Here is a 43478-nt window from a genome sequence, read left to right as displayed (position 1 = left end):
CTCGACTGCGCTCGATATGACAGCAAGGATTATAAATGAAGAAATATTTTTAATAAGTTACTAGAAATAAATCACAAATGAACAAATTTACAATGAAGTTTAATAGTTTATAAGTTTAGGAGTTTATGTTTTGAAACAAACTGAGATTAACAAACAACCAACAACCAACAACCAACAACAAATAACAGGAGCAAAGCGACAATAACCCAAAACCCAAAAAACCCTCAAAAAAATGAAAATCCTTCAAGTCATAGATACTTTAGATACTGGCGGCGCAGAGAAACTCGCAGTTACCTATGCAAATGCGTTGGCAAGAGAAGCAGAAGCTTCGTTTTTGTGCACTACGCGTAAGGAAGGAATTTTAAAAAATCAAGTGGCAGATGAAGTTGGATATTTGTTTTTGGAACGAAAACGTAGATTTGATTTTGGAGCTGTTAAACGATTGAAAGCTTTTATCAAGGAAAACGAAATCACGATTGTACATGCACATGCGACTTCATTTTTTATTGTGTTTTTAACGAAATTGATCTACCCGAAATTTAAAATGGTTTGGCACGATCATTATGGAAACAGTGAGTTTTTAAAAGAACGAAAAGCATTTATGATAAAAATGGCTTCGTATTTTATGAATGGCGTGATTTCCGTAAATCAGCAATTAAAAAACTGGGCAGAGAATAATTTAGCAGTTTCCAAGGTTGCGTATTTGTCAAATTTCCCTGTAAAGAGTGAAACGGTTAAAGCAAGCACAAAATTGCATGGAGTTGATGGTGAACGAATTATCTGTTTGGCAAATTTGCGTCCGCAGAAAGATCATTTGTTATTGTTGAGTGCTTTTAAAATGATTAAAAAAAATCCTTGGACACTACATTTGGTGGGGAAAGATTTTGAAGACGATTATTCGCGACAAATCAAGTTGTATATTCACGATCATGGATTGAGCAAAAAAGTGTTTGTGTATGGAAGTAGGGAAGATGTTTCTCATATTTTAAATCAGTGTCATATTGGAGTGTTGTCTTCACAATCTGAAGGTTTGCCAATTGCACTTTTAGAATATGGATTGCATGAATTAGCCGTTCTAACAACCGATGTCGGCGAATGCAACCGAGTTGTTTCCGATGAAACGAAAGGTTATATCGTACCGCCAAATGATGCAGTACAGTTTGCTGAAAAGTTAGGATTGTTAATTGATAATCAATACGAACGCCTCGCGAAAGCGGAAAAATTACACGCACACATACAAGAAAATTTTGCACAAAAAGCAATCATACAGCAACTAATTAATTTTTACAACGAATTGTAAATGGCGACACGCGCAGAATATATGAATAAGCACATGAAAGAGCTTGGGAAATCGAGCTTTCTCAAGTATACGCTGTTCCTAATTCTGATTTCATACTTCTATAATTTAGCAGTTTTTAATTATAGTATTACAGGAAATAATGAACTGCGCTTGTACGACTTTGTGGGAATGCTGGTTTTGTATCAGTTTTACCAAAATCGTACTTTTTTGCTGATGTTTATCAATAACGAAAAGTATTTGTATTACTTATGGACATTCATCAAATGGAGTATGTTCATGATGATTTTTACTTTTTTCATAAGTTATTTAAATGGACGACTGACGTGGATTTTGAGAACCACACTGTTTATGTATCATTTCTTGATATTTTACTTTTCGTTTGTCTTCTTTTTAATTTTGATGCGACGCGGAAAAATCTTGAAACAATTTATATATCTGTACATTATAATGGTCATAATTGCCGCTTTAGTTGTGTTATTTCAGCATTTTGGCATTGTTCCGTATTTGTGGAGTGATTTAGACAGAAAAGCGTATGGAGGCTTTCTTTCGGGCATTTTAGGACCAAATAAGATTGTGCTAGGAATGGTGATGTACATTTCGTTAGTCACACTTATGGGCGTCTTTCTTCAAAAAGAACTGCGAGTTAGTAAAATTATGCTTTTAGCAGGAATTCTCTTTGCGATGATAGCTTTAGGATTGAGTGGTTCACGAACAAGTTATGTAGGTTTATTGGTCTTTTTAGTCTATTTCTTTTTCCGTTCAACGGGAAAATTTATATACATGTCGGTCATTTTAGGCGCTGGATTTTTGATAGTTTCTATGTACAATTCAGAAATCTTCACTATGATTGAAAATGTAATTAATGGTAGGGTTTTTAGTAAAATTTCCGATCCGTCATTAATTGCACAAGGAGATGTAGATCAATTGTATGAAGATTTAGGTTCTGGACGAAAAAATTTATCACTAAAATATGTTGATTATTTACTCACACATGTATATATAGTTCCGTTTGGATCTGGTTTTAATAACTTTATTTTGATCGGAAATTCGGCACACAATATGTATTTAACACTTATAAACGAAGTAGGTTTGGTAGGTTTGTTCTTTTATGTACGATGGTTAACGAGCTACTTTAGTTTAGAGTTTACACATTTCAAACAATTAGGAATCGTATTAAAAGGCCTAGTATTAGCAACAATGATTACATTATTATTTGGTGAACAATTATATGTTTACCGACCTGTTTTTGCTATATTGGGCATATTTTTATTTGCAACAGCAGTTTTATTAAGCCCTCGATATTACAAAAAAACATGACAAACTTTGCTGAACATACCATAGGAGTCGTCATTCCGTACTATAACGCCGCAAAACATATTGAAAATGTAGTGCGAAAGTTACCCGAATACATTGATAAAATTATCATTGTAGACGATTGTGGTAAAGAACCAATTCCCGATAGTTTGGTGGAACAATCAGAAACGAACGATCGTATTGTGATTGTACGCAACGAAAAGAATTCAGGTGTTGGTGGCGCTACAAAAAATGGCTTTTTAAAAGCTATTGAACTCGATTTAGAGTATGTCATCAAAGTAGATGCAGACGATCAAATGGACAGTAAGTTCATTCCAGATTTGCTACAGCCATTAATTGATGAGAAAGCAGAATATGCCAAAGGAAACCGTTTCAAAGATTTTAAAGCGCTAAAACAAATGCCGTTTGTACGCAAAGCGGGAAATTTAGGTTTATCGTTTATGATTAAAGCTGCGTCGGGATATTGGAATAATTTCGATCCGACGAATGGCTTTTTTGCTATCAAAGTTGATTTACTCAAAAAGTTAGATTTCAAAAACATTCACCGCGATTACTATTTTGAATCTTCGCTTATTGCAGAATTGTATTTTCAGGAAGCAAGAATAAAAGATGTACCAATGCCAGCGCATTACGGCGATGAAAAGTCAAGCATGAAAGTTTGGAAAATTCCATTCATTTTTATTCCAAAATTGACCAAAACCTTTTGGAAACGTATCTTCAAGAGCTATTTTATTTACGACTTTAATATTGCATCGATCTATTTATTATTCGGTTTGCCGATGTTTCTATTTGGTATGATTTTCGGAATTTACAATTGGATATACTACTATAATATTGGAGAATTTACACCAACAGGAACCATTATGTTGATTACCGTTTCGTTGATTCTCGGATTCCAATTGCTATTGCAAGCCATACAATTTGATATCTTAAAAGCTCCAAAATCTGTGTCATGAATCGCAAACACATCATCGTAATTATACTGAATGTTTGCATTGCTTTTGGGTATTATTTGGGGAATCTATCTGCAAATGAAACACATTTAAGCTCCGATTTGCACAACATCATACCGATTTGCCTGAAAATGGACGATCCTACGATGTTTCCACATGATACATTTGCAAATGATCTTGATAATGTAAAATATTATACACCTTTTTATATAGAAACGCTGCGTTTCGTTTCCAATTTTACAGATGGAAATTATGTGCAAGCCTTAAATATACTTACGTTTATATGTCACATTCTGTTTGGAATATTATGGTATTTTCTACTCTTTAGAATCACGAATAATTTTTGGATCGCCCTTTTTGTGTCCATTTTTATGCGCGGAATTATTTGGGTTCCAGGCTTTGAATATTGGGGAATTTCAGATATGTGGTCACTATTGCCACGTGTTGTGTATTACGCCATCATGCCATTGCCGTTTTTGCTCATTAGTTTTGTAAACAAGAAAAAGCTATATCTAGCAGCATTTCTAATTGGATTGTTCTTTAATTTTCATCCAATTACAGGATTAAGTGGTATTTTGATTTTTATCGGATACATCGCAACGCATTCGTATCTTGATAAGAAACAGTTGAAAGCGATTTTTAGCCTGCAAAACTTTATTCTCTTAGGAATTATTTTTGTGGGAATGCTTCCGTTTTTCATCAACTATATGACGAATATTTCGGTGAAAGCAGATTACGATTTAGCACTTTATAAAGATGCATTAGCATTAAAATACCCAAGTTTTATTACAGAACCAACTACGTTTTGGAAAGAATGGTTAACCTTAAAATACGTTTCCTATTTTTCAGTTGTTTTTGCATTTTTCATATTTGCGTATTTAAAAGGAACTGCGAAAGACAAGTTACGAGGCAAATACTTGCTTATTTTAAGTGCGTTATTATTTCTACTTCCAAACTTAGCAACTTACGTTGAATTGGCGGCAAACTCTATGTTTGATTTAAATATTAGAATGTCGTTTCAGTTAGTACGCATGCAAAAATTGCTTATTCTAGCATTTTATTTTGCCATTTTATTTGGGTTGGATATTTTATGCAGAGATCAAATCGTAAAAAAAGTATTTCCGTATGTTTTTGGATTTTACCTACTGATGTTGGTTTTTGCAAAACATCCAGAACTTGACAAGATTCCGTTTGTTTCAAATGATATGACACGACGTATATTACCGAATTCATTATCTGTCGGAAGTATTGTAAATGGTCAAGAAAGTGACGACTTAAATGAAGTCTTAACATACATTAGAAAAAACACGCCAAAAGACGCGATTTTGTTTGCACCAGACATTGGACGTTCAGGAGGACAACGTTCGGTAGTTTTAGACAGCAAAGGCGCGAATATGTTGATAGAAGGCAATCCGAAGCGTTATGTGCAATGGTATCAAGATTATCAAAATTACAATAAATTATCACGTATAGATTCCAATCAATTTTTACGCGATTATGGTGTGGAATATGTATTAATTTACATAGATTTACCGGAATTTGAATTGATCCATCAAAAAGGTAGATGGCGATTATATAAGATAGGTGATTAGGTGTTAGATTAGGTGTTGGAAATCACCTAAGACCAAATACCCAAAACCAAATACCCAAGGAAAAATTGAGAATAGTAAAAAAAATAGCAATCATAGTTTTTAGCATCGGATTTCTCTTTTCGAGTTATATCGGCTATTGCTATTTTATGAAAAAACCCGTGCCATTTTTTGGTAGAAAAATTACAGGTGCATATTATTCTATTGCAACAGGAACGACTGCAAATCCACTAGAGTGGAAGGTTTCCGAAGCAAAAGTATTCAATAGAGAAACAAACGATATTCCAGAGAAATTACTTATGGCAGATCCGTTTTTACATCAAAAAGATGGAAAATGGTATGCGTTTTTTGAAATAATGGGTGAGAAGCACGCTGATATTGGTGTAGCAGTCGAAGAAAATGGTGCATGGAAATATCTCGGAATAGCCTTAGATGAAACAGTTCATTTGTCATATCCGCTTGTTTTTGAGAAAAATGGAGTCACATATATGATTCCTGAAACCAAACGCCATAGTCAAGTACGATTGTATAAAACTACTAATTTTCCATTCGATTGGAAAGTTGATAAAGCACTTATCAAAGACAAACGTTTGGTAGATGCAACGTATTTTGAAAAAGACAAGGTTTCTTATATATTGGCTACCGAAGACAAAGATTTACGCTTGTATGTTGCTGATAGTTTGCATGGCGAATGGACAGAACATCCAAAATCACCTTTGTTAAGTGGAAACTATACACGTTCTGCAGGAAGAATTTTAAAACATAATGGACAATTGATTCGATTTGCACAAGATCATTTTGGCGGTTACGGCCGTGCAGTATATGGTTTTTCAATCGATTCAATATCAAAGACATATTACAAAGAAACACAAATAGAAAATAACCCAATTCTTAAAAATCAAGGAGAAACTTGGGCAAAAAACGGAATGCATCATATAGATATTCATAAATTGCCAGATGGAACTTTTAAAGCCATTTTTGATGGTTATGGATATGGAACTGAAAAAATTACGTTTAGCCTAACAAACAACTTTTAACCTAACAAGAAATGAAGGCAACAAAAAAGCTTTTTAAAACAGAAATCGTAAAACGACTCAAAGCACAAGGAACGGACGAAGTATTATCGGAAGCGGCTTTGCCAGCGTACGCACATAAAAACCCAGTGATTGATCATATTTTTTGGAAACGATTGAAAGTCGTAGCAAATTATGTGCACAAGAAAAATAAAAAGTCACTCAAAGTCATCGATTTTGGTTGCGGAACAGGCGTAATGTCCTATGAATTGGCAACGAATTCACATGAAGTAGTTGGTTTGGATTTGGATTTGCGACCTGTGAATTTATTGAAAGAAAACATCAACTATCCAGATTCAATTACGTTTATGGAAGGTGATTTGTTTGATAAAGATTTAGAAGAAAACACTTATGATGTTGTCATTGCCTTAGATGTGTTGGAACACATGAACGACGATCAGCTGCGAAAGTATATGGGGAAATTTAGAACTTTATTGAAAGATGGAGGAGAAGTGATTATTTCTGGACCGACTGAGAATTTCTTGTATAAATTAGGTAGAAAATTTGCAGGACAAGATTTTACTGGTGATTACCATGATTCTGAAATTCAGTCAATTCGTAAGATTGTAAGTGAAACGTATGAAGTAAAGAGTTTGGCTAAGATTTTACCTATTTTACCATTGTTTGACGTTTTTGTAGCGCATAAAAAAGCATGATTGTTTATGTTGGAAATATCATTTCCGGTCACGGAAAAACGGCTACAACCATTGAAACTTTGGGCAAATTGCTTCAAAAAGAAGGGTTTGAGTTACAGCTGACTTCCAACAAACAAAACAAAATTTTTAGATTATTTGATATGCTTTGGACGGTTTTTAAACACCGAAAAAAGATTGATTATGTGTTGATTGATACGTATAGTACAACAAACTTTCTGTATGCGTATTATATGAGTAAGTTGTGTATTTGGCTGAAATTGAAATATATACCGATTTTACATGGAGGAAACTTAGAAGAACGTTTGAAACACAGCAAAGCAAAAAGTGATGTGATTTTCAAGAATGCATACGCTAATGTGTCGCCATCACTATTTTTAAAAACGATTTTTGAGCGTTATGGTTATACGAATTTGAAGCATATACCCAATAATGTAGAGTTGAAAGAATATGCGTTTAAACAGCGTACAAGCGTGAAAGCGAAATTGTTATGGGTACGTTCGTTTGCCGAAATTTACAATCCGAAATTGGCAGTTGAAGTTTTGCACAGTTTGAAACAAAATGGAGTAGAAGCTTCATTGTGCATGGTTGGACCAAAGAAAGATGATTCATTCGAAAAAACACAACAACTCGCAAAAAAATTAGCGGTTGAAGTTACTTTTACAGGAAGGCTTTCCAAGCAAGACTGGATTTCACGATCAGCCGAATACGATATCTTTATAAACACCACAAATTTCGATAATACGCCTGTAAGCTTAATTGAAGCTATGGCGCTCGGAATGCCTATCGTTTCTACGAATGTAGGCGGGATTCCATATTTAATTAGTGACAAAGAAGATGGTTTGCTGGTAAAACCAAATTCCAAAGAAGATATGATTCAATCTATAGAAAACCTTGTCAATTCTCCAGAAATGGTTGAAAATTTATCAAAGAATGCACGCAAAAAAGCAACAACTTTTGATTGGGAGGTCGTTCGAAATCAATGGAAAAGTTTGTTAGTTTAGTTGCTGGTTGCTATATCTTAGAAAATTATTTTGAAGCTTCCTTAACTACAGTCCATGTATCAAAGATTTGTTTCAAACTTGATTTAAATACTATTGAATCTTCCGTTTTTTCTATCATAGCAAAAATCTCATGCAGTTCTCCACGAAGTGTTGGATGTTTGTCAGATACTTTTCTAAAATTAAGCCAGGCATCAACATGTTTCTTAAAAGCAGTTTCAAATCCTTCAGGACAGTTAGAAAAATCTAAGGTTTTTGCATTTTTAACGTAGTTGTTAATTGCTTCTGTTACTGATGCTTTCTCAGAATCGTAATTTCTAATATGCCCAAAAACACTGTCTTTTTCAAAGATTTGCTTTATACAATCTTTAGGGTTTACCGTTGCAATAGAAGTATTTTCTTTTTTAGGAGTTCCGTTGCATCCTAAAAGTATAAGCGATATAAAAAGAAACCCTAGTTTTTTCATGATCTTAATGATTGATTTAGACTGTAAATTACAAAGTATTTTTTAAAGTAACAGGTCATTTTAATTGAATTCAATAGTAGAAAGTGTTATTTTAGTTCTAGCTATAGCTGGATTTTTGGAAAAACAAGTATCATTAGAAATAAGATAACTTCTTGTGATTCGCACATAAAAAATATATACGATGAGACACTATTTGGTAATTTTAGTACTGCTTACATTCTGTAGTTGTGCCGAAAAAATTGGAATAAAAGAAACAATAACTACTGAAAACGCGCATTTGGTTACTGATTTTGATGAAAATGATATAGAATCTGCGGTTACTTATTATTTTGCTTCTAGAATTCGTAAAGATGACAAATGGAAGTTAGCAATTCCCAGTTCATCAGAATGGTCTTCACGGATGAAATATTCTATTGATAAACATAACAAATGGAACTTTGTTGAGTTTAAAAATTTGGGCCTTTATGAAGGCGAATATGGTACGTATGTAAAGGTTTTTATTATGATTGAAATGGATGGAAGAAGAGATGGTGGAGAAGATGATGTAGAATTAAAAAAGAAAAATGGCAAATGGGTAATTTCAAAAGTTCCCATATAAATCATTTATAAAATAAGTTCTTGACAAATTGATGTTACTCATATGTATAATAGTACTCAGCGATGAGTCTGTTTTTTCTTCGATATCTTTTTTTGCGTATTAATCTTCCGTTTTCATTGTATGTAAATAGCGTATATTCTTCAACGATATCTTTTTTCTTACGAACTTTTTCTTCTCTATTTAACCCAAATTCATTGTATGCATAACGATAAAAATAATAGTCATTATTATCTTTTTTGATGATGCGTCCTTTTTTGTCGTACGCATAGGTGTATTTTTTTCGGTATTTTTTTCTCGTTGGATACGTTTCGCTAATCAAACGATTTTTTCGATATTCACTTATTTTGTAAAGAACACTATCTTGAAAATACTCTATACGTTTTAACCTTCCGAAAATATTATATTTATAATAATTGATGCCATCTTCATCGGCAAGAAATTCTAATTTGCCTTTTCTCTTGTATTTTTTCGCAAATGGAATAACGATTTTTTTGTATTTAGGATTATAAAGTATAGCAACTAAGCTATCACGATTTCCATATGTGTCAAAATGGTATGTTAACAATGCATTTCCAAAAGAATGAACATGTATGCGCTTTGGTTTTATGCTGGTATTATCTTCTTTAGATTCATAGATAAGGAAGTTTCCATACTTGTCTGTAGAATCAATTAAATGTTTAAACTCTTCAAAATAAAATCCGCTTTTGTATTTGGTTAGTTTAGAAGTGAATGTAGTGTCTTTTGTTTGTGGAGCAATACGCCATTCATAACGTTTGTATTCGACTTGTGTGGTGTCGATTTTCATTTGAGAAAAACTAGTTGCAGAAACAAAAGCAAAAATGATATATAAAAGGTTCTTCATAATTAAACGCAATACAAATTTCACAGGAGTTTTGTTCGTTTCCCGTATAATAAGCCTTAAAACTACAAAGTATTTTTTTATAAAAAGAGTTAAAACTTATAATTAATGGCTTATTTCCATTGCTTATTTTTCATATTAGTTTTCTTAAGAGAATGAGATTCATTTATAAATAATCTCTTGTTTTTTAAGATCATCACTTCATCGGTCAAATAAGTTGGAACTGCACTTGAGTCCAAATCTTTGATTGTAATTTCTATTTCATTAAAGTTAGGATTGTCAATTGCGATTGTTTCGCTTTTATGTAAAAAATGATACGTAATTGTATGAATTTTTTGTGCTTCAAACTCAACAACTCCATCAGTATTCGCAACTTTCCCTTCACCTTGATTATTGTTAATCACAACTGTGGCAGCTGCAAGAGGAAATCCAGCTTCTTTGATCGTTATTTTTATGTTTTCTGTTGTCTCAGAGTTTATTTTTCCTGTATACGTTGTGATTGGATGTTTTGGTTGCTTAAAAGTATTTAGCACAATGCTGTCAGGAGTTATTTGTTTCCAGTTTCCATTGATAACACTAGCGCCACCAACATCCATAAAAATAAAATATTCGAATGTTTTGTCTGTTTTTAATTCAAGTTGTGTACATGCAAAATACTCTTTTTCACATTTTCCATACAACCCAGTAACTGATTGTGTAGATGAACACGAAACTATAACTAGCGCTATGAAGATGAATTTAAAAAATTTCATTTTTCTTGATGTTTTATTCAAATTTACTAGACTCTGAATATATAAAAAAGTATGATTGAGTTAATGATACTTTTTAATGAGTGTAGGTGATTTTATGTTTTTTACTTATCCGTTTTCTGAAATCGTTGCCTTTTGTGTTTTCTTCCAATGAATTTACTGATAAATAGTTTTATAATGATAAAGTAGAATAAAAATGGAAGTATAAATTGCGTTAGTTCATTCATTATAAATGGTTTTCCACCGACAATTAGCGTTTTTATATGCGTGTAAAAATCTACAGGAAATGTAATGAGTGAATTTGGGTCTTTTAGAAATATGATCCCTAGAAATACAAAAATAAAAATGGCGCTGATAAATGCGTACACCACTAAAAATATATTCTTTGTCGTATATGAAAACGAACCTTTCTTAAAGATAGATTGTATACATAAGCGCAATTTCTCCATGGAAACCTTTCTTAAATTGGCAGTTTTTATGGTGTCAGACAAAACCCAATATCCGTCATAACGTAAAAAAGGATTTAAGTTTAATACGAAACTCAACAGAATTATATGGTTGATAATCAGCAATGAAATGTCTTGAATTATAAAAAAGTATACTGCAGTTAATACAACAGCCAATAAAACTTCCATATATAATCCGGCAAAATTCACATAATTTCGTTCCTTACTTTTCAGTTTCCAAACATCTGAAACATCCGCATACATAACTGGAGATAATAAGTAAAATCCAAAACCGACACTTCCAGGTTCTGCGCCTAATTTTTTACAGGCGGCTGCATGTCCAAATTCATGTAAAAATATAATTCCACCTTTAATAAAAACAAAGAAGATGATATGACCTACATTGATACTTGAGAAGTTGGTAACAATTGCAGAATGATTGTAAATAACCGAAAATAATACAACAGCAAGCGAAGCGAATAGAATTTTATAGAAATGTGTAAACGAAATAAGTGGTGAAACTAAGTTTGTGAAGAAGTTTAAATTTTTCTTGCTAATAAGTGTAAAACTTAAATATAAATAGGAGTTTTTTGATTTCTTCTGAGCTTCATAATTTTCATCGATAATAATTCCTTGTTTGCCCAATTTTCCATACAATAAAGCAAGCGCAGTTTTTACCGAAATTGTATTGGTAGCTTTTTCATTGAAGCGATCAACAATAGTAGCTAAGGACGATTTGTTATCGATTAAATTTAAAATATCTAGCGTCAATTGGTTCACTACAATTCTATTTCCAAGTCGTTGATGTGTAATGATATATTCATTGGATTCATTGAATTGTCCAATTTCAATTTCATCAGATATTTTGACAATGCGGTTATGATATGTTAGCTCCATAATTTTTCAAGGCTGATAGGCATGATACAGTTGTAAATACCCGATTAAAATCTTTAACTATTATATTTGTTCCTTTGTTTGCGGGCTTCCATTGAATGTCTTCACGCGCTGCATTTATAACATTTGGATGTGGCATTTTTAAAGAATGACTTCCTTGCCAAGAACCATCTGTAAATTGATTTGAGATAATTTGTAATGCAATAGTATCTATTTTTGAACTGTGTTTTTTGATTAAATTTTCTCGCAAACACAAAGCCTTTAATAGATAACTTTTATAGAAATAGTTCCTTGTTTCAACGTTCAATTCAATTTCTATGCGTATTTCGCTTAGGCGGATGATTTCCGTATCGTGAATTTTACTTGCAGCCAATAATACATAATACAAAGCATACGCATCTGCAGTCCACCAATAGGAAAGTAGTGTGTTTTTGGACGAAAGTTGATTCAGTACATACCTGCGTAATTGTTGAAATTCTTTCGTATCTGTTTTGCCTAATTCTACAAAAACTATAAATGCCACAGCGCTCACGCAAAAATGTGATTGCAACCAACCCTCTACATTTTGAATGTGCGGACTGTTTAAGGATGAAATTAATAGGTTTCTGTCGTTATACGTAGCAAAACCGCCATCTGTATTTTGAAAGTTGAGCCACTTATTGAACGCTTCTTCAGTAGAAATTTGGTGCTTGTGTAAACTCAAAAGCGCAAACGAAGACGAGTCAGCATCTTCTAACCAAACTTTGTTATAACTCCATAATTTGGAAGGCAATTGATGTTTTTGAATATATGCAATCGCTTCCGCGGATTCAATATCGAATTCGCTCAAAGTCTGTGTTACGAAACTTGTTGCCCAAACATCACTTACGCCAGCATCGTTTAAAATATCGTTCCAACTTCCATCTGAAGCTTGACTGTTTTGTAAAAATGTTGCAGCATTTTCAACAGCATCTTGAATTGTAGTTTTGGAATTCAACTCAGCACTAAATTTATTTTGCGAATTGAACATGTTGATAAAACCTTTAATATTCAGAAAATGTGTAATACCTGTATTGTACAAACCATCAATTTCGTTTGTCCAAAGTTGTGCGTTTTTAGTATTGAAACTTGCTTGCAATACAATTGATTTTTCTAAGTAATTCGTTGCCTTTTCATATAAATTTTCAGCAATTCCTTTTAAATAGAGTAGCTTTTTTTGTTGCTCTAATGTGTACGAATCAATCGAATCGTTTTCGCTTTGTAACTTTAGAATCAATTCATGTTTTGAAATATTGAATTGCTCATTTTCAACATCTTCTGTATAATCTTTGATATCGTCTAATATTTGAAATGCTACATAAAAGTATTTGTGCGAGGCGAGGAGTGAAGCATATAATTCTTTGTCTTTTGTATTGGATAGATGATACAAACAATCGATTGCAATTTTTCCAAAAGCACTTTTATAGTCTGCCAATGCTTCAAACTCAGCAATATTGTTGATACTTTTTAATGTTTTATCAAGCTTATACGCTTTTGCATATTCAAACTTTCTAAGGTTCCAGGTTTTCCAAAATTTAGGATTCTCCCCAAAAAAACGACTTAAAATCTTGATGGTTTCTTCTTGACAAATATTCGCAATAAAATACTTTTGAAAGTTGTGTTTACTGTTTTTATCATCAAAAATGGTATCAATCAAAATAACAGCACGATAGTATAGAAATCCAGCAATGGAAAGTAAGTCTAAGGTTTCTTTGTCATCAATCTGAAAATAATCTTTAAACAAATATGGATAATACAGGTAATAACTCGGATTTGCTTCAATAAAGTCCTTGCTCACAATTTCTTCTACAACTTCTGTCGGATAGAAATTTGATTCCAAATAGCTGCGCAAAGAAGCTGTAATTGTTGTAATCAATGCTTCCTTTTGGCTGATGATTTGTGTGTAATATGGATTTGTTTTTAGTAGCAAATTTAGAGTGTTAGTATCCTATCAATCAAAACACAATTGCTTTGATTGACAGAAAAATTAGAATATTTTTTTAGTTATTTACTTCTGGTTTTTTATTTCTTCTAGAACTTGTTTTTCGTCACTAGATAGTGGGAATTTATAGGTGTCAGTCCAATCATTTACATTGTCAATTCGTCGAATGGCTTTCGAGAAGTCTTTGTCTGTCTTAAAGTTCGTTTTTACTTTTTTGACATCTTCAGTTTCTATTTTATTGACAATCAATTTTCCAATTAAAGAGTAGATATAGCTTTTCTTTTTTAAAGCACCTTCTTTCGAATTTCGAACTTCTATAGACGATAATGCCCAACGGTCGTCATGAAATTTTTGATATTTAATGATACTTCGAACACTTTGAGTAAAAAACACAGGTCTGCTTCTTCGTAATTTTGGATCAGACAATCCGTTGATTTTCGCTAGTTTTTCTTGATCCATTTCGTAACTAATCTCCATAATTGCTAACGATTTAGCATCTAAGTACATTTCACCAATTCGCAGGTGACGCAGATCGTTTTTGTCTTTTGGTTTGAATGCAATTTTATAGATCGTAGTTCCGTTGTTATTTAATGTTCCGTCATATTCAAACTCATAACTATCCATCTCTTTTTTATCTAAAAAGTATCTTTTGCGTTTTACAAAATCTCCTTTTTCAATAATCGCGTATACACCGCCAACAGTACTAAATCGTATGTCAGAATAGTTTTTAGTACGTTCAGCATTCACAATATTAGTTGCGTAGCTAGATGCTCTATTTTCTAAGTAACTTACAAAATCGACTTCAATCATTTCAATACCTTTTCCATCTTGCTGCATTGATTGTCTAAAAAAGCCATACGAGTTATGTGGAACATTTAAATAATTTGTGTCAATTCGATCAATTGCTTTTGACAAGGTATCTTTTACTGCAAAAAGTTCAAGTAATACTTTGTCTAAATTGATTGCGTTGCTTGCTATATATATCGTGTCACGGTTTTTAAAGTTTTCGGCAGTAATTGTTTTTGAGATATATGCAATGTGCGAAAGTGTAATTTGGTCCACTTTTGCGTCTTCGGGAAGTTCAAAGTATCCATCACTGTTTGTAATCAATCCGTTTTGCACATTGTATGAAATGTGAACAGATTCAACAGGTATTTTGGTTATACTATCAACTACTATATTTTGTGCGCAAAGACTGCTTCCTATCATAAGGAAACATAGCTTTACAACTGTAGAGAGTTTCATAAAAAAGGGTTCAATTAATTTTGTAATTTATCTAATATCGTACCAAATACGCCAAAGATGATGCTTTTACCATTGTTAGACATTCCTCTGGGATTAAATGAATCAATTTTTACGCCTCTATAAAGATTTTCTAAACTTCTACTAGAGCTTACATACGTGTACGTTCCGTCATTGTTGTTTTCGTAAAAATCGCTTACCATAGATATGTTGTTGTATTTTTGAAAAAACGACTTTTTTAAGTAATTCATATTCATGCTGAAATCAAAAACTGTCGTTGGTGTATTCGTTATTTTAAAAGGAAAATTATAGCTTCCAAGATTATAAAACTTGAAGTCAGTAACTTTTGTACTATCAGCCATTGCTGTAGTTCCTGTTTGCGCATGTAGCGAAAAACTAAAAACGAATAGTAGTGTTAAAATCAAAAAAACATTTTTTTTCATAGTATAGTTTTTTGTAGACAGATCTATAGGTAGATTGAGTTGTAATCAGGACTCATTCCGCTATAAACCTGCCTAAAAGTTAAGATTTATAAATAGAAATTTTAATAAACTTTGGTTAAAGTTTACTAGAAGTCTATTGTATATCTAACATAAGGAGTTGATTCGTACGGAAGATCCGCACCATCAGGGTTTGGCGTTTCGTCCATTCCTGCACTCCAGCTGTCCATTTCGAGTCTTTGTTCAAGTTCCTCTACTTTGAATTGTTCTAATTCTGTCATAGAATAAAAAATTTAAGTTAATAATGTGTCTTCTTCTTAATTAAATAAGCATCAACTTTTTCTTGAAGTAAAGATATCGGAGTTTAAAATGAAGTCTGCTACACTAAAAGGTAGAAGTAGTGTTTGATCTTTAGACTGATTTAGATTGTTAAATGTTTAGACTTGCTTCGCTCTTAGAATGTTAGTCACGCTTCGCTTTAGTATCGGCTTTGCCTGTTAGATCGCTTCGCTCTTGGTATTTTGATAATTGCTTTTAAATGTCATTGCTGGGAAGTATGACGAAGCAGCCTGTCTTTTTTTCTAATTTAAATTAACTAACTCAGAATCATTTTCTAACAACCATACGAGAGCCCAATTTCGATGTATTTGGTTTCTGTATTATTATTAAAATCTGTAGTGATAATTTTGAGTAGAATTGATTTTATTTCATAGGGAGCAATGATTCCTTTGTAGACATATCTTGGAATCCACCAACCTTCACCTACAACATCCCAATCGGGTGAGCGTTCTAGTTTCAGCTTTTTTGCGGTTGCTTCTCTAACTTTATCATAGTCCGTAAGCGGAATTCGATAAAAGATATCGTTTGTTGCATTTAGTTTGATAAATGGTTGATTTCCTTTCCATTTTGGGATGATGCTGTCTGAATTTTTTGTTGATCCCCAATTGTTCAATGTTTCAAGTCTGGTGTAATAAACTTCAATTTTTTTGAGATCGTTTCTGGGTTTTACTTTTAAAAGTTTATCGCCAATTTCATTGAATACAGCTTCGTGTAGTAATAGCGTATCTTTTTTTGTTTCCTGAGCTTCTATTTGAAAATTGAATATTTCAAAGTCATTCTTTTTGGTTGAAAATGTAGTGCTGCAGACCAACAAATCAGTATCACAAGTAACTCCGACATTCCATTGATCAAGCATTTTTAATAAATATCCACTAAAAACATAGCCTTTCAATCCTGATCTTGAAGTGACTAAAAACCACTTACCATCAATTGTTTTGTTATGATCACGAATTTGTAAGCTAATAGTTGTTTTTTCAACTAGTTTCACTGATTCACCACAATAAAATTTTCCAATACGTTCTGCTTTCAAGTCTGGCTTATTTCTAATAACCAAACCATTTTCGGCAATGATTGAATAGAAATCTTGCCCAAAAGCTTCTACAGCTGATAGTAATAGAAATGACAGAACGATTAGTTTGATTTTCATTTTGGAGAGCGAACTAATGATGTATTTATGTATTATGAGTTAGATATCCTAAGTAACTAATTTAGTAAATACAATCTATGTAGAAAAATTGTAAGCATCGATTATCTTTTTTCTCTTTCTTTGGAATTCACATTTTTTGTAAACTCTTCAATATTTTATTCTTCCCAAATTAGATATTTAGCAATACTTTCTACCTTGTATTCATGACTAAATTTATCCAATTTTTTTGATATTTTGTCTAGTATGATAGAAACCTTATATACGGCATTAGCTAAAGAAGTATAATTTACTACTATTTGACTTTGTGTTTTTGGATGAAAATCTTCATGATTAGAATTACATTCAATAATGATATCACGACCAATTTTTTCAAATCTTGGGGCAGGATGACATTCTGATAAATAAAATGAATTAAAATTGTTATTTAGTATTTTTTTCCAATCATTGATTTCGCTCAACAATCCACAACATTGCGGAAATAAAACAAATTCGTTATTTATTTTTAAGCCATATCCGCCAAAAAATGCGCACGATTCACTTATTGGTATATCTGAAACATGCAGATCAATTGCTTTTTTAAGATCAGAAAGACTTAAATCAGTTAATCGATACTGATTTTTGTTAAATGGTTTTAGGTTTTTAACCTCTGAATAATTCCGTTCGATCAAAAGTTGATTCTTTTTCTCAAGATCAGTCATTCCTTCTAAGTCAGGAAACTTAAAAGTTGGCAATTCAATTAATGGAATCAATTCAATCCTCACAGTTTACTTTAGTTTTAATAATACATTAATGCTTCCCGCGAGCAATTCTTCTTCTGTATACTCTTGAAAGTCTTTGTGAAGTGTAAGTTCTTTGAATTTTCGATACTTTTCAGAGTTTTTGTCGCAAGTGTCATAATCTAAGGAAACGACTTCATAGCCTGCTTTTTCAAAGATTTCCAAATAATTTGGCAAACGCAAACGATTGTGATAATCGAATTTTGTATGATGTTGTTTCCATTCCTTCGGACTGTATTTTAAAAAGTCATAATACGAAAGCGATTTGTCGTTATACGCTCTATGATCACTCGGCGAAATCATGTGTAAAATGTATGCTGATTTCGGAAGTATTTTGGCGAAACTTTGATGAATTTTTAATAAATCTTCTGGCGGAATATGTTCTAAGACAAATCGTGAAAATACCAAGTCAATATGTTCATTGAGCTTTGTGTTTTCATCGGCTAAATTCGTTTTTGGATAGTATGTTACATTACTAGGTAATGCATATTTACCGTTTTCGGAAGCAATATCTATTTGATAGTTAGACTTGTAATATGCATTGAGTTTGGCAATTGTTTTTGAATCGTAATGTTCATTAATATCATAAGTAGCTACACGCGCAACATCTGCAAAATGTGTAAAGAAATACGGAATAATTGGTGCCCAACCTGAACCCAATTCCAATACAGTTTTGTCTTCCAAATCAATGCCTTCTTTTTCTAGAATAAGCATGGCTTCTTTAAAAGAACGATCGTTGGTTTTTATCTTAAAATTGACACTATTTCTATTGAGAAATTTCTGTAATTGATGATAAATTCCGTAACCTAATGAATTGGGCAAGACATTTAAGGTCTTAAAAATTAAAGATTTGGTTTTGTGATTCATATAAACAATAAATTCATCCGCAAAATAACAAATAAAAACTGATTATTTTGATCTGATTATTTTTATTAATTTAGATTAGTGAAACTTGATATTGTGAAGTCTAAAAGACGATCACAATAGTGTAAGTTGAACTAATTCCACTGTAGAGAGGAATCTTATATTTAACTCAATGGTCATTTTATTTGATATTACAAAAGAGAATCAATTTCTTTGCGATCAATTATTTTATCTCAAATATGCTCCACAAACTCATTTTTCAGCTTGGTGAACGTTTACGAAATCCTTCGATACGGAAATGGTTTGCCTTTTTAAAACAGTCTGAAAACTGGACTATTGAGGAATTAGAAGCATATCAACTGAAGCAATTAAAAGAACTAGTTTCCTTCGCGAAAGCACATTCTGACTATTATAAAGAAAAATTGGCAGCGATAGATGTCGATTCATTCTCAACTATAGAAGACATTCAGCAATTGCCACTATTGTCTAAGGAAGATGTATTGAATCACACAGAAAAAATTCACACAGAGTACAACTTTAAAAAAGTATTTAAAGCAACAACTTCAGGTTCTTCGGGCGATCCGTTAGTGTATCAGCGTGAAGAAAGTGCCGATTCTTTTAATAGAGCTTCTATTTTTAGAGGCTATTCGTGGCACAATGTAAAACCTCATGAACGCAATGGCTATTTTTGGGGATTTGATTTTTCTACATCTAAACAATTTAAAGTGAATTTGCTAGATGCGTTGCAAAATCGTTTCCGTGTATTTGATTACAAAGAAAAAGCATTTAAAAAGTTTGTAAAAAAGTTACAACATGCGCGTTATATTCATGGCTATTCTTCCATGATTTATCAATCTGCAAAGTTGATTAACGATCAAAAGTTACCGAAACCGAAGCATATTAAAATGGTAAAAGGGACTTCTGAGAAAATTTACGAGAGTTACAAAGAAGAGATTCAAAAAGCGTTTGGAGTATCAATTATTAGTGAATATGGTGCTGCAGAAACAGGAATTATTGCTTTTGAATGTCCAGAAGGTACTATGCATATTAATATGGAAGGCGTACTTGTAGAGGAAATTGACAATCAGATCGTAGTGACTAATTTGCAGATGAAAACTTTTCCTATAATTCGTTATCAATTAGGTGATTATATTGAATTGGCTTCTAAAGAAGAAAAATGTTCTTGTGGGAAAGCTCATTATATTTTAAAAGAAGTTACAGGTAGAATAGGAGAGAACGTGTATGGAAAGAAAGAAATTTACCCAAGTTTGTACTTCTATTACATTTTTAAAAACCTAGCAAACAAACATAACATAAAACTTACCTATCAAATTATCCAAAAAGAAAAAGGAATTCTTATATTTAACCTCGAAGAAAACTTAACCAATAAAGATGAACAAAAGCTAAAAGAAGAGATTCATAGTTATTTTGCCGACGATATTGTCTACACTATACGCCCAAATGTAAAGAAAAAAGCCGGCAAGCAAAAAACCAAAAGTTTTATCTCTTATATTTAGTAACATATTATGGCCTCAACCTCAAATATGCATTTCGAAATATCGGAACGTAAACTCCTTTTACGTATTGTCGATGTAATCGCGTTACTTTTTGGATTGTACGTAGTTTCGAATGTTTTCAATTTTGATTATTTCAAATTTACACAAGAACGATGGCTTTGGAGCGTTGTGTTGATTGTATATTATGTATTATTTTCGACCATTTTAGAATTATATAATTTACAAAAATCAAGTCGTTATGACGCTACGTTTCAAGGAATTATACTTACGGTGTCCATCACTGTATTGTGTTATTTATTAACTCCGATTTTAACACCAGAACTGCCTGAAAATCGTTTGCAAATTCTGTATTTTTTCTTAGCGATATCAACAAGTATATTTTTATGGCGCTGTGCGTATATTTTCTTTATTTCTTCTCCGCGATTCTTTAAAAACATCCTTATTATTGGAAATACGGAAGAAATTAAAATTATGTCCGATGCCATCAAACGAAACACTAACTACTATAAAATTGTTGGTTATATCAATTCCAATCCAAGTGAAACCAACAATGATACATCTTTAGATGATTTAGAAGAAATTACAAGTTTAGATTTAAATAAAGTAGCAAAGGAAAAATACGTTTCGGAAATCATCATTGCAAGCAATCAGAATGAAGAACTAAGTAAACCTTTATTTGAAAGTTTGATTGGTTTGTTGGAAACAGGATTGCCAATTAAAGAATACATTCAAGTATACGAAGAATTGACATTTCGTGTACCAGTACAATACATTGGAAAGGATTTTTATAAATATTTTCCGTTCAGTCGAAGCAATCAGAATAAGTTGTATTTATTCTTTCATCGCTTTTTTGATATTCTTCTTTCTGTTTTTGGATTATTAGCGAGCTTATTTTTTATTCCTTTTATTTTAATTGGAAATTTGATCGGAAATCGCGGTCCATTACTATATACACAAGAACGTGTTGGGAAAAATGGTGTGCCTTTTAAAATCTATAAACTGCGAAGTATGGTGGTAGATGCTGAGAAAAATGGAGCCGTTTGGGCAACTAAAAATGATGCACGAATTACCAAATTTGGAAGCTTTTTGCGTAAATCACGTTTGGATGAAGTTCCTCAGTTTATCAATGTATTAAAAGGAGAAATGAGCATGATTGGTCCACGACCAGAACGTCCAGCTTTTGTAAAACAACTTTCGGAAGACTTAACATTCTACGAAATTCGCCATGTTGTAAAACCAGGCGTAACTGGTTGGGCACAGGTGAAAACAGATTATGGCGCTTCTGTAGAAGATAGTTTGCGCAAACTTCAATACGATTTATACTATATAAAACATCGAAGCTTCTTTTTAGATTTAAATATTATCGTGAAAACCTTGAGTACGGTGTTGTTTTATCGTGGAAGGTGAGTTAGATCGACTTCGTCTGTTAGACCGCTTTGCTGTTAGATGTTAGAACGGCTTCGCCTTTTAGATCGCTTTGCTCTTAGTATTTAATCTTTGATAACTTCAAACTTCTTTGAAACGTCTTTCCGAGCGAAGTGAAGCAATCTGTTTTTTTAGGATCACAACTTAGTATTTGAAATGCTTCTCAATACTCAATACTAAAGCCTCAATACTATTTCTTAGCTTATTTCTTGGTACGATTCACGTTAACTATGAGAAAAATGAGTACTCTTAATTTTAGCAATGCTAAATGTTTTATCTTATATTTAGTGTAGTAAAATTATATATCATGAAAAAAAGAAAGTTAAAAGAATTAAATTTAAACAAGAAGTCAATCGCTAAGTTTATGTCTGAGGTAAAAGGAGCAAGACAAGATGCTAGTGTTAAAAGGACTCAATCTGCACTACCTTTATGTCCAGGATGTCACACAATTCCAGGAATGGATCCTGAATGTGATCTTGAACAAAGATAATTTTTAGTTGTAGCACAAGCGTGACAAAAGATGAACCTTATATTATGGTTTATCTTTTGTTATGTTTAAAAAATAATACGTCAAATACACGTAACGAACTGTAAACATTACGATTAGTGGAATTGCCGCCAATGCGAATTGTTGAAAATCAATCAGCCATAAAAAGAGCATGATTACAATGAGTCCAATCAATGTTGCAGTATGTTTCCAAAGTGCTTTGCATTCTTTTCTTTTCAATAAAAACTTTCGAACGAAAAATATATTAATCGGCATTAGCCATAAAATATTCATATTCGTTACGGTCATCGAATGATCGGTTGCAAACCAAAGTAATACAATCATAATTCCACCCAATCCGCTTATTAACAGTAAAGAAGCATCTAGCCAACGTGTACGTTTTTTGTTTTTAAAATCTAAGAATGTTACGATAAGCACAATTGCCAATAGAATAGAAAATATAACATAGGGACTCATCAATATATTACTTTTCGATTTTACATTTTCAGGAGCTTTTAAAATCACCTTTACTTCACTAACCAATGGTACTGAGCTACCTTTTAATGTAGCATTTTCAAAGGCTTTAAAGACGTATTCTGGTAAAAAGTGATAATCGTCTGGTTTTGCTTTTTTATCAATCACAGCACCTAAAGCAATGTCAATTCCGAAACTTGACCATGAATTCGGATTTAAATTATCGTGAATTAAATCGCGAAAAGTCTTGTCGGTTGTGGTAATATGGTTTTCATGAAAAACAATGTCATCATTAAAATTCTCTTTCATGATGTCTCTCTTCTTCGTAGCACAATTATTAAAAAAGAAATCGTATTTATAATTTCTGTTTTCTTCTTTATAATTGTTTTCTAAATAGGCGAGAAGTTTGCTAACTTGATCTGGACTTAGGTTTAGCACTTGTTCTTTTACCCAACGCTTTTCTCGTTTGTAAGTGTTTACAAAGTCTCTAAATCTGGCTCTTCCCAATTGATATGGAAGTTTTCCTTGCGCAAATTTTATATAGAATAATGGCGTGTTAAAATCGAAAGTTCCATAATTATACACCATATCATAACCGTATACTGGATCTTTTAAGCGAAATGCGCTATGACCAAAGGAAGAGTACAATTCTGTTCCAGGACCACAAGTAACTACTGAAAAAGTAGCTTCTGTAGAAAGTTTGATTTGATTTTTTTCTTGTGCAAAACTAATTCCAATCGTTAGAAATAGCAGAAATACAAGTTTTTTCATCTGTGTAGCTTTATCCGATAAAAATATCATTTTTTATTGGGCACAGGAAACAACAGGTTCGTTATTTTTTTGTTAAAACGGATTTTGTGTGAGATAGAGAAGTAGACTATCTAAATAAACTCCAATCAATTTTTAAAGAAAACACATTTGAATATACGGCAGCACTTTGATCACCAATATCAGTTAACGCATAATCTACCTGAATGCCTTTGTATTTAAAGCCAATTCCAAGATTTGGCTGAAACGTCAATGATTCAGAACCAAAATTGTTTTCGTTTTGAAAATTCCCAGCTCCAACTCTTAAGAATACTAAGTCTGTATACGCAAATTGCAATCCAACAGCAGGCGTTACACTTGCAAAAGAAGTTGAAATGATGTCATTTGTTTCTGCAAAACGCATATTTAAATCTACTTCCGCAGTAAGCGTATAATCATAATTAAAGGTAAAAGAACGCGCTACTCCAAATTGTAATTTCGGAATTGTAATTTCGGTAGTTTCTGGTAAATCTTGTGTTGGAATTTGATCACTTACGCCATTAAACAACTCTTCATCAATACTCCAAGTATTAAACGTTGTCGTAATATCACGCGCCATCAAACCAAATTTCCAATCTTTATCGCTAAACTGTATTCCTAAATCAAAACCAAATCCCCAAGAAGAAGCAAAATCACCAATAACTCTACGAATTACTTTGGCATTTATACCATAATTTAGTCCTTGTACAGGCAATCTACGTGCATACGAAAAGGTAATTCCGTAATCGGCAGCAGAAAATAAACTAATTCGGTTAAAATCAATATTTCCTTGACTGTCAATTAATTGTGTTGTATTTAAGATGTCATCTACACCAAAACGAATTAAAGAAATTCCCCAAGCACTTCTATCATCAATAGGCATTGCAAAAGCGACATAATCATACAAGGCAATATTCGCAAAATAGCTAGAGTGCATCAATGCCATTTGCTTGTCTTCTAAATTTACCAATCCCGCAGGATTCCAGTAACCAGAATTTACATCACCAATATTTGCCACAACGGCATTTCCCATACCAAACGCGCTCGCATCTACACCAATATTCATAAATTCATTTGAATATTTAGCTATAGATTGACCGTTAGCAAGATGAGCAACTATTATAAAGAGGAATACAAGTAACTTTTTCAAGAGTAAAAATTTTATACAAATATGCGATTTTCTACCCTAATAAACTCAAAAAACACATAGATATTGTACGGAATTCATCAACATTTCTACTTCTTCACTATAGAGTTTGTAAAGTTTATTTATTTTTACAAAAAATCAGATACATGAATATCAAAAAACACATTCCAAATTTCATCACATTATTGAATTTATTTTGCGGTTGTTTGGCAGTAATTTTTGCAGTAAAAAACCAATTAGAGATTGCAGCATTTTTTGTGGTTTTAGGCATCTTTTTTGATTTTTTTGATGGCTTGGCTGCCAGATTATTAAAAGTACAAAGTGAATTGGGTTTACAACTAGATTCGCTTGCAGATATGGTAACCAGCGGTGTTGTTCCTGGAATCATTATGTATCAATTGTTCAATAGAGCTTTAGATATACATGAAAAAGTGAATGACGGACATTCGTGGTCAGATACTTGGCATTGGATTGAAAATGAAGTGCATTTGTTGCCACTTATCGGACTCTTTATAACATTGGCATCTGCGTATCGTTTGGCAAAATTTAATATTGACGAAAATCAAACTTCTTCTTTTGTTGGATTGCCTACACCAGCCAATACTTTATTAATTATTTCATTTCCATTAATTTTAGCATATCAAGCAAATGCAACAATTGATGCCATTATTTTAAACAAGTGGTTTTTAATTGTCATCACGATATTAAGTAGTTATTTATTAAATGCAAAGATTCCACTATTTGCTTTAAAATTTAAAAACTGGAGCTTTAAAGACAATATGGTAAAGTATATTTTTATCATTATTAGTGCTTTATTATTGGCCTTTTTACACTTTATAGCAATTCCTATCATTATCATTTTATACGTATTGATTTCTCTAATAAAAAAATAATATCATGTTTATAGATATTACAACGGCGCCTTATAACGCTTCCGCAGATGGAACTCACGATGACACAAAAGCGCTTGAAGCTGCCTTTGCAACGATACAGAAAAATGGAGGAGGAACTGTTAAATTTCCAGAAAACGCGCTTGTATGCATCTCTAAATCAATATCATTGCCGAGTAATGTTACCATTACAAGTAGTAACGGAAAAGCCAGATTAAAATATTATAATGCTGCCAATACAGAGGCTAAACACCTTCTATTTGGCAACAAAGTTTCTAATGTAACTATTTCTAATATTATATTTGATACACAGCATCAAAGTCCGTCTGTAGCTGCTATTTTAATAAATAGTTACGGTAAAGCTGCTATAGAAAATTCACAAATCCATATTGATAATTGTGAGTTTAAAGGAATGAATAAAAAAGGAGCTTGTGCAATACGTGTTCAAAAAACGAGTGGATTAACTGTAAAAGACTGTGTTTTTGAAGATGGTTATATTGGAATTGGAATTTGGAAACGAAATTCAAATATTAAAATACACGATAATTCATTTTTAGATACTTTAGCCAGTAATGGAATTCGATTAACAGGAACTATTGATACGTCAAAACCTGAATATTGCGATGATGTTAGTATAGAAAGAAATTCAATTATTGTACCTGCAAAAAAATCTGTAATTCAAGCTAATGGAAAACCTAAAGGAAGACCAGACAGCGCAAGTGCAATTTATTTGACTTGTGGCGATAAGCATTATACTGGAAATTCAAATTTTCATGTGAATGTAAAAATAGCGCACAATCATGTAGAAGGTGCCAGGTTGGGTTTCTTTAATGGTGGCTCTGCAGATTTAATTAGTATAAAAGATGTTAAAAACTTTCAATGTATAGAAAATGTAGGTAATGGTTCGGGTGATTTAGGATTTGCTTTTGAGCGTTGCCATCATGGCGAAGTGAGTTATAATACTGCGGAAGAAAATAATTCTTGCGGAATTGGTTTTGCGGGCTCTTCACACATAGAAGTACTATTTAATAAATGTGGAAGTAATGAGCAAACAAGAGATGGTATTTATAGAAATACTCCGTATGGCGGCATACGAATAGAGTATGGGAGTCATCATATTTCTGTAGAAAATAATGAGTTTTACAACTTAGCATCACAAACAAAATTGACACAACAATACGGAATTGTAATCAAGCATACTTATAAAAACAAAATAAAGCACTATCCAAGGGCAATTAGGGTAGCAAACAATAAAAGCTCAGATCAAATATTTGGAGCTATTTTTAATGAAGTAGGAGATACTGAAATTCTTTAGTATATAAGTTCCTTGAAATCTACAATTAATAAAGGTACAATAGCATAAAACTAAAAAGAGGCGATTATATCGCCTCTTTTTTTATTTATCTGTTTCTGTCTTTTCAAAATCCAGTTTCTTTTCTCGCAACTCGAAGTTTTGTCCGAGGTATACTTTTCGAACCATTTCGTCTTCAGCCAATTCTTTAGGTTTTCCTGCCTTTAAAATATTTCCTTCAAACATTAAATAGGTTCTATCAGTAATAGCTAAAGTTTCCTGTACATTGTGATCTGTGATAAGGATTCCGATGTTTTTATTTTTTAAATGTGCTATGATTCGTTGAATGTCTTCTACCGCTACAGGATCGACACCTGCAAAAGGTTCATCAAGCAATACAAACTTTGGATCTGTAGCTAAGGCACGTGCAATTTCAGTTCTTCTTCGTTCTCCTCCAGATAATAAATCTCCTCGGTTTTTACGAATATGACCTAAACCAAACTCTTCAATAAGTGATTCCATTTTCATGTGCTGCTCTTTTTTTGACATTTTTGTCAATTGCAATACACTTAAAATATTTTCTTCAATACTTAATTTACGGAAAACAGAAGCTTCTTGTGCCAAATACCCAATTCCGTTTTGTGCACGTTTGTACATCGGGAATTTGGTAATTTCCATATCGTCCAAATAGATTTTTCCACCGTTAGGCTTTATCAAACCTACAATCATGTAGAAAGAAGTTGTTTTTCCAGCTCCATTTGGACCTAACAATCCAACAATTTCTCCTTGATTTACTTCCAAGGAAATTCCCTTTACTACTTTTCGTCCTTTGTAGGACTTCATGATACTATCGGCTCTTAAAATCATATAATTTGGTCATTATAAAGCGTAAAAATAATAATTTCAGTACAACGCTGATACTTTTTAATACGAAATTAACTTCACGGTTGTTTAGTTATTGGTTATTTGTTACTAGTTGTTGGTTGAAATCAAATATCTACACTGAATCTATTTAGAACATGTCCAATGCCTAAAAGTATCTAGAAATATTTCATATTAATTATTCTAAAAGACAAAACCTATTGAAAAGGATTTTGCTTAAATGGAACAAATCTAACAGCGTAGCGATCTAAAATCTAACTCTGTGCTTCCAATGCTTCCCAATACTCATACGCTCTACGCAAATGAGGAATTACAATAGTTCCGCCAATTAAAGTAGCAATACTCAAGGTTTCCATTACTTTTTCCTTGCTTAAACCTTCTTTGTAGCACGATTCTAAATGGTACTTTACACAATCATCACAACGCAATACAGTAGAGGCTACCAAGCCTAATAATTCTTTGGTTTGTACGTCTAATGCGCCAGCACTAAATGCATTGGTGTCTAAATTGAAAATACGTTTGATTACTTTATTATTATCTGCTAAAATTTTATCATTCATTTTAGCTCTGTAGTCATTAAATTCTTCTACGGGATTAGCCATTTTTAAATTTCTTTTTATAATTTTTTTCTACTCTTCTTGATATCACAATTCCAACTTCATATAAGATTAATATTGGAATAGCTACAACAACTTGACTCGCAACATCTGGCGGTGTTATAATTGCAGCTAGTATTAATACTACAACTAGCGCGTGTTTTCTATACTTACGTAAGAATGCTGGTGTAATTAATCCTAATTTAGATAAGAAATATATAATTAGCGGTAACTCAAAAACCAGAGAAACTCCTAGTAATGTGTTTGTTAATAGACTAATGTGTGACTGAACCGTAATCGTATTTCTGATAGAATCTGTAATGGAAAAATGATAGAAAAAATACGATGACATAGGCATAATTACATAGTAACTAAATAATAAACCTACAAAAAATAGGAGTGAAGCCAAAAAGATAAACCATCTCGATTTTCCTCGTTCTTTTGGACTTAATCCAGGAGCAATAAACTTCCATGCTTCATACAATATGTATGGAAAAGCCAAGATAAGTCCTAAAATTATTGCTGTCCAAATAGCTAAAGTAAATTGCCCTGTAACAGCCATATTTACAAGTCCATCATCAAATGTTAATGAACAGAAGTCACTATCAATACCAAACAGTCGAAAGGCATCACAGAAAAATTTATACGTTACAAATTCTCCATTCAAATGGACAATCAAAAAGTGATCGTAAATTGGTTTGATGAAAATGAATATAACAGTTGCAATGATAAATATTGCGGCAAAGCTTCGGATTAAATGCCATCTTAGTTCTTCTAAGTGTCCTAAGAACGACATTTCGTTTTTGTTTTTCCCCATTTTATAGTATTCCTTCTTTTACTAAATCATGCAAATGTACGATTCCTGCGTATTTTCCTTGCGATTCTACCATTAATTGTGAAATTCCGCTGTCTTCCATCATTTCTAAAGCTTCAACAGCCATTGCGTCAATTTCAATGCGTTTTGGATTTGACGACATAATGTTTTCCGCTGTTAAATTACCAATAAAATCATTATCAGATAACATACGTCGAATATCTCCATCAGTAATTACACCAATAATTTCTTCGTTGGCATTTACAACTGCAGTTGCACCAAGCATTCCTTTAGAAATTTCAACAATAACATCTTTTACAGAACTATCGGTAAATACTTTTGGTTTCTGATTTACTGAAGATAAATCGTTTACACGTAAATATAACTTTTTACCCAATGCGCCACCAGGATGATATTTTGCAAAATCTTTGCTAGAGAATCCTCTTAATTCTAACAAACAAATAGCGAGTGCATCACCTAAAACTAACTGTGCAGTTGTGCTTGTAGTTGGTGCTAATCCGTTTGGACAAGCTTCCTTTTCAACATACGCGTGCAATACATAATCTGCTTGTGTTCCTAAAAAAGAATCTCTATTAGAAGTAAGCGCAATTAATTTATTATTACTATTCTTAATTAGCGGAACTAATACTTTGATTTCTGGCGTGTTTCCACTTTTTGAAATACAAATTACAGTATCATGTTCTTGAATAATTCCTAAATCGCCGTGAATTGCATCTGCAGCATGCATAAAAATTGCAGGAGTCCCTGTAGAGTTAAGCGTAGCCACAATTTTTGTAGCTATATTGGCGCTTTTCCCAATTCCTGTTACAACAACGCGTCCATTAGAGCCGTAGATATAAGACACAGCTTCGGCAAACTCACCATCAATAAGTGGAATTAAATTTTTTATTGCATTATATTCTGTTTCAATGGTTTGCTTAGCAACACTAATAATACTATCTTTATATTTCAAAATGTTTAATTTTAATAATTGTGATTACTAAAGAAAATAGTATCTTTAGTGTATGCAAATGTATGTAAAATAGTAAAAAGATAGAATGAGTTTAGTAGAAATTGACTTATACAAGGAACTAAAGAAGCACTTCGGGTTCGGTCAATTCAAGGGACTACAGGAAGAAGTTATTAAAAGCATTATTAGCAATCAAAATACCTTTGTCATTATGCCAACTGGTGGCGGTAAATCTTTATGTTACCAATTACCAGCATTAATGAAAGAAGGTACAGCCATTGTTGTTTCTCCCCTAATTGCCTTAATGAAGAACCAAGTAGATGCGTTGCGCGGAATATCTTCCCAAGACGGTATTGCACATGTGTTAAATTCTTCGCTTACCAAAGCGGAGGTACGACAAGTTAAAGAAGACATTACAAATGGAATTACAAAATTATTGTATGTAGCTCCAGAATCATTGACTAAAGAAGAAAATGTGACATTCTTACGAACTGTTCCAATTTCTTTTATGGCAGTTGATGAAGCCCATTGTATTTCAGAATGGGGACATGATTTCCGTCCTGAATACAGAAATTTGAGAACTATTATTAAAAAGATAGGAGATAATATTCCTATTATTGGTTTAACAGCAACAGCTACTCCAAAAGTTCAAGAAGATATCTTGAAAAACTTGAGGATGACTGATGCAAATACGTTTAAAGCCTCTTTTAATAGACCCAATTTATATTACGAAGTACGACCCAAAACGAAAGATGTTGATGCTGATATTATTCGTTTTGTAAAGCAAAATCAAGGAAAAAGTGGAATTGTATATTGCTTAAGTCGAAAACGTGTAGAAGAATTGGCGCAAGTACTTCAAGTAAACGGAGTGAATGCAGTTCCGTATCATGCAGGTTTAGACCCTAAAAAACGCGCAAAACATCAAGATATGTTTTTGATGGAAGATTGCGATGTCGTAGTAGCTACGATTGCTTTTGGTATGGGAATCGATAAACCAGATGTGCGTTTTGTAATTCATCACGACATTCCGAAAAGTATAGAAAGTTATTACCAAGAAACAGGTAGGGCAGGACGCGATGGTGGCGAAGGTCATTGTTTGGCATTCTATGCGTACAAGGATATTGAGAAGTTAGAAAAGTTTATGTCTGGAAAACCAGTAGCAGAGCAAGAAATTGGTCATGCACTATTACAAGAAGTTGTCGCTTACGCGGAAACATCTATTTCGAGACGAAAATTTATATTACACTACTTCGGAGAAGAGTTTCCAGATGATGGCGAAGGCGCTGAAATGGATGATAATGTTCGGAACCCGAAAAGTAAAGTAGAAGCAAAAGATCAAGTTTTAGAGTTATTAAAAACAATACAACTCACAAAACAAACTTATAAATCACGTAATGTGGTAAATGTTTTAATTGGACATGAAAATGCATTGATTAAATCACATAAAACGCATTTACAACCTTTCTTCGGCACAGGAAAATCTCATGATGACAAGTATTGGATGGCATTAATTCGCCAAGTATTGGTTCCTGGATTACTGCGCAAAGATATTGAAACTTATGGTGTTATTAAGTTGACAGAAAAAGGATTGGCTTTTATGGAAAATCCGGAGTCGTTTATGATGACGGAAGATCATAATTTTGATCCAGCAAATGATGCTAGTATTATTACTGCTGCTAAAGGTAGTGGTGCTGTAGCCGATCAAAAGCTGATGAATATGCTGAAAGATTTACGTAAAAAAGTAGCAAAACGTTTAAATGTGCCGCCTTTTGTAGTTTTTCAAGATCCTTCTTTGGAAGACATGGCATTAAAGTACCCAATTTCTTTGGAAGAAATGAAAAACATTCATGGAGTTGGTGATGGAAAAGCAAAAAAATACGGAAAAGATTTTATCGAGTTCATCAAAAAATATGTAGATGAAAACGATATTGTTCGCCCAGATGATTTGGTTGTAAAAAGTACCGGAATGAATTCTGGTTTAAAACTATATATCATTCAAAGTGTAGACAGAAAACTTCCGTTGGATGATATTTCAGCAGCTAAAGGTTTAACAATGGCCGATTTCATTAAAGAAATGGAGCAAATTGTGTATAGTGGAACGAAATTGAATATTACCTATTGGATTGATGAAGTTTTGGATGAAGACCAACAAGAAGAAATTCATGAATACTTTTTAGAATCTGAGAGTGATAAAATTTCTGATGCTATGGAAGAGTTTGATGGTGATTATGATGACGAAGAATTACGTTTGTATCGTATCAAATTTATTAGTGATGTAGCAAATTAAATAAATCATATATACAGAAAAAGCGGTTTGATATGTATTATCGAACCGCTTTTTGTATTTTATATAGATAACTTTTCTATAAGAATCCAGTATTTCTTGCTTGTTCCAATAACGATTCGTCACCTTTCTTTTCTACGTCAAATACTTCTTTTAAATGTCGTTTGCGTTTCTCTATGGCTGCTAACGACAATGGAATATACTCTGTTAAGTTTTTTGTTTTTATTCCTTTAGATAAGTGAAAAAGGATATTACGATCAATATCGTCTAAAACCACTTCATTAATAATTCGCGTACGCAGTAATTTTGTTACGGTATGACTGTAATAGGGCGGATCGGTCAATACTACTTGAAAAGCTCGCATCAATTCATCTGAAGTTACATCACTCTTTACTAAAAAGCCATCGGGGTTAATGTTTTTTAATATGTTGTGAATTCTAAAGTTATTATTAAACATTGTCAAAATAACCACTTTTGTGCCAGGAAGTAATTCTTTTACTTTGATTCCTAAATCTTCTCCTGAAATAATTTTTCCATCTTTTGACGGAGGTAATTTAATATCTAAAAAAACAACATCATACGGAGTTCCTGTAGAGGCATTTTTAATTTTAGCATATGCGCCATCGCATGTGTCGGAAGTATCAATTCGTAATGTCATTTCATCGGAATTAATACCTAAAAGGGCATTTTTGTAACCCTCAATGATCATTGGATGATCATCTACAATAAGTACTTTTATATCATTATTCATCTGGTAAGGTTAAGTTCTACGTCATAGGAACGTCAACACTAATAGAAGTTCCTTTACCTGGAATGGAATTTATGGTAAACTGTCCATGAAGTAAAGTTACTCTCGATTTCATATTTTTAAGTCCAATACCACTACTTCTCTTGGCTTGGTCAAAACCAACGCCATCATCTTTTATGGTAAGAATAATATGGTCACCATTTTTATGAAAATCTAGTATCACGTTCTCTGCTTGCGCATATTTATTTATATTTTGAATAGACTCTTGAATGATACGATAGATATTAATTTTTATGTGCCCAGGAATATCTGTCCAAACAATTCGGTTGTCGTCTTCAATTTGATATTTAAAGTTAGTTATTTTGGACTGTTCTTCCAAAAGATTTGCGATCATTGTACTATAACTCGTCGTTTTATCAAAATTATCCAATCCGAGTTCGTGTGATATATTTCGCACTTCTTCCTCAATACCTTGAAGCTCATTAATATACTGTTCTCGTACTTTTTTAGAGTTGGCATCGTCTTTTGCGTTTAAACTTCCCAGACTGAGTCGTGTACCAAACAATCTTCCGAGAATTCCGTCATGTAACTCGAGAGAAATGCGTTCTTTTTCACGTTTTCTACCTTCTTCAATCTTATCTTGTTGATCAATCATCAAGTTATAAATCTCTTCATTGGCACGCTGTTGTTGTCGTTCCATTTCAAGTTCTTTGTTACGTGTTCGCTGCTGCGTGATCACATAAATCAAAAAACCGAAAAAGATAATAGCGGTAGAAATGGCAACAATCCATGTGTTTTGGATACTTAGTTTTTCGTTTTGGCTTATATAACGGTCTGTTTCAAATTGAATTCTTGCAAATTTATTCAGTTCAGTTCGTTCCTTTTTTAACAAGCTATCATTCAAATGAATAAATGTTTTTAGATATGCTGTTCCTCTATCGCTATCAATTTCTGAAGATGCTAATAAAGAAAGTAGTAATTGTTTTACATTTCTAGATTCTATAGCTGCTGTACGCGCTTGAGAAATATATTTCTGACTTTGTATGGTATCTTTTTTCTCATGATAATATTCTGCTAAATGTAACTTACTAATTGCGATACCTGACTTATAATTGAGGCTTTCTCTTATTTTTAGTGATTTGTAAAATAAATCAGGTAATTCTAACGTATCACTTGATAAAAATTTCGAATATGCCAAATTATCTAATAAAGTAGCATAATGTTTAGGATTTTTTATTTGCAAGCTATCAAAGCTTAATGCTTGTTTAAAATTTTCTATGGCATCTTCATATTTACCTTGATCTCTGTATACAAGTCCTATATTATTGAGAGTATAGGTTTTTAGCCTATCATTTTCTTTAATCTTTTGTAAATATTTTAATGCTGTATTATGATACTGAAGTGAATTTTCATAGTCTTCTAGATTCATAAAAATGATACCCAAGTTATTATAGCAGCTATATAATCTCTTACTATCATTATGTAGTTCAAATAATTTTATTGCATTGGTTAGCGTAAATTGACTTCCAGAATAGTCCTTTAATTCTTTTTGAATTCTAGCCATATTGAGAAGTAATTTTCCTATATCTTGATTTTTAGGGTCAATATCTTGAAGGATATTTTTTGCTTGATCATAAAAAAAGAAAGCACTATCCTTAATATCATTTTTTCGATAATAAAATGCAATATTCCAATAATGATTAGCCATGGACATAGAATCGTTTGTCTTATCGGCTAAGTCTAACCCTTCTTTGTAAGTTTTTTTAAAGTTTATAGTATCATTTAAATTGAAATAAGATTTTGAGATACTTTGTAATTGCTTACTCCTAATGGAATCATGGTATGAGCTTCTTTCATTTAATTTATATGCTTCATTGATAGCTTCTATTCTTTCATCTAAATTAAGTTTCTGATCTCTAGATTTATTAATAAGTTTTTGTACATCGTTTTTTTCTTCATTTTGAGCTAAACAAAAAGAAGAAAAAAAGAAAATTATAAATATGAAAAGCCTATGTGTCAAAAATATTTGTTTTAAACAAAGTTATTTTAATTTATGCAAAAAAAAAGTCTTAAACAAAAGTTTAAGACTTGTTATATCTTTTATTTAAATATTTTATCCATTTGGATTTGGATCGTCTTCAATATCTCCGTCTTCTGTTCCTGTTACATCTTCAAATATATTATCATCGCCTGCATCTGTTATACTGTTTGGTTCACATGCTATAAATCCTAAGTTTACTACTAATAATAATGCGAATAATCCGAATACTTTTCTCATTTTTTTAAATTTTAAATTAAGTTACTTACTAGTTTTATTGGGTGTCATTTTTTCTTATTTATTAAAAAGTTCTATTAGAATGATTTGTAAGTTATTACCGTAATACTTTTCCTGTTTAAAATCAATCATTTATAAAAAATCTAACTATACTTTTAAATTGTTTTAGAACTTTTTCTTAAATTCTAGTTTGGGTTTAAAGTTTGTTATTTTTTTAATATTTTCAGAACTTAAAATTAAGTTAACTATCTAAAAATCAATAAATTAAATTAGACAGTTTTATAACTTGATTTCAAAAATCAAGTTAGTATGTTCGTAGAACTTTACGGTATGGTTTTTCAGTAATATGTGTATGGGAATACAATACTATTAATATACGGAATATTTACTTCTGACTATTTATTAATTGTTTTATGATGCGTATCTTCGCATCGTAAATTAAAAATATACAAATGGAAGACGGATTATACGCAAAATTTCATATAAGCAAAGGAGAAATCCTAGTAAGCTTGACTTATCAAAAAACACCAGGAACAGTTGGTAACTTTGTTGCACTGTCTGAGGGTAATTTAGAAAACAATGCGAAAGCACAAGGAACTCCTTATTATGATGGACTTAAGTTTCATAGAGTGATTCCAGATTTTATGATTCAAGGTGGTTGTCCTTTAGGAACAGGTACAGGAAGTCCTGGGTATAATTTTGATGATGAAATTCATCCAGAATTAACACATAATGAACCAGGAGTACTTTCCATGGCAAATGCTGGACCAGGAACTAATGGTAGTCAATTCTTTATTACACATATTGCAACACCGTGGTTAGATGGAAAGCATACTGTTTTTGGACATGTAGCACACGGACAAGAAGTTGTTGATACTGTAGCACAAGGTGATTCAATTGAAAAAGTTGAAATTATTCGTGTTGGAGCAGAAGCAGAAGCTTTTAATGCAGTAGAAGAATTTAGAAAGTTTAGCGGAGCGAAAGCTGAAAGAGAAAAAGCAGCGAAAGAAAAGGCTGAAAAAGAATTGGAAGAAATTGCAACTGGTTTTGACAAAACAGAAAGCGGTTTGCGTTATAAAATTATTCAAGAAGGAGACGGAGCTAAAGCAGAAGTAGGAAAAACTGTTTTTGTACATTATAAAGGAATGTTTCCTGATGGTGGCGTTTTTGATTCTTCTTATAAAAGAAATGAACCAATTGATTTTCCATTAGGACAAGGAAATGTAATTCCTGGTTGGGATGAAGGAATCGCGTTATTGAAAGTAGGAGATAAGGCTCGATTTGTAGTTCCTCCACATTTAGGATATGGAGCAAGAGGCGCAGGTGGCGTAATACCTCCGAATGCTACACTCATGTTCGATGTTGAATTGATGGATGTAAAATAATAATACAAAAACGCTCTGAAAATCTCAGAGCGTTTTTTTTACTCGATAATCGAGATTTATATATTTTTGACTTGTCTTATATGTTTTTCCGTGAATTTCTTGCGGATACTTCACAAGTCTATTTTAAAGATATTTACTTATATATTATAGATGGATTTAGAAAAATTAAAATACCCAATCGGGAAACCTGAAATTCCTGAAATTATTACAGCAACGCATATCTCTAGTTGGATTGAAGTTTTGGAAGTATTTCCTAAACGTTTACAAGATTTAGTAGAGAATCTTTCTTCAGCACAATTAAATACTTGTTATCGTCCTGGAGGTTGGACCATCCGACAAGTAATTCATCATGTTGCCGATAGTCACCATAATAGTTATACACGTTTTAAATGGACTTTGACAGAAGATAAACCACTTATTAAAGCATATTATGAAGATCGTTGGGCAGAATTGTTTGATAGTAAATCCGCACCGATCAACCTTTCAATAGATACAATAAAAGCTTTGCATGCAAAATGGGTTTATTTTTTAAAAGGACTTTCAATGGCTGATCTGGAGCAAGTTTTTATTCATCCGGATGGAAATGAAGAAGTAACTTTAAAAGAAAATATTGGTATTTATGCGTGGCATTGCAATCATCATTATGAGCATATTAATCAACTACTGATTCGTGAGAATTGGAAGTAGTTTTTGTGAATTATGAATGTTGAATTATAAATTTTAAACTAACAATCTAACAAGTAAGTCTAAATTAAATCCACTTAATACCGCAGCCAATGCTAGGTTTTTGGTCGACTGGAATTTCTTCGTTTTTCAATAAAGCATCTAAGGCAGTTCGCATGTCATTCCCTGTTACAGGAATTCCATTATTTGGCCGTGAATCATCTAGTTGTCCACGATATACTAACATCAAATCTTTATCAAAAATATAATAGTCTGGTGTACAAGCTGCATCATACGCTTTGGCTACTTCCTGAGTTTTGTCATATAAATACGGAAAAGGATAACCTTCTTGTTTTGCATTTTCCTTCATTAAATGTGGTGCATCTGCAGGATAATTTTCGACATCATTACTAGAAATTGCAATAAAACCAATTCCTTTCGAAAGATAATCGTTTGCCAATTGTACAATTCCTGCATTTACATGTTTTACAAATGGACAATGATTACAGATGAACATTATAACAGTTCCGTTTGCACCTTTTGCTTCGTTTAAAGAAACGGTTTTGTCTGAAATTGTATCTATTAATGTAAAATCTGGAGCTTTTGTGCCTAAAGAAAGCATGTTTGATGGAGTAAGTGCCATTTGATATATTGTTTTTAAAGCCTAAATTTACTCAAAAAAACACAATGGGAGACTTAAGTTGGAATGATTTTGAAAAAGTAGATATGCGCATCGGTACAATTATAGAAGTGAATGATTTTCCAAAAGCCAGAAAGCCAGCATATCAGCTTACAATTGACTTCGGAACAGAAATCGGAATTCGTAAATCATCTGCACAAATCACCAAGCGTTACACGAAAGAAGAGTTGCTTGGAAAACAAATTATGGCAGTTGTTAATTTCCCTAGAAAGCAAATTGCTAATTTCTTTTCAGAATGTTTGGTAATGGGCGCTGTTGATGGAGACGATGTTATTTTAATGCAACCTTCAGCAAAAATTCCGAATGGATTGAAGATTTCCTAATTAATCATTGTACGGATCCATAATGCCACTTCGAGTATAGGAACCTTTGTACCAAAATTGAGCAGGGTTGACGCTTCCGTCAAATTCATCACTGTATACAATTTTACTATCTTTATCTTTATGATTTGTTTTGTATAAGAGTTTTACACGTAATTTAGTTTGGAAAGCACCTTCGTATTTTGGAATGGTAAATTCCCAAAAAGAATTTTTAGCCAAAAATAAATTGTGGTAACTATTTCCACACCAGCTACTTGGTAAATACTCAATATCTTTCCAGTCTCCATTTGAGTCTTTTGCTTGTACATTCATATATAAACGACTGTCTTGCGCATCAAAAAAGATAGAATCTTTTGTAGTATTATATACGTAAAGTTTATGTCCTTTGTATTCTTTAAAATGTGGTACAATTGATTCAGTATCAACAGAAATTCCAAATGTATTTTTGGATAATTTATGTTTTGCTTTAATTTTTTGAAACGCATGATCTGATCCACCCCAACCGCCTAAGCCATTGAGTTCATCTACTGATGGAGAAGATGCGTAAAAGTATCCGCGATTCATTGCTAGCGTATTAACGGTTTTTAAATCATCATTTTCAGTCGCTTTTGCTTCTTGCCAAATAATTGCTCCTTTGGTAGTTATATAAGTGATTCTCTTGTCTTGCTCCACGATGATCAAATCGTCTAAAATTTCATAAACCTCATTGTATTTAGGAAGAATAACAAGGTTTGTTTTCAAATTACAAATTCCAAATAAACGCACGTTTTCTTCTTCAGAATTAAAAATTAGATAATCACCAATTTGTTGATATCCATCATAATCAGATTCCCCTAAAACATCTGACAATGGCACAGTATATTCACCATTTCGATTAATCATTCCCCAACCATTTCCATCAGAAACGTATATTTCATCGTTGTCAAAGAAATTTTTAGACATTTCTTCATTGAAATCAGGCGAAAAAGAAACAAACTGATGCGAACTCACATAATTTCCTTTGGTATCAATCATACGATACCTTTTTGTGTTTCTATTTTTTACAAATGCACGCCCTTTACTAAAACTAGATATTTCAGTCCAAGCAGTATCTTTTTTAATAATTTTTCCTCTTGTATCAATAAAACCTAGGTATTTATTTTTACGTCGTTCTTGCCAATCTTGAATGCTATCTGGATTTTTTTTAAAGAATTGAACGACTCCTAAATTTTCAGAAAAATATTCTTCATCATAATCAAATTTCCATGCTTGGTCTTTAATTTTTAGGATCAACTTTCCTGTGTTGTCGATAAAACCATTATAGTCGTTAATTTCTGTTTCGTCATCAGTAACATATTCAATATAAGCAAGTCCGTTAATAAAAGGATCAATACGATCATACGTATTTAAAGGAACGATACTATTTCCTTTTAAATCAAGGATGCCATATTCTCTATTTTCTTTTTCAACAATTACAACCGCTTCATCTTCAAAAAGGTGAAGTCTTTTATATACAGGTTCAATAATGATGTTTCCTCTGCGATCTATTATGCCACTTTTCTTATCCTTGGTAACTACAGTGGCAAATCCATTTTCTGAAAAGCGACTAATATGCTTAAAATCATGTTCAAACACTATATTTCCTTTGGTGTCAATAAATAATGGTTTTCCATCTAGATATACTTTAGCCATTCCATTATGAAAAGGATATGCTAAATCGTATTTGGTAGGAATAACGGTATTCAATTTCTTGTCAATAAAGCCATACATGCCGTTTTTTAAAACAGTTGCTAAGCCATCTGAAAAGTAACCAACTTCTCTAAATTGTGGTTGAATAACTATAGTTCCTTCTTTATCCATAAAACCCCACAAATCATCCTCAATAATTCGGAATAATAATTCTTCAGATGTTTTTTGAGATTGTCCTTGCGCTGAAATGACAATACTTAGAAGTATGATAATAGCTGTAAAACGCTTCATGATGGTTTGTTTTTAAGTAAAACTAATGCTAATGTAAACGAAAACATACCAACGATTAGTATTTGATGCGATTGAATTCGTGAAAGTTGTTTTTGAGTGAGTTTCTACGGGATTATAAGTCTTTAATTTTAAATGCTAAATGCTAAATGTTGAATTTAAATTGAAAAAGATACTTTCAAACAACAAACAACAAACAACAAACAACAAACAACAAACAACTACTTTTTCTTCTTAGCTTCCACCAATTCCAATTGATCTACAGAAATAGTTGTAGTGAAAAGTCCGTAATTCACAACAGCTTTTCCTTTTTCTAGATTATCGATGGTTCCAACAGCTTTTCCATCAGGCATGCGTACACGATCGCCAATTTTTAAAATTGCTTTTGGCTTTTGAGCTTCTTTTTTTGCTGCTTTTTTCTTTTCAATCTTCTTTTCTTCACGAATCACCGCTACTTTTTGAATGACCTCTTTTTTAGCTTCTTTTTGCTTTACTTTCTGTATTTTTTTCTCCTGAGCAGATTGTTTTTTACGTTTCGAATTTTCAGTCTCAACAATACGTAAAAACTCAGAAATCAGTGGACGTTTCTTTTTATTATCAAAGTAACGATCGGCAATCTCGTTGATTTTATTTCCGAGGTGAATCATACGTTTGTCATGATCGTACAACTGTTGATAGCTCTCTAATTTTGATTTTGTTTTGGTGTTTAAAGCTTCTAAACGTTCGTTTTCTTCACGCGCTTTGATTTCCTCTTCTCGCAGTAATTTAGACGTTTTTTCCATAGCACTACGTTCTTTCTGTAGCTTTGCAATGGTAGCATCAAAACGAACTTTTCCACGTTCAATTTTCTTCTTTGCTTTGTTAATTAAGCTATATGGAATTCCATTTTTTTGCGCAACTTCAAAAGTAAACGAACTTCCTGCTTGTCCTAAAGCTAATTGGTATATTGGCAACAAGGTTTTACGATCAAACATCATGTTTGCGTTGGTTGCATGTGGCAATTCGTTAGCCAATAATTTTAAATTGGAATAATGCGTAGTAATGATTCCAAATGCTTCTCGCTCATAGAAAACTTCTAGGAATGTTTCCGCCAAAGCGCCACCTAATTCAGGATCACTTCCTGTACCAAATTCATCAATTAAAAACAGTGTCTTGTTATTACATTTTTTTAAAAAGTAATTCATCTGTTTTAAACGATAACTGTAGGTGCTTAGGTGATTTTCAATAGATTGTCCGTCACCTATATCTGTTAAAATTCGATCAAACAAACACATTTTACTGCGTTCATGTACAGGAACTAACATTCCGCTTTGTAACATTAATTGCAATAAACCTATCGTTTTTAGTGTAATACTTTTTCCACCAGCGTTTGGTCCAGAAATCACAATGATTCTATTGTCACTGCTGAGTTCAATGGTTTGCGGGTATGTTTTTTCGTTTCGTTCTTTATTGGTTAAATAGAGTAGTGGATGATATGCATCTTTTAATAATAACTCACGTTTTTCTGAGATTTCAGGCAAAATTGCATTCATAGAATCTGCATATTTTGCTTTGGAATAACTTACATCTAAATCGCTCAAAAAGTCTTGGTATTCTTCCAAAAGTGACGCAAACGGACGAGTAAAGTCTGTTAATTCCTTTAAAATGCGTGTTACTTCTTCCTTTTCTTCATACTCTAAGTTAGATAATTCTCGTGAATATTGCAGCGTAGCTTCGGGTTCAATATATACAATGCTTCCAGTTTTAGAATTCCCCATAATCGCGCCTTTTACTTTACGGCGATACATGGCTTTTACAGCTAAAACTCTACGGTTGTCCACTACAGTTTCACGAATTTCATCTAAATAATCTGCTTGATTGTATTTGCTCAAGGCAGAAGAAAAACTCTGATTTATTTTCCCGCGAATGCTTAAAATTCCACGTCGAATCCGTGCCAATTCAGATGAAGCAGTATCTTTTACTTCTCCAAAACGATTAATCACATTGTCAATTTCGGTAATGAGTACTTTGGTAAACTCAATACGTTCTGATCGTGATTGTAATGTTGGATAGTATTCTTGAAACTTCTTAAAAAACTTAATTAATAAATTGGTCGCACTCGAAATTGCTGAGATTTTTCGAAATCCTTGAATTTCTAAAAAACTGTTTTCAATTGCTAATAGTTTAATTTCCAATGAAATTCCTTCAAAACCATGATTCGGAATCACGTTTTCGTTCTCAAAAGATGCCAAGTATTCATTTACGTATGCAAGATTTGTCAATAATAATTCTTTATCATGAAAAGGTTGCGTAGCATTAATCTTTTGTTTTCCGTACGTGGTAACAGCATGTTCTGAAACCTGTTGTAAAACGGCTTCAAACTCTAAATCATCTAATGTTTTGGAATGTATTTTAATCATTGTAAATTTGAGCTAATTTTAATCTGCACAGAAGCGCGGATTTTTAGCAGATGCCAAAGGTACTTATTTATATGTTGATTTTGAAATGAATTTCAACAGGACAAAAAAAATGAAAATATGAATGTAAAAATTGAAGAAAGTTGGAAGTTTCATTTACAAGGTGAATTTGAGAAACCGTATTTTAAAGAATTATCAGCTTTTGTCAAATCTGAATACACGCAACATCAGTGTTTCCCTAATGGGACAGCTATTTTTGCAGCCTTTGATCATTGTCCGTTTCATCGCTTGAAGGTTGTTATTATTGGTCAAGATCCGTATCATGGAGTAGGACAGGCGAATGGTTTGTGTTTTTCCGTAAATGATAACATTCCGCATCCGCCATCGCTTCAAAATATTTTTAAAGAGATTAAACGTGATATTAATGTCGATACGCCTGTGAGTGGAAATTTGGAACGTTGGGCAAAACAAGGTGTATTATTGCTTAATGCAACTTTAACGGTTCGTGCGCATCAGGCAGGAAGTCATCAAAAAATGGGTTGGGAAACGTTTACAGACGCAGTGATTAAGGTGATTTCTGAGAAAAAAGAAAATGTTGTCTTTTTACTTTGGGGTGGTTATGCAAAGAAAAAAGGAGCAAAAGTTGATAAGAACAAGCATTATGTGTTGACGTCTGGTCATCCATCACCTTTGAGTGCAAATCGCGGATATTGGTTTGATAATAAGCATTTTAGTCAATGTAATGATTATTTGGTGAGTCAGCGTATTGAAGGGATTCGATGGTAGCTCGCTTTGCTCGCAGATCGCTA

General features: G+C 32.5%; 41 protein-coding genes. 18 read left to right on the top strand and 23 right to left on the bottom strand.

The window, feature by feature from the left end; translation table 11 throughout:
- The first annotated feature begins 232 nt into the window (after positions 1-232).
- The 7 genes from ACRBBL_RS20950 to ACRBBL_RS20920 all read left to right on the top strand — a co-directional run bounded on the left by ACRBBL_RS20950 (position 233) and on the right by ACRBBL_RS20920 (position 7886).
- Positions 233-1300 carry a glycosyltransferase gene (locus ACRBBL_RS20950; protein WP_431371043.1) on the top strand — a complete coding sequence of 356 codons (1068 nt, stop codon included), beginning with the start codon at positions 233-235 and terminating at the stop codon, positions 1298-1300.
- Positions 1301-2617, top strand: coding sequence for a hypothetical protein (locus tag ACRBBL_RS20945; protein WP_431371042.1), 1317 nt, complete (start codon positions 1301-1303; stop codon positions 2615-2617).
- Positions 2614-3570 (top strand): glycosyltransferase family 2 protein, encoded by a 957-nt coding sequence (locus tag ACRBBL_RS20940; RefSeq protein ID WP_431371041.1) that lies wholly within the window; start codon positions 2614-2616, stop codon positions 3568-3570. The genes ACRBBL_RS20945 and ACRBBL_RS20940 overlap by 4 nt, the downstream gene beginning before the upstream one ends.
- Complete coding sequence (locus tag ACRBBL_RS20935; protein WP_431371040.1) at positions 3567-5159, top strand: hypothetical protein; 1593 nt, start codon at positions 3567-3569, stop codon at positions 5157-5159. The genes ACRBBL_RS20940 and ACRBBL_RS20935 overlap by 4 nt, the downstream gene beginning before the upstream one ends.
- A 146-nt stretch (positions 5160-5305) precedes the next feature.
- Positions 5306-6193, top strand: coding sequence for a glucosamine inositolphosphorylceramide transferase family protein (locus ACRBBL_RS20930; protein ID WP_431371039.1), 888 nt, complete (start codon positions 5306-5308; stop codon positions 6191-6193).
- A gap of 11 nt (positions 6194-6204) precedes the next feature.
- Entirely contained in the window at positions 6205-6885 is a 681-nt protein-coding gene (locus ACRBBL_RS20925; protein WP_431371038.1) for a class I SAM-dependent methyltransferase, read from the top strand.
- On the top strand, positions 6882-7886 hold the full coding sequence (locus ACRBBL_RS20920; protein WP_431371037.1) for a glycosyltransferase family 4 protein: 1005 nt from the start codon (positions 6882-6884) through the stop codon (positions 7884-7886). The genes ACRBBL_RS20925 and ACRBBL_RS20920 overlap by 4 nt, the downstream gene beginning before the upstream one ends.
- 25 nt (positions 7887-7911) lie before the next feature.
- Here the strand turns inward: ACRBBL_RS20920 and ACRBBL_RS20915 are convergent, their stop codons facing one another.
- Entirely contained in the window at positions 7912-8349 is a 438-nt protein-coding gene (locus ACRBBL_RS20915; RefSeq protein ID WP_431371036.1) for a hypothetical protein, read from the bottom strand.
- Positions 8350-8530: 181 nt separating this feature from the next.
- On the opposite strand from ACRBBL_RS20915, the gene ACRBBL_RS20910 reads away from it, so the two are divergent.
- The gene (locus tag ACRBBL_RS20910; protein ID WP_431371035.1) at positions 8531-8947 is read left to right on the top strand and encodes a hypothetical protein; all 417 of its coding nucleotides are present in this window, start codon (positions 8531-8533) and stop codon (positions 8945-8947) included.
- Positions 8948-8981: 34 nt separating this feature from the next.
- Here the strand turns inward: ACRBBL_RS20910 and ACRBBL_RS20905 are convergent, their stop codons facing one another.
- The 10 genes from ACRBBL_RS20905 to ACRBBL_RS20860 form a co-directional block, all read right to left on the bottom strand.
- A complete protein-coding gene (locus ACRBBL_RS20905) occupies positions 8982-9809 on the bottom strand; it encodes a hypothetical protein (RefSeq protein WP_431371034.1) in 828 nt (275 codons plus the stop codon).
- A 110-nt stretch (positions 9810-9919) separates the two neighbouring features.
- The gene (locus ACRBBL_RS20900) at positions 9920-10558 is read right to left on the bottom strand and encodes a hypothetical protein (RefSeq protein WP_431371033.1); all 639 of its coding nucleotides are present in this window, start codon (positions 10556-10558) and stop codon (positions 9920-9922) included.
- A 101-nt stretch (positions 10559-10659) separates the two neighbouring features.
- Positions 10660-11898 carry a hypothetical protein gene (locus ACRBBL_RS20895; RefSeq protein ID WP_431371032.1) on the bottom strand — a complete coding sequence of 413 codons (1239 nt, stop codon included), beginning with the start codon at positions 11896-11898 and terminating at the stop codon, positions 10660-10662.
- Positions 11879-13843: a hypothetical protein gene (locus ACRBBL_RS20890; RefSeq protein ID WP_431371031.1), complete on the bottom strand. Its 1965-nt coding sequence runs from the start codon at positions 13841-13843 to the stop codon at positions 11879-11881. The genes ACRBBL_RS20895 and ACRBBL_RS20890 overlap by 20 nt, the downstream gene beginning before the upstream one ends.
- Positions 13844-13921: 78 nt before the next feature.
- Positions 13922-15100 carry a hypothetical protein gene (locus tag ACRBBL_RS20885; protein WP_431371030.1) on the bottom strand — a complete coding sequence of 393 codons (1179 nt, stop codon included), beginning with the start codon at positions 15098-15100 and terminating at the stop codon, positions 13922-13924.
- Between the two features lie 14 nt (positions 15101-15114).
- Positions 15115-15540 (bottom strand): hypothetical protein, encoded by a 426-nt coding sequence (locus ACRBBL_RS20880; protein ID WP_431371029.1) that lies wholly within the window; start codon positions 15538-15540, stop codon positions 15115-15117.
- Between the two features lie 125 nt (positions 15541-15665).
- Positions 15666-15818, bottom strand: coding sequence for a hypothetical protein (locus ACRBBL_RS20875; protein WP_431371028.1), 153 nt, complete (start codon positions 15816-15818; stop codon positions 15666-15668).
- Between the two features lie 332 nt (positions 15819-16150).
- Positions 16151-17023 (bottom strand): SH3 domain-containing protein, encoded by an 873-nt coding sequence (locus ACRBBL_RS20870; protein WP_431371027.1) that lies wholly within the window; start codon positions 17021-17023, stop codon positions 16151-16153.
- 155 nt (positions 17024-17178) lie between these two features.
- The gene (locus ACRBBL_RS20865) at positions 17179-17784 is read right to left on the bottom strand and encodes a hypothetical protein (RefSeq protein WP_431371026.1); all 606 of its coding nucleotides are present in this window, start codon (positions 17782-17784) and stop codon (positions 17179-17181) included.
- A 3-nt stretch (positions 17785-17787) separates the two neighbouring features.
- Positions 17788-18666 carry a methyltransferase domain-containing protein gene (locus tag ACRBBL_RS20860; RefSeq protein ID WP_431371025.1) on the bottom strand — a complete coding sequence of 293 codons (879 nt, stop codon included), beginning with the start codon at positions 18664-18666 and terminating at the stop codon, positions 17788-17790.
- A gap of 236 nt (positions 18667-18902) precedes the next feature.
- Here ACRBBL_RS20860 and ACRBBL_RS20855 point away from each other — a divergent pair, with 236 nt between their 5' ends.
- From ACRBBL_RS20855 to ACRBBL_RS20845, 3 genes are all read left to right on the top strand, one after another.
- Positions 18903-20180 carry a phenylacetate--CoA ligase family protein gene (locus ACRBBL_RS20855; RefSeq protein WP_431371024.1) on the top strand — a complete coding sequence of 426 codons (1278 nt, stop codon included), beginning with the start codon at positions 18903-18905 and terminating at the stop codon, positions 20178-20180.
- A 9-nt stretch (positions 20181-20189) separates the two neighbouring features.
- Positions 20190-21587: a sugar transferase gene (locus ACRBBL_RS20850; protein WP_431371023.1), complete on the top strand. Its 1398-nt coding sequence runs from the start codon at positions 20190-20192 to the stop codon at positions 21585-21587.
- 325 nt (positions 21588-21912) lie between these two features.
- On the top strand, positions 21913-22095 hold the full coding sequence (locus tag ACRBBL_RS20845) for a hypothetical protein (RefSeq protein WP_431371022.1): 183 nt from the start codon (positions 21913-21915) through the stop codon (positions 22093-22095).
- 42 nt (positions 22096-22137) lie between these two features.
- Here the strand turns inward: ACRBBL_RS20845 and ACRBBL_RS20840 are convergent, their stop codons facing one another.
- Entirely contained in the window at positions 22138-23337 is a 1200-nt protein-coding gene (locus ACRBBL_RS20840) for a DUF4105 domain-containing protein (RefSeq protein ID WP_431371021.1), read from the bottom strand.
- A gap of 106 nt (positions 23338-23443) precedes the next feature.
- Positions 23444-24502: a PorV/PorQ family protein gene (locus ACRBBL_RS20835; RefSeq protein ID WP_431371020.1), complete on the bottom strand. Its 1059-nt coding sequence runs from the start codon at positions 24500-24502 to the stop codon at positions 23444-23446.
- Positions 24503-24645: 143 nt separating this feature from the next.
- On the opposite strand from ACRBBL_RS20835, the gene ACRBBL_RS20830 reads away from it, so the two are divergent.
- Positions 24646-25392: a CDP-alcohol phosphatidyltransferase family protein gene (locus tag ACRBBL_RS20830; RefSeq protein WP_431371019.1), complete on the top strand. Its 747-nt coding sequence runs from the start codon at positions 24646-24648 to the stop codon at positions 25390-25392.
- A 4-nt stretch (positions 25393-25396) separates the two neighbouring features.
- Entirely contained in the window at positions 25397-26704 is a 1308-nt protein-coding gene (locus ACRBBL_RS20825; protein ID WP_431371018.1) for a right-handed parallel beta-helix repeat-containing protein, read from the top strand.
- 81 nt (positions 26705-26785) lie between these two features.
- Here the strand turns inward: ACRBBL_RS20825 and lptB are convergent, their stop codons facing one another.
- The 4 genes from lptB to ACRBBL_RS20805 all read right to left on the bottom strand — a co-directional run bounded on the left by lptB (position 26786) and on the right by ACRBBL_RS20805 (position 29945).
- Entirely contained in the window at positions 26786-27547 is a 762-nt protein-coding gene (lptB, locus tag ACRBBL_RS20820) for an LPS export ABC transporter ATP-binding protein (protein WP_431371017.1), read from the bottom strand.
- A gap of 269 nt (positions 27548-27816) precedes the next feature.
- Positions 27817-28164, bottom strand: coding sequence for a carboxymuconolactone decarboxylase family protein (locus tag ACRBBL_RS20815; protein ID WP_431371016.1), 348 nt, complete (start codon positions 28162-28164; stop codon positions 27817-27819).
- Positions 28157-28975, bottom strand: coding sequence for a twin-arginine translocase subunit TatC (gene tatC, locus ACRBBL_RS20810; RefSeq protein WP_431371015.1), 819 nt, complete (start codon positions 28973-28975; stop codon positions 28157-28159). Before tatC ends, ACRBBL_RS20815 begins: the two co-directional genes overlap by 8 nt.
- A 1-nt stretch (position 28976) precedes the next feature.
- On the bottom strand, positions 28977-29945 hold the full coding sequence (locus ACRBBL_RS20805) for a KpsF/GutQ family sugar-phosphate isomerase (RefSeq protein ID WP_431371014.1): 969 nt from the start codon (positions 29943-29945) through the stop codon (positions 28977-28979).
- An 85-nt stretch (positions 29946-30030) separates the two neighbouring features.
- Between ACRBBL_RS20805 and ACRBBL_RS20800 the strand changes: the two genes are divergently transcribed.
- The gene (locus ACRBBL_RS20800) at positions 30031-32229 is read left to right on the top strand and encodes a RecQ family ATP-dependent DNA helicase (protein WP_431371013.1); all 2199 of its coding nucleotides are present in this window, start codon (positions 30031-30033) and stop codon (positions 32227-32229) included.
- 76 nt (positions 32230-32305) lie between these two features.
- On the opposite strand, the gene ACRBBL_RS20795 is transcribed toward ACRBBL_RS20800, so the two are convergent.
- From ACRBBL_RS20795 to ACRBBL_RS20785, 3 genes are all read right to left on the bottom strand, one after another.
- Positions 32306-32977, bottom strand: coding sequence for a response regulator (locus ACRBBL_RS20795; protein WP_405299250.1), 672 nt, complete (start codon positions 32975-32977; stop codon positions 32306-32308).
- Between the two features lie 16 nt (positions 32978-32993).
- Positions 32994-34994 carry a tetratricopeptide repeat-containing sensor histidine kinase gene (locus ACRBBL_RS20790; protein WP_431371012.1) on the bottom strand — a complete coding sequence of 667 codons (2001 nt, stop codon included), beginning with the start codon at positions 34992-34994 and terminating at the stop codon, positions 32994-32996.
- Positions 34995-35087: 93 nt separating this feature from the next.
- A complete protein-coding gene (locus ACRBBL_RS20785) occupies positions 35088-35252 on the bottom strand; it encodes a hypothetical protein (protein ID WP_431371011.1) in 165 nt (54 codons plus the stop codon).
- A 449-nt stretch (positions 35253-35701) separates the two neighbouring features.
- On the opposite strand from ACRBBL_RS20785, the gene ACRBBL_RS20780 reads away from it, so the two are divergent.
- Positions 35702-36634: a peptidylprolyl isomerase gene (locus tag ACRBBL_RS20780; protein ID WP_431371010.1), complete on the top strand. Its 933-nt coding sequence runs from the start codon at positions 35702-35704 to the stop codon at positions 36632-36634.
- A 150-nt stretch (positions 36635-36784) separates the two neighbouring features.
- A complete protein-coding gene (locus ACRBBL_RS20775; protein WP_431371009.1) occupies positions 36785-37321 on the top strand; it encodes a YfiT family bacillithiol transferase in 537 nt (178 codons plus the stop codon).
- A gap of 64 nt (positions 37322-37385) precedes the next feature.
- On the opposite strand, the gene ACRBBL_RS20770 is transcribed toward ACRBBL_RS20775, so the two are convergent.
- Entirely contained in the window at positions 37386-37940 is a 555-nt protein-coding gene (locus ACRBBL_RS20770; protein ID WP_431371008.1) for a thioredoxin family protein, read from the bottom strand.
- A 44-nt stretch (positions 37941-37984) separates the two neighbouring features.
- On the opposite strand from ACRBBL_RS20770, the gene ACRBBL_RS20765 reads away from it, so the two are divergent.
- On the top strand, positions 37985-38320 hold the full coding sequence (locus ACRBBL_RS20765) for a tRNA-binding protein (RefSeq protein ID WP_431371007.1): 336 nt from the start codon (positions 37985-37987) through the stop codon (positions 38318-38320).
- Here ACRBBL_RS20765 and ACRBBL_RS20760 read toward each other — a convergent pair whose 3' ends face one another.
- Complete coding sequence (locus ACRBBL_RS20760) at positions 38321-40276, bottom strand: WG repeat-containing protein (protein ID WP_431371006.1); 1956 nt, start codon at positions 40274-40276, stop codon at positions 38321-38323.
- 218 nt (positions 40277-40494) lie between these two features.
- Complete coding sequence (locus ACRBBL_RS20755; protein WP_431371005.1) at positions 40495-42672, bottom strand: endonuclease MutS2; 2178 nt, start codon at positions 42670-42672, stop codon at positions 40495-40497.
- Between the two features lie 117 nt (positions 42673-42789).
- Here ACRBBL_RS20755 and ACRBBL_RS20750 point away from each other — a divergent pair, with 117 nt between their 5' ends.
- Positions 42790-43455 (top strand): uracil-DNA glycosylase, encoded by a 666-nt coding sequence (locus ACRBBL_RS20750; RefSeq protein ID WP_431371004.1) that lies wholly within the window; start codon positions 42790-42792, stop codon positions 43453-43455.
- The last annotated feature ends 23 nt before the right edge of the window (positions 43456-43478 follow it).

This window comes from Kordia sp., assembly GCF_050633145.1.
Lineage (GTDB): Bacteria > Bacteroidota > Bacteroidia > Flavobacteriales > Flavobacteriaceae > Kordia.
The sequence above is the reverse complement of the archived record's forward strand: the minus strand, read 5'-3'. Positions and strand labels throughout refer to the sequence as shown.

What these genes read in the sequence shown, in the direction of transcription:
- ACRBBL_RS20935 (WP_431371040.1), top strand. Translation starts at nt 3,567, where the DNA reads ATGAATCGCAAACACATCATCGTAATTATACTGAATGTTTGCATTGCT.
- ACRBBL_RS20885 (WP_431371030.1), bottom strand. Translation starts at nt 15,100, where the DNA reads ATGAAACTCTCTACAGTTGTAAAGCTATGTTTCCTTATGATAGGAAGC.
- ACRBBL_RS20910 (WP_431371035.1), top strand. Translation starts at nt 8,531, where the DNA reads ATGAGACACTATTTGGTAATTTTAGTACTGCTTACATTCTGTAGTTGT.
- ACRBBL_RS20860 (WP_431371025.1), bottom strand. Translation starts at nt 18,666, where the DNA reads ATGAATCACAAAACCAAATCTTTAATTTTTAAGACCTTAAATGTCTTG.
- ACRBBL_RS20900 (WP_431371033.1), bottom strand. Translation starts at nt 10,558, where the DNA reads ATGAAATTTTTTAAATTCATCTTCATAGCGCTAGTTATAGTTTCGTGT.
- ACRBBL_RS20905 (WP_431371034.1), bottom strand. Translation starts at nt 9,809, where the DNA reads ATGAAGAACCTTTTATATATCATTTTTGCTTTTGTTTCTGCAACTAGT.
- ACRBBL_RS20895 (WP_431371032.1), bottom strand. Translation starts at nt 11,898, where the DNA reads ATGGAGCTAACATATCATAACCGCATTGTCAAAATATCTGATGAAATT.
- ACRBBL_RS20780 (WP_431371010.1), top strand. Translation starts at nt 35,702, where the DNA reads ATGGAAGACGGATTATACGCAAAATTTCATATAAGCAAAGGAGAAATC.
- ACRBBL_RS20845 (WP_431371022.1), top strand. Translation starts at nt 21,913, where the DNA reads ATGAAAAAAAGAAAGTTAAAAGAATTAAATTTAAACAAGAAGTCAATC.
- lptB (WP_431371017.1), bottom strand. Translation starts at nt 27,547, where the DNA reads ATGATTTTAAGAGCCGATAGTATCATGAAGTCCTACAAAGGACGAAAA.
- ACRBBL_RS20785 (WP_431371011.1), bottom strand. Translation starts at nt 35,252, where the DNA reads ATGAGAAAAGTATTCGGATTATTCGCATTATTATTAGTAGTAAACTTA.
- ACRBBL_RS20870 (WP_431371027.1), bottom strand. Translation starts at nt 17,023, where the DNA reads ATGAAAATCAAACTAATCGTTCTGTCATTTCTATTACTATCAGCTGTA.
- ACRBBL_RS20880 (WP_431371029.1), bottom strand. Translation starts at nt 15,540, where the DNA reads ATGAAAAAAAATGTTTTTTTGATTTTAACACTACTATTCGTTTTTAGT.
- tatC (WP_431371015.1), bottom strand. Translation starts at nt 28,975, where the DNA reads ATGGGGAAAAACAAAAACGAAATGTCGTTCTTAGGACACTTAGAAGAA.
- ACRBBL_RS20760 (WP_431371006.1), bottom strand. Translation starts at nt 40,276, where the DNA reads ATGAAGCGTTTTACAGCTATTATCATACTTCTAAGTATTGTCATTTCA.
- ACRBBL_RS20950 (WP_431371043.1), top strand. Translation starts at nt 233, where the DNA reads ATGAAAATCCTTCAAGTCATAGATACTTTAGATACTGGCGGCGCAGAG.
- ACRBBL_RS20840 (WP_431371021.1), bottom strand. Translation starts at nt 23,337, where the DNA reads ATGAAAAAACTTGTATTTCTGCTATTTCTAACGATTGGAATTAGTTTT.
- ACRBBL_RS20915 (WP_431371036.1), bottom strand. Translation starts at nt 8,349, where the DNA reads ATGAAAAAACTAGGGTTTCTTTTTATATCGCTTATACTTTTAGGATGC.
- ACRBBL_RS20750 (WP_431371004.1), top strand. Translation starts at nt 42,790, where the DNA reads ATGAATGTAAAAATTGAAGAAAGTTGGAAGTTTCATTTACAAGGTGAA.
- ACRBBL_RS20770 (WP_431371008.1), bottom strand. Translation starts at nt 37,940, where the DNA reads ATGGCACTTACTCCATCAAACATGCTTTCTTTAGGCACAAAAGCTCCA.
- ACRBBL_RS20945 (WP_431371042.1), top strand. Translation starts at nt 1,301, where the DNA reads ATGGCGACACGCGCAGAATATATGAATAAGCACATGAAAGAGCTTGGG.
- ACRBBL_RS20875 (WP_431371028.1), bottom strand. Translation starts at nt 15,818, where the DNA reads ATGACAGAATTAGAACAATTCAAAGTAGAGGAACTTGAACAAAGACTC.
- ACRBBL_RS20795 (WP_405299250.1), bottom strand. Translation starts at nt 32,977, where the DNA reads ATGAATAATGATATAAAAGTACTTATTGTAGATGATCATCCAATGATC.
- ACRBBL_RS20930 (WP_431371039.1), top strand. Translation starts at nt 5,306, where the DNA reads ATGAAAAAACCCGTGCCATTTTTTGGTAGAAAAATTACAGGTGCATAT.
- ACRBBL_RS20775 (WP_431371009.1), top strand. Translation starts at nt 36,785, where the DNA reads ATGGATTTAGAAAAATTAAAATACCCAATCGGGAAACCTGAAATTCCT.
- ACRBBL_RS20925 (WP_431371038.1), top strand. Translation starts at nt 6,205, where the DNA reads ATGAAGGCAACAAAAAAGCTTTTTAAAACAGAAATCGTAAAACGACTC.
- ACRBBL_RS20815 (WP_431371016.1), bottom strand. Translation starts at nt 28,164, where the DNA reads ATGGCTAATCCCGTAGAAGAATTTAATGACTACAGAGCTAAAATGAAT.
- ACRBBL_RS20765 (WP_431371007.1), top strand. Translation starts at nt 37,985, where the DNA reads ATGGGAGACTTAAGTTGGAATGATTTTGAAAAAGTAGATATGCGCATC.
- ACRBBL_RS20825 (WP_431371018.1), top strand. Translation starts at nt 25,397, where the DNA reads ATGTTTATAGATATTACAACGGCGCCTTATAACGCTTCCGCAGATGGA.
- ACRBBL_RS20850 (WP_431371023.1), top strand. Translation starts at nt 20,190, where the DNA reads ATGGCCTCAACCTCAAATATGCATTTCGAAATATCGGAACGTAAACTC.
- ACRBBL_RS20755 (WP_431371005.1), bottom strand. Translation starts at nt 42,672, where the DNA reads ATGATTAAAATACATTCCAAAACATTAGATGATTTAGAGTTTGAAGCC.
- ACRBBL_RS20920 (WP_431371037.1), top strand. Translation starts at nt 6,882, where the DNA reads ATGATTGTTTATGTTGGAAATATCATTTCCGGTCACGGAAAAACGGCT.
- ACRBBL_RS20830 (WP_431371019.1), top strand. Translation starts at nt 24,646, where the DNA reads ATGAATATCAAAAAACACATTCCAAATTTCATCACATTATTGAATTTA.
- ACRBBL_RS20940 (WP_431371041.1), top strand. Translation starts at nt 2,614, where the DNA reads ATGACAAACTTTGCTGAACATACCATAGGAGTCGTCATTCCGTACTAT.
- ACRBBL_RS20855 (WP_431371024.1), top strand. Translation starts at nt 18,903, where the DNA reads ATGCTCCACAAACTCATTTTTCAGCTTGGTGAACGTTTACGAAATCCT.
- ACRBBL_RS20800 (WP_431371013.1), top strand. Translation starts at nt 30,031, where the DNA reads ATGAGTTTAGTAGAAATTGACTTATACAAGGAACTAAAGAAGCACTTC.